The sequence below is a fragment of the Stenotrophomonas sp. MH181796 genome, from assembly GCF_009659995.1.
Classification (GTDB): domain Bacteria; phylum Pseudomonadota; class Gammaproteobacteria; order Xanthomonadales; family Xanthomonadaceae; genus Stenotrophomonas; species Stenotrophomonas riyadhensis.
This window is the reverse complement of the sequence record NZ_RAHU01000008.1, coordinates 341,741-397,543: the sequence shown is the minus strand read 5'-3', so window position 1 is coordinate 397,543 and position 55,803 is coordinate 341,741. Positions and strand designations below refer to the sequence as shown.

The 55,803-nt window shown below is 67.1% G+C and carries 56 protein-coding genes (1 of these 56 running past the window's edge); 29 read left to right on the top strand and 27 right to left on the bottom strand.

The features are described 5' to 3' along the window. Both D5301_RS21140 and D5301_RS21135 read left to right on the top strand, forming a co-directional pair. On the top strand, window positions 1-1,763 hold the 3' portion of the coding sequence (locus D5301_RS21140; protein WP_110714244.1) for a sensor histidine kinase KdpD. It extends 898 nt beyond the left edge of the window; only the last 1,763 of its 2,661 coding nucleotides appear in the window; its start codon lies beyond the left edge, outside the window; its stop codon occupies window positions 1,761-1,763. Further along, window positions 1,744-2,457 (top strand): response regulator transcription factor, encoded by a 714-nt coding sequence (locus tag D5301_RS21135; RefSeq protein ID WP_004153862.1) that lies wholly within the window; start codon window positions 1,744-1,746, stop codon window positions 2,455-2,457. Before D5301_RS21140 ends, D5301_RS21135 begins: the two co-directional genes overlap by 20 nt. Window positions 2,458-2,552: 95 nt before the next feature. On the opposite strand, the gene D5301_RS21130 is transcribed toward D5301_RS21135, so the two are convergent. The 3 genes from D5301_RS21130 to coaBC are packed head-to-tail and all read right to left on the bottom strand — an operon-like array spanning window position 2,553 to window position 6,640. Then, on the bottom strand, window positions 2,553-4,895 hold the full coding sequence (locus D5301_RS21130) for a phosphomannomutase/phosphoglucomutase (protein ID WP_153856766.1): 2,343 nt from the start codon (window positions 4,893-4,895) through the stop codon (window positions 2,553-2,555). 12 nt (window positions 4,896-4,907) lie between these two features. Then, entirely contained in the window at window positions 4,908-5,381 is a 474-nt protein-coding gene (gene dut / locus D5301_RS21125; protein ID WP_110710806.1) for a dUTP diphosphatase, read from the bottom strand. Beyond that, the gene (coaBC, locus tag D5301_RS21120; RefSeq protein WP_110710805.1) at window positions 5,378-6,640 is read right to left on the bottom strand and encodes a bifunctional phosphopantothenoylcysteine decarboxylase/phosphopantothenate--cysteine ligase CoaBC; all 1,263 of its coding nucleotides are present in this window, start codon (window positions 6,638-6,640) and stop codon (window positions 5,378-5,380) included. Before coaBC ends, dut begins: the two co-directional genes overlap by 4 nt. 228 nt (window positions 6,641-6,868) lie before the next feature. Between coaBC and D5301_RS21115 the strand changes: the two genes are divergently transcribed. The 4 genes from D5301_RS21115 to D5301_RS21100 all read left to right on the top strand — a co-directional run bounded on the left by D5301_RS21115 (window position 6,869) and on the right by D5301_RS21100 (window position 10,985). Then, the gene (locus D5301_RS21115; protein WP_110710804.1) at window positions 6,869-7,495 is read left to right on the top strand and encodes a response regulator transcription factor; all 627 of its coding nucleotides are present in this window, start codon (window positions 6,869-6,871) and stop codon (window positions 7,493-7,495) included. Between the two features lie 70 nt (window positions 7,496-7,565). Next, window positions 7,566-8,270, top strand: coding sequence for a DNA repair protein RadC (gene radC / locus D5301_RS21110; RefSeq protein ID WP_110710803.1), 705 nt, complete (start codon window positions 7,566-7,568; stop codon window positions 8,268-8,270). A gap of 114 nt (window positions 8,271-8,384) precedes the next feature. Next, window positions 8,385-10,073, top strand: coding sequence for an arginine--tRNA ligase (argS, locus tag D5301_RS21105; protein ID WP_110710802.1), 1,689 nt, complete (start codon window positions 8,385-8,387; stop codon window positions 10,071-10,073). A gap of 21 nt (window positions 10,074-10,094) precedes the next feature. After that, window positions 10,095-10,985: an SPOR domain-containing protein gene (locus D5301_RS21100; protein WP_110710801.1), complete on the top strand. Its 891-nt coding sequence runs from the start codon at window positions 10,095-10,097 to the stop codon at window positions 10,983-10,985. A 120-nt stretch (window positions 10,986-11,105) separates the two neighbouring features. Here D5301_RS21100 and D5301_RS21095 read toward each other — a convergent pair whose 3' ends face one another. Beyond that, a complete protein-coding gene (locus D5301_RS21095; RefSeq protein WP_110710800.1) occupies window positions 11,106-11,858 on the bottom strand; it encodes an SDR family NAD(P)-dependent oxidoreductase in 753 nt (250 codons plus the stop codon). Window positions 11,859-11,974: 116 nt separating this feature from the next. Here D5301_RS21095 and D5301_RS21090 point away from each other — a divergent pair, with 116 nt between their 5' ends. Continuing rightward, complete coding sequence (locus tag D5301_RS21090) at window positions 11,975-12,442, top strand: DUF1456 family protein (RefSeq protein ID WP_005411992.1); 468 nt, start codon at window positions 11,975-11,977, stop codon at window positions 12,440-12,442. Here D5301_RS21090 and D5301_RS21085 read toward each other — a convergent pair. After that, a complete protein-coding gene (locus D5301_RS21085; protein WP_110710799.1) occupies window positions 12,411-13,298 on the bottom strand; it encodes a LysR family transcriptional regulator in 888 nt (295 codons plus the stop codon). The genes D5301_RS21090 and D5301_RS21085 overlap by 32 nt on opposite strands. A 144-nt stretch (window positions 13,299-13,442) precedes the next feature. Here D5301_RS21085 and D5301_RS21080 point away from each other — a divergent pair, with 144 nt between their 5' ends. Continuing rightward, window positions 13,443-14,591, top strand: coding sequence for an MFS transporter (locus tag D5301_RS21080; protein WP_153856794.1), 1,149 nt, complete (start codon window positions 13,443-13,445; stop codon window positions 14,589-14,591). Here D5301_RS21080 and D5301_RS21075 read toward each other — a convergent pair. Beyond that, window positions 14,588-15,286 (bottom strand): TorF family putative porin, encoded by a 699-nt coding sequence (locus D5301_RS21075; RefSeq protein ID WP_180859510.1) that lies wholly within the window; start codon window positions 15,284-15,286, stop codon window positions 14,588-14,590. The two genes, D5301_RS21080 and D5301_RS21075, sit on opposite strands and share 4 nt — an antisense overlap. A gap of 179 nt (window positions 15,287-15,465) precedes the next feature. On the opposite strand from D5301_RS21075, the gene D5301_RS21070 reads away from it, so the two are divergent. Beyond that, window positions 15,466-15,855, top strand: coding sequence for a DUF6165 family protein (locus tag D5301_RS21070; RefSeq protein WP_049448701.1), 390 nt, complete (start codon window positions 15,466-15,468; stop codon window positions 15,853-15,855). Window positions 15,856-15,867: 12 nt separating this feature from the next. On the opposite strand, the gene D5301_RS21065 is transcribed toward D5301_RS21070, so the two are convergent. Together D5301_RS21065 and D5301_RS21060 are read right to left on the bottom strand one after the other, a co-directional pair. After that, window positions 15,868-16,539 (bottom strand): response regulator transcription factor, encoded by a 672-nt coding sequence (locus D5301_RS21065; RefSeq protein ID WP_153856763.1) that lies wholly within the window; start codon window positions 16,537-16,539, stop codon window positions 15,868-15,870. A 189-nt stretch (window positions 16,540-16,728) separates the two neighbouring features. Then, on the bottom strand, window positions 16,729-17,301 hold the full coding sequence (locus D5301_RS21060) for an Ax21 family protein (RefSeq protein ID WP_032130335.1): 573 nt from the start codon (window positions 17,299-17,301) through the stop codon (window positions 16,729-16,731). 283 nt (window positions 17,302-17,584) lie between these two features. Here D5301_RS21060 and D5301_RS21055 point away from each other — a divergent pair, with 283 nt between their 5' ends. Next, on the top strand, window positions 17,585-17,944 hold the full coding sequence (locus tag D5301_RS21055; protein ID WP_049455507.1) for a DUF1428 domain-containing protein: 360 nt from the start codon (window positions 17,585-17,587) through the stop codon (window positions 17,942-17,944). A 15-nt stretch (window positions 17,945-17,959) separates the two neighbouring features. Here the strand turns inward: D5301_RS21055 and D5301_RS21050 are convergent, their stop codons facing one another. Continuing rightward, entirely contained in the window at window positions 17,960-18,646 is a 687-nt protein-coding gene (locus D5301_RS21050; protein WP_110710794.1) for a hypothetical protein, read from the bottom strand. Between the two features lie 107 nt (window positions 18,647-18,753). Beyond that, window positions 18,754-19,647, bottom strand: coding sequence for a histone (locus tag D5301_RS21045; protein ID WP_153856762.1), 894 nt, complete (start codon window positions 19,645-19,647; stop codon window positions 18,754-18,756). A 491-nt stretch (window positions 19,648-20,138) separates the two neighbouring features. Here D5301_RS21045 and D5301_RS21040 point away from each other — a divergent pair, with 491 nt between their 5' ends. From D5301_RS21040 to D5301_RS21000, 9 genes are all read left to right on the top strand, one after another. Beyond that, the gene (locus D5301_RS21040) at window positions 20,139-21,572 is read left to right on the top strand and encodes a Do family serine endopeptidase (RefSeq protein ID WP_110710793.1); all 1,434 of its coding nucleotides are present in this window, start codon (window positions 20,139-20,141) and stop codon (window positions 21,570-21,572) included. 101 nt (window positions 21,573-21,673) lie between these two features. Next, on the top strand, window positions 21,674-22,039 hold the full coding sequence (locus D5301_RS21035; RefSeq protein ID WP_004153835.1) for a hypothetical protein: 366 nt from the start codon (window positions 21,674-21,676) through the stop codon (window positions 22,037-22,039). Between the two features lie 8 nt (window positions 22,040-22,047). Then, window positions 22,048-22,518 (top strand): phage holin family protein, encoded by a 471-nt coding sequence (locus tag D5301_RS21030; RefSeq protein WP_004153834.1) that lies wholly within the window; start codon window positions 22,048-22,050, stop codon window positions 22,516-22,518. Beyond that, complete coding sequence (locus D5301_RS21025) at window positions 22,515-22,970, top strand: protein sip-5 (protein WP_110710792.1); 456 nt, start codon at window positions 22,515-22,517, stop codon at window positions 22,968-22,970. The genes D5301_RS21030 and D5301_RS21025 overlap by 4 nt, the downstream gene beginning before the upstream one ends. A 67-nt stretch (window positions 22,971-23,037) precedes the next feature. After that, a complete protein-coding gene (locus tag D5301_RS21020) occupies window positions 23,038-24,147 on the top strand; it encodes an AI-2E family transporter (RefSeq protein ID WP_110710791.1) in 1,110 nt (369 codons plus the stop codon). A gap of 31 nt (window positions 24,148-24,178) precedes the next feature. Then, window positions 24,179-24,898 (top strand): HAD-IA family hydrolase, encoded by a 720-nt coding sequence (locus D5301_RS21015; RefSeq protein WP_164162262.1) that lies wholly within the window; start codon window positions 24,179-24,181, stop codon window positions 24,896-24,898. A 3-nt stretch (window positions 24,899-24,901) separates the two neighbouring features. Then, a complete protein-coding gene (locus D5301_RS21010; protein WP_153856760.1) occupies window positions 24,902-26,269 on the top strand; it encodes a M17 family metallopeptidase in 1,368 nt (455 codons plus the stop codon). 135 nt (window positions 26,270-26,404) lie between these two features. Next, a complete protein-coding gene (locus tag D5301_RS21005) occupies window positions 26,405-27,508 on the top strand; it encodes a catalase family peroxidase (protein WP_110710788.1) in 1,104 nt (367 codons plus the stop codon). Further along, window positions 27,505-28,041, top strand: a complete 537-nt coding sequence (locus D5301_RS21000) for a cytochrome b (RefSeq protein WP_012509795.1) — start codon at window positions 27,505-27,507, stop codon at window positions 28,039-28,041. Before D5301_RS21005 ends, D5301_RS21000 begins: the two co-directional genes overlap by 4 nt. A gap of 626 nt (window positions 28,042-28,667) precedes the next feature. Here D5301_RS21000 and D5301_RS20995 read toward each other — a convergent pair. The 4 genes from D5301_RS20995 to D5301_RS20980 are packed head-to-tail and all read right to left on the bottom strand — an operon-like array spanning window position 28,668 to window position 32,163. Beyond that, a complete protein-coding gene (locus D5301_RS20995) occupies window positions 28,668-29,270 on the bottom strand; it encodes a response regulator transcription factor (RefSeq protein WP_014035676.1) in 603 nt (200 codons plus the stop codon). Continuing rightward, window positions 29,267-30,481, bottom strand: coding sequence for a sensor histidine kinase (locus D5301_RS20990; protein WP_153856759.1), 1,215 nt, complete (start codon window positions 30,479-30,481; stop codon window positions 29,267-29,269). The genes D5301_RS20995 and D5301_RS20990 overlap by 4 nt, the downstream gene beginning before the upstream one ends. Window positions 30,482-30,487: 6 nt before the next feature. After that, window positions 30,488-31,270: an ABC transporter permease gene (locus D5301_RS20985; RefSeq protein ID WP_049399875.1), complete on the bottom strand. Its 783-nt coding sequence runs from the start codon at window positions 31,268-31,270 to the stop codon at window positions 30,488-30,490. Further along, window positions 31,267-32,163 (bottom strand): ABC transporter ATP-binding protein, encoded by an 897-nt coding sequence (locus D5301_RS20980; protein ID WP_153856758.1) that lies wholly within the window; start codon window positions 32,161-32,163, stop codon window positions 31,267-31,269. Before D5301_RS20980 ends, D5301_RS20985 begins: the two co-directional genes overlap by 4 nt. Window positions 32,164-32,365: 202 nt before the next feature. Between D5301_RS20980 and D5301_RS20975 the strand changes: the two genes are divergently transcribed. From D5301_RS20975 to D5301_RS20955, 5 genes are all read left to right on the top strand, one after another. Further along, entirely contained in the window at window positions 32,366-33,619 is a 1,254-nt protein-coding gene (locus tag D5301_RS20975; RefSeq protein WP_110710784.1) for an efflux RND transporter periplasmic adaptor subunit, read from the top strand. 102 nt (window positions 33,620-33,721) lie between these two features. Then, a complete protein-coding gene (locus D5301_RS20970) occupies window positions 33,722-34,411 on the top strand; it encodes an ABC transporter ATP-binding protein (protein ID WP_049399872.1) in 690 nt (229 codons plus the stop codon). Window positions 34,412-34,425: 14 nt separating this feature from the next. Beyond that, on the top strand, window positions 34,426-35,583 hold the full coding sequence (locus tag D5301_RS20965) for an ABC transporter permease (protein WP_032128170.1): 1,158 nt from the start codon (window positions 34,426-34,428) through the stop codon (window positions 35,581-35,583). A 13-nt stretch (window positions 35,584-35,596) separates the two neighbouring features. Next, window positions 35,597-36,919, top strand: coding sequence for an ABC transporter permease (locus D5301_RS20960; RefSeq protein ID WP_153856757.1), 1,323 nt, complete (start codon window positions 35,597-35,599; stop codon window positions 36,917-36,919). A gap of 426 nt (window positions 36,920-37,345) precedes the next feature. Further along, window positions 37,346-40,171 carry a TonB-dependent receptor gene (locus D5301_RS20955; protein WP_153856756.1) on the top strand — a complete coding sequence of 942 codons (2,826 nt, stop codon included), beginning with the start codon at window positions 37,346-37,348 and terminating at the stop codon, window positions 40,169-40,171. A 118-nt stretch (window positions 40,172-40,289) separates the two neighbouring features. Here the strand turns inward: D5301_RS20955 and rarD are convergent, their stop codons facing one another. Together rarD and yedA are read right to left on the bottom strand one after the other, a co-directional pair. Further along, window positions 40,290-41,186 (bottom strand): EamA family transporter RarD, encoded by an 897-nt coding sequence (gene rarD, locus D5301_RS20950; protein ID WP_032128173.1) that lies wholly within the window; start codon window positions 41,184-41,186, stop codon window positions 40,290-40,292. Then, window positions 41,183-42,088, bottom strand: coding sequence for a drug/metabolite exporter YedA (gene yedA, locus D5301_RS20945; protein ID WP_049462312.1), 906 nt, complete (start codon window positions 42,086-42,088; stop codon window positions 41,183-41,185). The genes rarD and yedA overlap by 4 nt, the downstream gene beginning before the upstream one ends. Window positions 42,089-42,311: 223 nt before the next feature. On the opposite strand from yedA, the gene D5301_RS20940 reads away from it, so the two are divergent. Together D5301_RS20940 and D5301_RS20935 are read left to right on the top strand one after the other, a co-directional pair. Further along, window positions 42,312-43,646: an MFS transporter gene (locus D5301_RS20940; protein WP_010486964.1), complete on the top strand. Its 1,335-nt coding sequence runs from the start codon at window positions 42,312-42,314 to the stop codon at window positions 43,644-43,646. Window positions 43,647-43,713: 67 nt separating this feature from the next. Beyond that, window positions 43,714-44,010 carry a hypothetical protein gene (locus D5301_RS20935; protein ID WP_110714243.1) on the top strand — a complete coding sequence of 99 codons (297 nt, stop codon included), beginning with the start codon at window positions 43,714-43,716 and terminating at the stop codon, window positions 44,008-44,010. Between the two features lie 126 nt (window positions 44,011-44,136). Here D5301_RS20935 and D5301_RS20930 read toward each other — a convergent pair whose 3' ends face one another. From D5301_RS20930 to D5301_RS20915, 4 genes are all read right to left on the bottom strand, one after another. Continuing rightward, complete coding sequence (locus D5301_RS20930) at window positions 44,137-45,789, bottom strand: M28 family metallopeptidase (protein ID WP_153856791.1); 1,653 nt, start codon at window positions 45,787-45,789, stop codon at window positions 44,137-44,139. A gap of 149 nt (window positions 45,790-45,938) precedes the next feature. Beyond that, entirely contained in the window at window positions 45,939-46,871 is a 933-nt protein-coding gene (locus D5301_RS20925) for an MBL fold metallo-hydrolase (RefSeq protein ID WP_153856755.1), read from the bottom strand. Window positions 46,872-47,027: 156 nt separating this feature from the next. Next, a complete protein-coding gene (locus D5301_RS20920) occupies window positions 47,028-47,330 on the bottom strand; it encodes a hypothetical protein (protein WP_014035662.1) in 303 nt (100 codons plus the stop codon). Window positions 47,331-47,467: 137 nt separating this feature from the next. Continuing rightward, a complete protein-coding gene (locus D5301_RS20915; protein ID WP_153856754.1) occupies window positions 47,468-48,760 on the bottom strand; it encodes a tryptophan--tRNA ligase in 1,293 nt (430 codons plus the stop codon). A gap of 108 nt (window positions 48,761-48,868) precedes the next feature. On the opposite strand from D5301_RS20915, the gene D5301_RS20910 reads away from it, so the two are divergent. Then, the gene (locus D5301_RS20910) at window positions 48,869-49,663 is read left to right on the top strand and encodes a hypothetical protein (RefSeq protein ID WP_153856753.1); all 795 of its coding nucleotides are present in this window, start codon (window positions 48,869-48,871) and stop codon (window positions 49,661-49,663) included. A gap of 73 nt (window positions 49,664-49,736) precedes the next feature. Here D5301_RS20910 and D5301_RS20905 read toward each other — a convergent pair whose 3' ends face one another. The 3 genes from D5301_RS20905 to rocF all read right to left on the bottom strand — a co-directional run bounded on the left by D5301_RS20905 (window position 49,737) and on the right by rocF (window position 51,380). Then, window positions 49,737-49,958, bottom strand: a complete 222-nt coding sequence (locus tag D5301_RS20905; RefSeq protein WP_004137109.1) for a CsbD family protein — start codon at window positions 49,956-49,958, stop codon at window positions 49,737-49,739. Between the two features lie 201 nt (window positions 49,959-50,159). Next, entirely contained in the window at window positions 50,160-50,297 is a 138-nt protein-coding gene (locus D5301_RS20900; protein ID WP_008266021.1) for an entericidin A/B family lipoprotein, read from the bottom strand. 162 nt (window positions 50,298-50,459) lie between these two features. After that, on the bottom strand, window positions 50,460-51,380 hold the full coding sequence (gene rocF / locus D5301_RS20895; RefSeq protein ID WP_049431469.1) for an arginase: 921 nt from the start codon (window positions 51,378-51,380) through the stop codon (window positions 50,460-50,462). A 130-nt stretch (window positions 51,381-51,510) separates the two neighbouring features. Between rocF and D5301_RS20890 the strand changes: the two genes are divergently transcribed. Next, on the top strand, window positions 51,511-51,858 hold the full coding sequence (locus tag D5301_RS20890; RefSeq protein ID WP_153856752.1) for a hypothetical protein: 348 nt from the start codon (window positions 51,511-51,513) through the stop codon (window positions 51,856-51,858). A gap of 24 nt (window positions 51,859-51,882) precedes the next feature. On the opposite strand, the gene D5301_RS20885 is transcribed toward D5301_RS20890, so the two are convergent. After that, window positions 51,883-52,653: a DUF3011 domain-containing protein gene (locus D5301_RS20885; RefSeq protein ID WP_110710774.1), complete on the bottom strand. Its 771-nt coding sequence runs from the start codon at window positions 52,651-52,653 to the stop codon at window positions 51,883-51,885. Between the two features lie 158 nt (window positions 52,654-52,811). Here D5301_RS20885 and D5301_RS20880 point away from each other — a divergent pair, with 158 nt between their 5' ends. Then, window positions 52,812-53,135 carry a hypothetical protein gene (locus tag D5301_RS20880; protein WP_110710773.1) on the top strand — a complete coding sequence of 108 codons (324 nt, stop codon included), beginning with the start codon at window positions 52,812-52,814 and terminating at the stop codon, window positions 53,133-53,135. A 57-nt stretch (window positions 53,136-53,192) separates the two neighbouring features. Here the strand turns inward: D5301_RS20880 and D5301_RS24415 are convergent, their stop codons facing one another. From D5301_RS24415 to D5301_RS20865, 3 genes are all read right to left on the bottom strand, one after another. Next, the gene (locus D5301_RS24415; protein WP_258011623.1) at window positions 53,193-53,327 is read right to left on the bottom strand and encodes a hypothetical protein; all 135 of its coding nucleotides are present in this window, start codon (window positions 53,325-53,327) and stop codon (window positions 53,193-53,195) included. A gap of 668 nt (window positions 53,328-53,995) precedes the next feature. Continuing rightward, window positions 53,996-54,748: a hypothetical protein gene (locus D5301_RS20870; RefSeq protein WP_228756465.1), complete on the bottom strand. Its 753-nt coding sequence runs from the start codon at window positions 54,746-54,748 to the stop codon at window positions 53,996-53,998. Then, window positions 54,748-55,677, bottom strand: a complete 930-nt coding sequence (locus D5301_RS20865; RefSeq protein ID WP_162621989.1) for a transglutaminase family protein — start codon at window positions 55,675-55,677, stop codon at window positions 54,748-54,750. The genes D5301_RS20870 and D5301_RS20865 overlap by 1 nt, the downstream gene beginning before the upstream one ends. Window positions 55,678-55,803 lie beyond the last annotated feature (126 nt).

Here is a 55,803-nt window from a genome sequence, read left to right as displayed (position 1 = left end):
CCTTCGCACTGGCACGGCGCCTGGGCGGCGACGCCGAACTGCTGCACGGATCGAGCATCGCCGATGCCCTGCTCGACCATGCCGCGCACAACGGCGTGTCGACCCTGGTGCTCGGCCGGACCCGCGAACGTCCGCTGGCGCGGATGTTCAACCGCACCCTGACCCAGCAGCTGATCCAGCGCGGCGCGCACTACGAGATCACCATCATCAGCACGCCGCAGGCACGCGCACGCTCGCGCCGCGAGGGGCTGATGGCACCGGTGCGTGGTTTCAGCCATGAACCCGTGCAGGCCCTGATCGCCACGGCGTTGGCGTGCGTGGTTGCCTGGCTGGCCGAACGCTGGGTGGGCATGGCCGACCTGTCGATGGTGTTCATCGTGGCGGTGGTGCTGGTGGCTGCACGCACCCGTGCCAGCGTGGCGGTGATGGCGGCGATCCTGTGTTTCCTCGCCTACAACTTCCTGTTCATCGCACCGCGCTTTACCTTCGCCATCGGCGCACGCCAGGGCGTGATCACCGTCTTCCTGTTCCTGGCCGCCGCACTGGTGGCCGGACGCCTGGCCTCGCGCCTGCGCATGCAGGTGATCGCGCTGCGTGCGGCCAACCGCCATGCACGTGCGCGCCAGCAGCTGGGCCGGCAGCTGGCCAGTGCCGCCGGCAACGGCGAGGTGGCACAGGCGGGTCGGCATGCACTGGAACAGGCGATGGACGTGCCGGCATGGCTGCGGATCGGCGCCGACACCGCAACCGGTGGCCGCAGCCAGCCCGGCGACACCGACCTGGCCGCCGCCGACTGGGCGCTGCGCCATGGCCAGCCCAGTGGACGCTTCACCGATACCCTGGCCGGTGCGCAGTGGTGGTTCCTGCCGCTATTGGATGGCGAGGACCGCGCGATCGGCGTGGCCGGCCTGTACCTGCCCGGCGCACAGGCGCGCCTGCTGCCCGAACAACGGCAGCTGGCCGAAGCAATGGTCGACGACATCGCGCAGGCCGCGCTGCGCACGCGGCTGGTGGCCGAACTGGAGCAGGCGCACGTCAGCAACGAGACCGAGCGACTGCGCTCGGCGCTGCTCTCTTCGGTGTCGCACGACCTGCGCTCGCCACTGGCGGCGATGATCGGCTCGGCCGACAGCCTGGCCAGCTACGGTGCGGCAATGGATACGGCCGATCGCCGTGCCCTGCTCGACACCATCCTGGTCGAGGGCGAGCGGCTGGACCGCTACATCCAGAACCTGCTGGACATGACCCGCCTCGGCCACGAAGGATTGAAGATCAACCGCGACTGGATCGGCGTGGACGAACTGATCGGCTCGGCCGCACGGCGCCTGCAGCGCTACCAGCCGAAGGTGCGGCTGGAACTGGACATTCCGGCCACGCTGGCGCCGATCTGGGTACACCCGGCGCTGGTCGAACAGGCGGTGTTCAACGTGATGGAAAACGCGGCCAAGTTCTCACCGCCGGATGCGGCCGTGCAGGTGCAGGCGCGCGAGCTGGACGGCCAGCTGCGCATCGACGTGATCGATGCCGGCCCCGGCATTCCCGACGACGAGCGTGCGCGCATCTTCGACATGTTCTACAGCGTGGAGCGCGGTGACCGTGGCCGCCACGGCACCGGCCTGGGCCTGACCATCTGCCAGGGCATGATCGGCGCGCACGGCGGCAGCGTGCAGGCGCTGCCCGGGCGCGACGGTCGCGGTACTCTGATCCGCATCACCCTGCCCCTGCTCAAGCCAGCCTCCCACGATGAGCCCGACCCCGATTGATGCCAGCGTGCCGGCCGCGCGCGTGCTGGTGATCGATGATGAAACCCAGATCCGCCGGTTCCTGGACATCAGCCTGCGCGCGCAGGGCTACCAGGTACGGCAGGCCGCCACCGGTCAGGAAGGCCTGCAACTGGCCGCCAGCGAGGACATGGATCTGGTGATCCTGGATATCGGCCTGCCGGACATGGAAGGCCACGAGGTGCTGGAACAGCTGCGGCAGTGGAGCCAGGTGCCGGTGATCATGCTGACCGTGCGCGCCGGCGAAGCCGAGAAGGTACGGGCGCTGGACACCGGCGCCAACGACTACGTGACCAAGCCGTTCGGCACGCAGGAGCTGATGGCGCGGGTGCGGGCGCTGCTGCGCACCCGCAGCGTGCCCAGCGACGGCACACCGCCGGTGTTCGACGACGGCCACCTGCATGTGGACCTGGTGCGCCGTGAAGTGGCGCTCGACGGCGAACCCGTCGCATTGACCCGCAAGGAGTACGCGTTGCTGTCGCTGCTGCTGCGCAACGCCGGGCGGGTGGTGACCCAGCCGCAGATCCTGCAGGAGATCTGGGGACCGACCCACCAGCACGACACCCACTACCTGCGCATCCTGGTCGGCAAGCTGCGGCACAAGCTGGGCGATTCAGCGCTGGATTCGCGCTACCTGTTCACCGAACCGGGCGTGGGCTTGCGGTTCAAGGGGTAGTGCCGGCCGCTGGCCGGCAACCTCCTGAACCCCAGAACCATCCTGTGGTTGCCGGCCAGCGGCCGGCACTACCCGATCGATCCAATCCCGATCAATCAGAACCCCAGCGGGGTGTCGCCCAGCACTGGCTGCAGCTGGCTGCGGAACAGCGCCTGGATACGTTCCAGCGCCGCCTCGTCATTGCCCTCGAAACGCAGCACCAGCACCGGCGTGGTATTGGAGGCGCGCACCAGGCCCCAGCCATCGGGGAAGTCCACGCGCAGGCCGTCGATGGTCGACAGGCGACCGCCCACATACGGGTTGTCCGACGACTGCGCCGCCGCCACCAGCATCGCCACCAGCGCATGCGGCGTGCCTTCGGCCACCGGCACCTTCAGCTCAGGCGTGGCCACCATCTCCGGCAGCTCTGCCAGTACCTCGTCCGGGGTCTCCTCGCGCTGGGCCAGGATCTCCAGCAGCCGCGCAGCCGCATACAGGCCGTCGTCGAAACCGAACCAGCGTTCCTTGAAGAAGAAGTGGCCGCTCATCTCGCCGGCCAACTCAGCATCGGTCTCGCGCATCTTCGCCTTCATCAGCGAATGCCCGGTCTTCCACATCAGCGGACTGCCGCCATTGCGCAGCACGTGGTCGGACAACTTGCCGGTGCACTTCACGTCGTAGATCACCATCGCGCCGGGGTTGCGCATCAGCACGTCGGCGGCGAACAGCATCAGCAGGCGGTCGGCATAGATGATCTTTCCTTCGCCGGTGACCACGCCCAGGCGGTCACCGTCGCCATCGAAGGCGACGCCGAGATCGGCACCGAAGCGCTTCACCGTCTGCACCAGGTCTTCCAGGTTCGCCGGCTCGCTGGGGTCGGGATGATGGTTGGGGAAGCTGCCGTCGACATCGCAGTACAGCGGGATGACTTCCGCACCGATCGCTTCCAGCAGCTGCGGCGCGAGCGCGCCGGCCACGCCGTTGCCGGCATCGGCCACGACCTTCAACGGGCGATCCAGCTGCACGTCGTCGGCAATGCGCTGGATGTAGTCGGCGCTGATATCGCGCTGCTGGTAATCGCCCGGTTCGGCGGCCTGCACCAACCGTCCTTCAATGATGCGCTGGTAGAGATCGGTGATGGCATCGCCGGACAGCGTCTCGCCGCCGATGACCACCTTGAAACCGTTGTACTCGGGCGGGTTGTGGCTGCCAGTGACTGCCACGCAGGTACCGGTACGCAGGTGGAAGGCGGCGTAGTACACCAGCGGCGTCGGTGCCAGGCCGATGTCGATCACCGCACAACCGGCCCGACGCAGGCCCTCGGCCAGGCCTGCGGCCAGCTCCGGCCCGGACAGGCGGCCATCACGGCCGACCACCACCTCGCGCAGCCCCTGTTCCAGGGCCACGGTGCCGATGGCCTGACCGATCAACGCAGCGGTCTTCGGCGTCAGTTCGCTGCCAACCACGCCGCGGATGTCGTAAGCGCGGAAAATGCCGGCGGCCAGTTCCTCGGCCGGCACCGGCGGCGGCGGCGGTGGCGTGCTTTCCTCGCTGGCGGCGGCCAGCGGGGGCGGCGCCATCTGCAGGCTCTCGCTCAGGGTCGGGCCATGGTCGGCCTCCGCTGCAGCGGCACGGCGCGGCAGTGGCAGGGTCTTCGGCAGTCGGCCACGACCGACCACCAGCAGCACGGCGATGAACGCCAGCAGCAGCGCGACGATGGCGCTGGCCAGCGCGCCCAGGCCCAGCGGGCCGGCTTCAACATTGGGCACCGCGGCGACCAGCCGCAGCGGTGTACCGGCGACCGGCCGTGCCAGTGCCTCGGCGCTTTCCGCCAGGCCGGAATCGCCTTGGGCGACGAGGTCGTGCGCGCCCTGGCGCAATCCGAGGAAACCCGTGGACGGCGCGCTGACCTGATCCAGCGGTGAGGTCAGCCGCAGCAACGGCTGGCGCACATACAGCACCGCCGGGCCGAGGCTGCCCAGTTGAACCGGCGCTGCCAGGCCCAGGCGATTGCCACCGCCATCGCGGACCACGCGCAGGCTGGGCTTGCCTTCGGCCAATGCCGCTTCCAGCAGCGCCAATCGGGCATAGCCAAAGGCGGCCGGGTCGGCGTAGGCGTTGGCCAGATCGGCAGTCAGCACGTCAGCCTGCTCCACGCCGGTCCAGCTCTCGCGCACGGCCAGCGCCGCTGCCGCGGCATCACCGGCCTGCAACGCCTGCTGCACGCGTTCGTTCTTCAGCTGCTGCTGCAGCTGCTTCAGCTGGCCGGCGGCCGCGTCCTGCAGGCCCTGCACGGCCTGGTCACGTGCTTCTTCCAGCGCCTGGCCGTTGGCCTCCTGACGCCATTGCTGCACCGCGCTCCATCCGAACCAGCCGGCCAGCAGGATCAGCAGCACCCCCAGTAGTGGTGCACTGCGACCCAACGACCGTCCCCGCTGTCCTTCCCCGATGCCGCTCATCGATGTCCCCCGTCAACGCACCCCGGTATGGCCGAATCCACCCGTTCCCCGCACGCTGTCGGTGAAAGTATCCACCACCTGCAGGTTGACGCGGGCAATCGGCACGACCACCAGCTGCGCGATGCGATCGCCCGGCTCGATGGTGAAGGCCTCACGGCCACGGTTCCAGACGCTGATCAGCAGCGGGCCCTGGTAATCGGCGTCGATCAGGCCGGTGCCGTTGCCGAGCACGATGCCGTGGCGATGGCCCAGCCCCGAGCGCGGCAGGATCACCGCGCACAGGTGCGGATCGGCGATGTGGATGGCCAGGCCGCTGGGCACCAGCGCGGTGTCGCCCGGCTGCAGGGTCAGCGCGGTATCCAGCGCCGCGCGCAGGTCCATGCCGGCGCTGGCCTCGGTAGCGTAGGCCGGCAGTGGCCAGCTGTCGCCGAAACGCGGGTCGAGCAGCTTGACCTGCAGCGGTTGGGAAGTGAAAGCCTGGGTCATGCCTGGAGTCTCCGCGCGATCAGCGCCAGCAGTTGTTCGGCCAGCTCACGCTTGGAGGTGGCCGGGAATACCTGTTCACCGTCCTGCCAGAAGGCCGTGGCGGCATTGTTGTCGCTCTCGAAACCGCCACCGCTGATGCCGACCTGGTTGGCGATCACCAGGTCGAGGCGCTTGTCGACCAGCTTGCCACGCGCGTATTTCTCCACGTCGTGGGTCTCGGCGGCGAAGCCGACCACCAGCTTCAGCGACTGGGTCTGCGCGGCGACTTCGGCAAGGATGTCCGGCGTGCGCACCAGCTCGATCACCAGCGACTGGCTGTCGGCGGTCTTCTTCAGCTTCTGCTGGGCCACCTGGCGCGGTGTGTAGTCGGACACCGCTGCGGCACCAATATAGATGTCGGCCGGCAGCGACTTCAGCACGGCATCGCGCATCTGCGCGGCCGAGCGCACGTCGACGCGCTGCACGCCGGGCGGCGTCGGCAGCTGTACCGGGCCGCTGACCAGCACCACCTGAGCACCCATCGCAGCGGCGGCAGCGGCCAGGGCAAAGCCCATCTTGCCGCTGCTGCGATTGCCGACATAGCGCACCGGATCAATGTCTTCATAGGTCGGGCCGGCACTGATCAGCAGGCGCAGGCCCTGCAGCGCGCGGGTTTCCGGTGCGGCAACCGCAGCGGCGGCACCGCCGTTGGCGGCCAGCGCGGCAACGATGTCGGCCGGTTCGGCCAGCCGGCCGGGACCGGATTCACCTTCGGCCAGCGGGCCGTCGACCGGGCCGATCACCTGTGCGCCGCGCTGGCGCAGCAGGGCGATGTTGGCCTGGGTGGCCGGATGCAGCCACATGCGGTGGTTCATCGCCGGGCAGACGGTCAGCGGCGCGGTACTGGCCAGGCACAGCGTGCTGACCAGGTCATCGGCGTGGCCCTGGGCCAGCCGCGCCAGCAGATCGGCGGTACCGGGGGCAACCACGATGCGGTCGGCCCAGCGCGCCAGCTCGATGTGGCCCATGGCCTGTTCGGCGGCGCTGTCCCACAGCGTGGTGCGGGTGGGCTGCCCGGACAGGGCCTGGAAGCTGAGCGGAGTGACGAACTGCTGGGCACCGGCGGTCATCGCCACCTGCACCTGGGCACCGGCGTCGCGAAGGCGCCGCACCAGCTCCAGGGCCTTGTAGGCCGCGATCCCGCCTCCGACGCACAACAGCAGTTTCTGACCTTCCAGCGCGCGGGCCGGCGCGGGGGAAGCGTTGGGGGAGTCAGCCACCTGGAATTCCTGTGCAAACGAGGGCGTTAGCTTACCCGATGGTCGGTAATGTCCCGGTGCACGGTGCACATAGCGGACAGCTATCAGCAGATGGAGCGCGCTGCGCTTGACCCGGGGTTTGCCGGGCATCGGTTTCGGACCTTTCCTATACCTCTGCGGCCCTGCCCTTTTGCAGAATCAGGCGTTGGCCGCTGTGTGCTGCGGTCCGTCCGATCCCCGAGGAGCCGCGTGCACCCGCGCATCATCATTGCCGACGACCATCCGGTGGTTCTGCACGGCATCCGCATCGTGCTGCAGACCCACCTGATGGAGATCGTCGGCAGCGCCAGTGACGGCGCGGAGCTGCTGCAGCTGCTGGATCGGCATGACTGCGATGCGGTGCTGACCGATCTGTCGATGCCGGGCGACGGCCCGGATGGCCCGGAACTGATCGATGCACTGCGCGAGCGCCATCCCGGGCTGCCGGTGGTGGTGCTCACCGGAGCTCGTCATCCTGGACTGCTTGACGGCCTGCTGCGCGAGGGCATCAGCGGCCTGGTCGACAAATGCGCCGATTTCACCGAGCTGCCGCAGGCGCTGAGCGCGGCACTGGCCGGCCAGGTGTTCGTTTCCCAACAACTGCGCCACCACCTGCAGGCCCGCGACCTGCTGTTCCCGCGCGAACCGGCGCCGCTGTCGGCGCGGGAACAGGAAGTGCTGGATCTGCTGGCGGCCGGGCTCAGCGTGAATGCCGTCGCCGAACGCTGCGGGCGCAGCCCCAAGACGATCAGCCGGCAGAAGGCCGAAGCCAAGCGCAAGCTGGGCCTGCAGAACAACCAGGAACTGTTCGACTATCTGCAGACCCGGCGCGGGTGAGGCATCGCCCGACCCGGTGCTGCGGTGTGCACCGATGGGAGCCGCCACGCGGGCTGGCGATGATGCAGGCATGCCCATCCATGACTGGCCCGAACAGGAACGCCCCCGCGAGAAGCTCATCGCACGTGGGCCCACCGCACTTTCCGACGCCGAACTGCTGGCGTTGTTCCTCGGCTCCGGATTCGGTGGCCGCGATGCCGTGCAGACCGCGCGCGACCTGCTGCAGGCGCATGGCCCGTTGCGGGTGCTGCTGGACCGCTCCGCAGGCGACCTGGCCCGTCTGCCCGGGCTCGGCCCGGCGCGCAGCTGTACGCTGGCCGCCGGGCTGGAACTGGCCCACCGCTACCTGGCGGCAGAGCTGGAGCACGGCGAAGCGGTCGGCAACAACCCGGCCGCGGTCGGCCGCTACCTGCAGCACCGCCTGCGCGGGCAGGCGCGGGAAATCTTCATGGCGCTGTTCCTGGACAACCGCCACCGCCTGATCGCCTGCGAGGAACTGTTCCACGGCACCATCAACGCCGCCCCGGTCTACCCCCGCGAAGTGGTGCGGCGCGCCCTGCTGCACAACGCGGCGGCGGTGATCCTCAGCCACAACCACCCCTCCGGCGACCCGGAACCCTCCGGTGCCGATACCCGCATCACCGACGAACTGCAGCAGGCGCTGGCGCTGGTGGATGTGCGCCTGCTGGACCACTTCGTGGTCGGTGAGGGCCGCCCCGTTTCGTTTGCTGAACGAGGCCTGCTGTCGCCGCCCCAGCCCCGCCTGTTCGGCTGAGCGCCCGCCCTCCAGGCGCCATCGGTCGCCCCCACAGGCAGGTTTCGGTCAGCGTGGCCGCTGGTATCTGCGCTAAAATGGGCGATTCCGCCGCTCATTCTCACAGCAGGCCTCGTGAAAAATCTCCTCCGCGCCCTGATCAGCCAAGGCATCGAAGCCTTGCGCGCCAATGGCACCCTGCCCGCCGACTCCCTGCCGCCGGACTTCGTGGTCGAGCGCCCGAAGACCCGCGATCACGGCGACTTCGCCACCAATGCCGCGATGCTGCTGGCCAAGGCCGCGCGCAGCAATCCGCGCGCACTGGCACAGGCGCTGGTCGAGGCGCTGCCGCGCAGCGAGGACGTGAGCAAGGTCGAGATCGCCGGCCCCGGCTTCATCAACTTCCACCTGGCCCCGGCCGCGTACCAGCGCGAAACCGCCTCGGTCATCAAGGAAGCCCACGACTACGGCCGCAACCTGTCCGGCAATGGCCGCACGGTGGGTGTGGAGTACGTGTCGGCCAACCCGACCGGCCCGCTGCATGTCGGCCATGGCCGCGCGGCGGCGATCGGCGACTGCGTGGCACGCGTGCTCGATGCGAACGGCTGGAACGCCAAGCGCGAGTTCTACTACAACGACGCCGGCGTGCAGATCGAGAACCTGGCGCTGTCCACCCAGGCACGGATCAAGGGTATCGCGCCGGACCAGGATGGCTGGCCGGAGGGTGGCTACCGCGGTGAATACATCGCCGACGTCGCCCGCGCCTACATGGCCGGCGCCAGTGTCGATCTGGAAGGCAGCACCGTGGTCGGTGCCAAGGACCCGGACGACATGCAGGCGATCCGCCGCTTCGCCGTGGCCTACCTGCGCAACGAGCAGAATCTGGACCTGGCCGCGTTCGGCGTCGACTTCGACATCTATTTCCTGGAAAGCTCGCTGTACGCCGACGGCAAGGTTGCCGAAGCCGTGGCCAAGCTGCAGGCTTCGGGCCACACCTATGAGGAAGGCGGCGCGCTGTGGCTGCGCAGCACCGACTTCGGTGACGACAAGGACCGCGTGATGCGCAAGTCCGACGGCACCTTCACCTACTTCGTACCGGACGTGGCCTACCACCTGTCCAAGTGGCAGCGCGGCTACGAGCGTGCGATCACCGAGCTGGGTGCCGACCATCACGGCTCGCTGGCGCGCGTGCGTGCCGGCCTGCAGGCCATGGAAGTGGGCATCCCGCAGGGCTGGCCGGAATACGTGCTGCACCAGATGGTCACCGTCATGCGCGGCGGCGAGGAAGTGAAGCTGTCCAAGCGTGCCGGCAGCTACTTCACCCTGCGCGACCTGATCGAGGAAGCTGGCCGCGATGCGACCCGCTGGTTCCTGATCGCGCGCAAGCCCGATTCGCAGCTGACCTTCGACATCGACCTGGCCCGCCAGCAGAGCAACGACAACCCGGTGTTCTACGTGCAGTATGCACACGCCCGCGTCTGCAGCCTGCTGCGCCAGGCACAGGAGAAGGGCCTGGTGTACGAACAGGGCAACGGCCTGGCCAACCTCGGCCGCCTGGCCGACGACGCCTCGCTGCTGCTGATGAACGAGATCTCGCGGTATCCGGAAGTGGTGGAAGCAGCCGGCGTGGCGCTGGAGCCGCATCTGGTGGCGCAGTACCTGCGTGAATTGGCGCACGCGTTCCACACGTGGTATCACGGGACGCCGGTGCTGGTGGAAGACACCGCCGACCGCAATGCCAAGCTGACCCTGGCCTGCGCGGCACGCCAGGTGCTGGCCAATGGCCTCGACCTCCTGGGCGTCAGCGCCCCGGAAAAAATGTAAGCATCAGGAGACGCAGTACTCATGGCAGCACGACGCGGCAAAAGCCAGGCACGACGCAACAGCGGCAGCCAGGGCACACCCGGATGGGTGTGGCTGGTGGCCGGTGTAGCGATCGCGGCCGTGGTGTTCCTGGCGGCGCCGAACCTGTTCAAGGGCGAAGGCGATGGCTTCCTGCGCGCCGGTCCGCAGCCGAACCCGAATGCGCAGCCGGCCCCGGTTGCTGATGCCGACAGCGATGTCGGCACCCAGCCGGCCGCGCAGCCGACCACGCCGAAGCCGGCCGAACCGGAAAAGCCGGCCGCCACCCAGTACGACTTCTATACCCTGCTGCCGGGCAAGGAAGTTGAAATGTCCGACGCCGAACTGGCCGCCAGCGCGCGTGCCGAGGACCAGCGCCGGGCCAAGGCCGAAGCGCAGCGCGCGCAGGCGGCACTGGAAGGCAAGCCGGTTCCGCCGCCAGCGGCTACCGCGCCGGCACCGACGGCCACGGCCAGCGTGGCCAGCACCGCACCGGTGACCGCCACCAGCCGTCCGCTGCCGGCACCGCTGAGCGAACGACCGGCTGCGGCGACGCCGCCGGCGTCGACCAGCACCACCGCCGCCACTCCGGCAGCGCGTGCGGAAACCGCGCCGACCGCGGCCACTCCCCCGGCCGCTGCGGCACCGGCTGCTGCCGACAACGCCCGCTACATCCTGCAGGCGGGTGCGTTCGGCGCCTCCGGCGACGCCGAAGCCACCAAGGCCAAGCTGGCCATGATGGGCCTGGCGGCACGCGTGGAATCGGCGCAGATCAACGGCAAGACCGTGTACCGCGTGCGCATGGGGCCATACGGCAGCGCCGGCGAACTGTCCGAAGCCAAGCAGAAGCTGGATGGCACCGGCCTGCAGGCGATGGCGATCAAGGCGCAGTGAGCCTGCCGAAGTGAATGAAAAAGCCGGGCACTGCCCGGCTTTTTTTGTTTCTGTAGCGTCGAGCCATGCTCGACTGGGGGTAGAGCAACAGTCGAGCAAGCTCGACTCTACAGACGGCGGTCAGCCTTCGCGGGCGACCTGGAAACCGGCGAAGGACTGGCTGACCGGCATCAGTTCCAGGCGATTGATGTTCAGGTGCGGCGGCAGCGTGGCCACCCAGAAAATCTGTTCGGCGATGTCTTCGGCGGTCATCGGGTTGGCGCCGGTGTAGAGCTTGTCCGACGCTGCCTGGTCGCCATGGGTACGCACCACGGTGAACTCGGTTTCGGCCATGCCCGGCTCGATCGTGGTCACGCGCACGCCGGTGCCGTGCAGGTCCGAACGCAGGCCGAGCGAGAACTGGCTGACGAAAGCCTTGGTGCCACCGTAGGCATTGCCGCCCGGATACGGGTAGACACCGGCCACCGACGAAATGTTGATGATTGCGCCCTTGCGCTCCACCAGTTGCGGCAGCAGGCGGTGGGTCAGGGTCACCAGCGCGGTGATGTTGGTGTCGATCATCGTGGTCCAGTCCGACAACTTGGCGCTCTGTGCCGGCGCAGTGCCCTGCGCCAGGCCGGCGTTGTTGACCAGCAGATCGATCTCGCCAAAGGCCGGCGGCAGTGCCAGCAGCGCCGCTTCCATCGCCACCGGATCGCGGATGTCGAAGGCGGCGGCATGCACCACGTCCTTGCCGTAGCGCTCGACCAGCGGCTGCAGGCGTTCGCCGCGGCGGCCGGTGGCGATCACCTTCCAGCCCGCCTGGGCGAAGCGGTGGACGGCGGCGGCGCCGAAGCCGGACGTGGCGCCGGTAATCAGGACAGTGCGGGTCATCAGGCAACTCCAGGGGAAAAACCAGACCCCCATTCTGGCACCGTCGGCCGGGGGTTGCGTTGCCTGATCGGCCAGATCCGGCCCCGCCTGTCGGGGTGGCCGGTACAATTGGGGCCATGATCAACAACGATGTCCTGCGCAGCGTGCGCTACTCCCTGGACCTGGGCGACCACCACGTGGTGACTCTGTGCCAGATGGCCGACCCCGCCTTCGCCGTGGATCCGGAACAGGTGAAAGCCTGGCTGCGCCGCGAGGACGAAGCCGGTTTCGAAGCGATGAGCGACAGCGCGCTGGCGCACTTCCTCGACGGCCTGATCGTGCACCTGCGCGGTCGCGATGAGAGCCAGCCTCAGCGTGCGGTGGAAACCCGCATCGACAACAACCTGGTGCTGAAGAAGCTGCGCGTCGCCTTCCAGCTGCGCGACGTCGATCTGATGGAGATCTTCGCCAGCGCCGGCTTCAACGTCTCCAAGTCGGAAGTGGGCGCATTGTTCCGCCAGCCCGGGCACACCAATTACCGGCGCTGCCTGGACCAGATGCTGCGCAATTTCCTCAAGGGCCTGAGCCTGCGCCTGCGCGGCTGAGCACGGCTTCGACAAACGCCCGCGCCGCCGGTGTCGGCAGTCGCTGCCAGACCAGGTGCACGCGGCGGGTCGGGGTCGGCTGCAGCGGAATCTGTACCACCCCCTGGAACCCGTCGGCGATCAACGCTGGCACGATGCCAACCGCCAACCCATGGCGGACGAAGCGCTCGATCAGTTCCATCAGATTGACCTCGAAGCGCACCGTATGCGGCAGGCCAGCGGCGGCGAAGGCATCGTCGGTCTGGCGGCGTGCACCGGTGCCGCGCGGAAAGTCGACCAGCGCCTCGTCCTGCAGTTCGGTCAATGGCAGCCGCTTGTGGCGGGCCAAGCGGTGCGACGGCGCCAGCACCGCCACCAGGTCTTCTTCCTGCAGCATCTGGTGGCAGACCCCGTCCAACCCCGCCGACGGCGCCAATCCGACCAGTGCCACGTCCAGCTCTCGCGACTGCACCTGCGCGATCAGGTCCTCGCTCTTGTCGACCCGCAGCTGGAACTCCACCTGCGGGTGCGCCTGCTGGAAGGCCGCCAGCATCGCCACCACATCGATGTCGGTCAGCGAGGAGATCTGCCCGATCGCCAGCAGGCCACGCACCTCGCCAGTGACGGCGGCCACGTCGGCGCGCAGGTGGCGCAGGCTGGCCAGCACCTGGCGTGCATGCACCAGCAGCGCCTCGCCGGCGGCGGTGGCCCGCACCTGGCGCGGCAGGCGCTCGAACAGCGTTGTGCCCAGTTCCTGCTCAAGATGGGCGATCTGGTGACTGAGCGCGGACTGCACCACGTGGCAGCGCTCGGCGGCGCGGGTGAAGTTACCCTCCTCGGCCAGGGCGACGGCGAACTCGAGCTGCTTGAGATTCACGCAACCATCTCATTTCCAGATGACAGGGATGATGATGATTCATTTCCATCATGGCTGCAGCAGGCGGACACTGTGCTCCCCCGCTTCCTGGAACACCGCGTGAGTCCGTCCCTTCCCCCTCTGCACCGCTGGCAGGTGCTGCTGATGTCGGTGGCTACCGGCGTGGCCGTGGCCAGCAACTACTATGCGCAGCCGCTGCTGCACACCATCGCCGATGCCTTCGGTGTGCCGTTCGGCCAGGTCGGCATGGTGGTCACCGCCGCACAGCTGAGCTATGCCGCCGGACTGATCCTGCTGGTGCCGCTGGGTGACCTGTTCGAACGCCGCCGCCTGATCGTGGTGATGAGCCTGCTGTCCGCCGGCGGGCTGGTGATCAGTGCCTGTGCGCCGTCGCTGGCCTGGCTGCTGGTGGGTACCGCGATCACCGGCCTGTTCTCGGTGGTGGCACAGGTACTGGTGCCGTTCGCGGCCACGCTGGCCGCACCGGAACATCGTGGCCGCGTGGTCGGCACATTGATGAGTGGCTTGCTGCTGGGCATCCTGCTGGCGCGCACCGTGGCCGGACTGCTTTCCAGCCTGGGCGACTGGCGCCTGGTGTATGCCATCGCCGCCGGCACCCTGGTGCTGACCGCGCTGGCGCTGCAGCGCGGCCTGCCGCGATTCCACCACAGCGCCGGCCTCGGCTATTTCGCATTGCTGCGCTCGATCGGCGTGCTGTTCGTGCAGGAGCCGGTGCTGCGCCAGCGCACCCTGCTGGGCGCCTGCAGCTTCGCCATGTTCGCGATCTTCTGGACCCCGCTCGCGTTCCTGCTGGCGCAGCCACCCTACGCCTACAGCGACGCCACCATCGGCCTGTTCGGGCTGGTCGGTGCCGCCGGCACGCTGGCTGCGGGCCTGGCCGGGCGCATGTCCGACCGCGGCCAGACCGGACGCGCCACCGCCATCGCGCTGGTGCTGTTGCTCCTGTCATGGCTGCCGCTGGGACTGTCGGCACACTCGCTGCTGGCACTGCTGGCCGGTGTGGTGGTGCTGGACCTGGCCGCGCAGCTGCTGCATGTCAGCAACCAGAACCTGATCTACGCACTGCAACCGGCGGCGCGCAACCGGCTCAACGCCGGCTACATGACCGGCTACTTCATCGGCGGTTCGCTGGGCTCGCTGCTGTCGGCGCAGGTCTACCAGCGCTTCGGCTGGACCGGGGTCTGCGTGGCCGGTGCTGCAGTGGCCGTGCTGGCCCTGCTGCTGTGGATGCCCGGCGCGCTGCGCGCACGCCAGGCTTCGGTGACTGACTAGAAGCTGCCCTGCAGCGCCAACTCCCACCGCCCACCGGCGTTGCCCGGGAACAGCCGCTTCGCTGCGTTGTCGGTGTCATGCACGGTGGCCCGCAGCTCCCACGCCGGGGTCAGCGAGGCGATGGCACTGAGCTGGCCATGCAGGTAATCGGGCCCCTGTGCGGTGGCCAGCCAGTACTGGCCTACCGCCGCTTCCAGGCGGAACCGCTCGTGCAGCGGCACCCGCACACCCAGCTGGGCATAGGTGCCGCGATGGCCACCGGCCAGTGCATCGTTGGAATGCGCCAGCTGCAGCCAGGCGCGCTGCTTCCAGGTCACGGTGGTATTGAGTTCGGTCCAGTCCAGCGCGCGGCCGGTACCTGGATACACATAGCGGGTCAGGTTGGCATCCAGTGTCCAGTCCGGTGCCAGCGCGCCGGACCAGCCTGCCACCAGGTCGAACTCGCTGCGCGCGCCATTGTCCGGTTTGAACGAAACGTTGGAGCCCCACACGCTGGCATACCAGCCCGATGCGACCGAGATCTTCGCGCCCGCCTGCACCGCCGGGTCGCCATCGCTCTGCGAGCTGCCACGCCACACGTAGTCGCTGGTCAGTGCGGCACTGCCGCTGACCTGCACCTGTGCCTGGGCGCTGCCGATGCCGAGCAGCCCTGCCAGGGCGGCCACCATCGCCGCCATCATCCCCTTGCTGTTCACTGCACTGTGTTCCTCGTTGAAGGCGGTTGCGCCGCCGGGAGCGCAGTGTCGAGGTGGTGGCCGTAACGGATCGAGGGTGCTGCCGGGCCCGTGGCGCAAATTCGGCGTAAATCCCGTGGACCGGGGGCCGCGTGCCAGCGGCGCGGTATCATGGCGCCTTGTTTCCAGGAACCAACCGCGTGGACGCCATCCTGACCCCGGTATCGATCGGCGAGCTGATCGACAAGATCACCATTCTCGAGATCAAGGCCGAGCGCATCGGCGATGTGGCCAAGCTGGCCAACGTCCGCACCGAGCTGGACGGCCTGCTGCCCTTGCTGCAGCAGCAGCTGCAGGCACAGCCGGCACTGGCCGTGCTGAAGCAGCAGCTGAAGGCGATCAACGAGCGCATGTGGGATATCCAGGACCAGCTGCGCGACAAGGAAGCAGCCCAGGTGTTCGACGATGCGTTCATCCAGCTGGCGCGTGGTGTCTATGGCACCAATGGCGAGCGCGTGCAGGTGAAGAACGAGATCAACCGCGTGGCCGGTTCGGCGCTGGTGGAAGAAAAGCAGTACCAGGGCGAATAAGCCGGCTCACCCTCATTCGAGCAGATGCCGGATGCGGAACAGTTCGCCGTCACTGCGGATGCCGAGCTTGCGATAGGCGGTCCGCTTCTGCGTACTGATCGTGCTGGCCGTACGGCCGAAACGCCGTGCGACCTCGCCGGTGCTGCAGCCCTGCAGGACCAGCCGGAGCACTTCGCGCTCACGTCGGCTCAATGCTGCGAGCAGCGGCTCCGGTGTCCGCCGCATCCGCGATCGACTCAACGGCGTGCGCAGTTCCGGCGGTACGAAGCGTCCGCCACGGACCAACACATCGACCGCGCGTCGCAGCATGTCCGGCGAAGTCTCCTTGGACAGGAAGCCGCGCGCGCCGGCCTGCATCGCCAGGGTCACCGTGCTGGCATTGCAGTGTGCGGACAGCACCAGCACCGGCAGCAGCGGCCAGCGCCGTGACAGCAGGCGAAGCAGGGACAATCCTTCCCCGGGCCCATGCGATGCCAGCAGATCGACCAGCAGCAGGTCGATGTCGCCGGGCTGGCGCTGCAGCAGGTTGAACAGTTCGCGCTCACAGGTGAAGCTGGCACAGACCTGCACGCCAGCGTGCCGGCGCAGTACGACTTCCACCCCCAGCCGAAGTACTGGATGCGGCGCCAGCATGGCCAGGCGGCAGGGCCGGTCGAGACACAGAGCGGGAACGGCAGGCGGCATCACACAGATCCGGCAATACGAAGTACCCACCGTAGGTCGGTGCTGCGGTCAGCGGAATCCAATTTATTGCAACAGAGCACGACCGGGGCGTGTGGTCAGGCGCGGTTTCGTTTCCCCACAACGCAACAGGCCCGGCAGAAGCCGGGCCTGTCGAGGCATCTTCAGCGCGCAGGCGCGCCGAGGAAGCAATTACCAGCTGAAGCGCGGGCCGACGGTGTATTCCTTGTCGCCGTCGCGGTTCATCTTCAGCTCGCCGTTCAGGCCCCAGTTCTGGTTCAGCTTGACCTGACCGCCCAGGCGACCGTACCACTGGCCTTCCGGATTGATGCCGTGCTTCTTCGAGAAGTCTTCGTAGCCGACCATGCCGTAGACTTCGGCGTGGGCACCGAAGGCGGTGCGGATACCGGCTTCAGCGCTGTAGCCGTTGAAGTCCAGGCCGTGCTTCTGGTCGCGCTTCTGGTAGGCAACGCGGGCAACGAAGTCGGTGGTCGGAGCGATTTCAACGTTGTAGCCGGCGCCGATCTTCCACTGGTCCAGCTTGATGTTGGTGTGGTCGATTTCCTGGCGGCTGTACTCACCGAAGGCGTGGAAGTTCGGCAGGAAGCCGTAGGAACCCTTCACGCCCCAGCCGTCGGCCTTGAACGCGTCGATGTCGGTCTTGGCGTAGTCAGCTTCGGCGTAGTTGTACGACAGGTTCTCAGCAGCCGAGGCGGTGAACGGCAGGGCAGCGGCCAGGGCCAGAGCAATCAGCGAATTCTTCATGGGGGTACACCTTTACTTTCTTATGGTGTGCAGCAGCGCCAGGGCGCCATCGCATCGGGAATGTAAATTCTCCGTTATTCGCCACAACGCTCCCTGAAAACAGCGGTCTTCGCATTGCTGAATTTTTTGGCTTGATTCAGGCTGCGTCTGGCATACGCGCGCGGCGCGCGTGCATTTCATGGGCTACAACGAACGTGCGCTGCTGAATTGTCGATCCATGACGCCCTGGTTCGTCGGGTACTTGAAGGCCGTGCATGCGGCACGGTCCATCCGGAGGCAGGCAATGAGCTACATCGATGGTTTCGTCCTGGCGGTGCCCACCGCCAACAAGGAGAAGTTCCTCGCCCATGCACGCACAGGCGATCCCGTTTTCATCGAGTACGGCGCGCTGCGTGTGGTCGAATGCTGGGGTGACGACGTACCGCACGGCAAGACCACCGACTTCTTCGGCGCGGTGAAAGCCACGCCGGATGAGACGGTGGTGTTTTCCTGGATCGAATGGCCGGACAAGCCGACCCGCGACGCCGGCATGAAGAAGATGATGGAAGACCCGCGGTTTGATCCGGCGAAGAATCCGATGCCGTTCGACGGCGCGCGGATGATCTACGGTGGGTTCGTACCGCTCTACGAGCTGACGCGCTGAATCCGGCGGACGTGCTCAGCGCGCGTCCGTGTCATCGCTGGCAGACGCATGGCCGGCGCCCAGAGCGGCGCCGGCGCCGAGGCCCACACCGCCCATGCCGGCCCCCATTCCGCCACCGCCACCACCACCCGCACGACCGCCCTTGGCATCGCCGTCGTTGCGGCCCTTGCCGCCACCACTGGCAGCGGGTCGGGTTGGTCCCTGCGGCGGTATCTGCAGGTCGGTCGGAATCGGCGCCAGATCCAGCGCTTCGCGCACGAAGTCGCGCAGCGAGACCACCAGTTCGTGGGTGTGCACCGGCCGCCCCTGTGCCAGTTCGTTGGCCGCGCGCGCGGCCAACCGCACCTGTTCGTCGGTGCCCAGCAACAGGATGTCCGACAACGCGGCCTCGACGGCATCGCGGATGCGGCGCGCGCGATCCGAGCGGGGTTCGGCGATGCCTTCGGCATCTTCGCGCTGGCGCAGGTCGCGGCGATGGCTGGGATCCACGCCCAGTTCGCCAGTGAAGGAACCGCCCAGGGTCTTGTAGGCCGCCATCAGCGTGCGCAGCCGCTCATTGATCTGCCGGTTCTCGCGCTCGCGGCGCTGCTGCAGGGTCTGCATCACCAGCAGGCGGATGCCCACGCCCAGCAGGGTGATCAGGACCAGGCCAGCCAACGTGGACAGCACGCCCTGCCAGGAACTGAAGTCGATACCACGCATGCCCGGGGCTCCGGCGGGAAGAACCTGCATCTTGCCCCATGGGGTGTCCCAGAAACGCGAAAGGCCCCACCACCCGTTGGGTGGCAGGGCCTTCGGTCACGGCGCCATTACTTGCGCTTGGCGACCTTGCGCACGGCCTTCTTGGCCGGAGCCTTCTTGGCGGCGACCTTCTTCAGCGGCGCAGCCTTCTTGGCGACCGTCTTGCGGGTGGCGGCAACCTTCTTGCCCACCGCCTTCTTGGCAACGGCGGTCTTCTTGCCGACAACCTTCTTGGCAGCAGCGGTCTTCTTGCCGACGGCCTTCTTGGCGACAGCAGCCTTCTTGCCGACAACCTTCTTGGCGGCCGCGGTCTTCTTGGTGGCGACCTTCTTGGTAGCGGCAACCTTCTTGCCGACAACCTTCTTGGCAGCCACGGCCTTCTTGCCAGCGACCTTCTTGGCGGCGACGGTCTTCTTGGCCACGGCCTTCTTGGCGGTAGCGACCTTCTTGCCGACAACCTTCTTGGCGGCCGCGGTCTTCTTGGCAACGGTCTTCTTGGCGACGCCGGCCTTCTTGGTGGCGGCCTTCTTCACGGTGGCGACCTTCTTGCCGGCAGCCTTGGTGGCGGCCTTGGTGGTCTTCTTGGCAGCAGCGGCCTTCTTGGTCACGGCCTTGCCTGCAGCCGCCTTCTTCTTGGCCACTTCCTTCTTCAGGGCAGCGGCTTCGGCCTTGGCGTTCTTCTTGGCGGCTTCCAGCTTCTTCTTGGCGTTGGCAACGGTCTTGCCGACCGACTTGGCAGCCTTCTCGGCCTTCTTGGCAACGGTCTTCTCAACCTTGGCCACAGCCTTCTTGGCCTTGGCAACGCGGGTACCGGCAGCCTTGGTGGCGCGCTTGACGGTCTTCTTGACCGACTTCACGGCGTCTTCGGCGGCGTGGGCGATGGTCTCGCCGACGTTGGTGGCGGTTTCTTTCACGTTCTCGACGGCGTCGGTCACGACCGACACACCATTACCGTTGCTCATGTTGCCCTCCTGGGGGCCTTAAGTATCAAAACGGGGCGATGCTATACCGACATTGACGATCGTGGAACGGGGCATGCGCCCGCAATCGCATCTGATGCGACGGCAATGGTGTAGCCCACCACCCTCATCAACGCTGCCGTCGTGCACGAAACCCCTTCTTTTCAGTGCTGCGCCGCAAGGTCACGGCGGGCGGAAGCGTTCGTCGCATGCGCCCGCTCAATTGCAGCCGAAGGCGTGCGATATGGCGCATCGCGGCACCGGGATGCGCAGAACTGCGCAAGTATCGGCCTGTATCGCGCCACGCCCGGGCGCGTATCCACGGTGCGTGGCGCACGGATCGCGCTGTCGCCAACGGCTCATTCGCGGCGCGCGCGGTCGGCGCTCCGGGCGCCCGGTTTTCATGGCGCATTTATCCAGATCGCGACACACTCATTCAGCTTGTTTTACCGTAGGGCCGAACCGCCCCCACCCACGCCAGCGAACCGACTCCCATGCGACCGCTTCCCACCCTGCTCACGCTCGCAATCGCCGCCGCCTTCGGTGGCTTCGTTGCCACCGGCATCAATGCGCACCTGGACAACCGGGCCGATGCCGCACCGCTGCCAGCGGTCTTGCCGACCAGCGCCGCACTGCCGGCCTCGGTGGCCGGGCAGGCGGTGCCGTCGCTGGCACCGATGCTGGAAAAGGCGATGCCGGCGGTGGTCAGCGTCAACACCAAGCAGGTGGTGCGCGTGCGCAACCCCTTCTTCAATGACCCGTTCTTCCGCCGCCTGTTCCCGGACATCCCGCAGGAACGCATCAACGAATCGCTCGGCTCCGGCGTGATCATCGACGCCAAGGAAGGCCTGGTACTGACCAACCACCATGTCATCGACAACGCCGATGACGTGCAGGTGACACTGGCCGACGGGCGCACGGTCAAGGCGGAGTTCCTCGGTTCGGACCGCGATACCGACATCGCACTGATCCGCATCCCGGCGCAGAACCTGACCGACATCAAGCTCGGCAACAGCGACCAGCTGCGGGTGGGCGACTTCGTGGTGGCGATCGGCAACCCGTTCGGTTTCAGCCAGACGGTCACCTCGGGCATCGTCTCGGCGGTGGGCCGCAGCGGCATCCGCGGGCTGGGCTACCAGAACTTCATCCAGACCGATGCGTCGATCAACCCGGGCAATTCCGGTGGTGCGCTGGTCGACCTGCAGGGCCAGCTGGTCGGCATCAATACCGCCAGCTTCAACCCACAGGGCAGCATGGCCGGCAACATCGGCCTGGGCCTGGCGATTCCGTCCAACCTGGCGCGCAGCGTGGTCGACCAGCTGGTCAAGCACGGTGTGGTGGTGCGTGGCACGCTGGGCGTGGAGAGCCAGAACCTGACCGCACAGATCGCGCAGGGGCTGGGCCTGGGTGAAACCCGTGGTGCGCTGATCACCCGGGTACTGGCCGGTTCGGCCGCTGCCGCAGCCGGGCTGAAGCCGGGCGATGTGGTGGTCTCGGCCAACGGCCAACGCGTGGACAGCGCTGAAGCCCTGCACAACGTGGAAGGCCTGGCCGCGGTCGGCAGCCCGCTGACGCTGGACGTGCGCCGCGAAGGCAAGCCGCTGCAGATCAAGGCAACGCTGAAGGAACAGGCCCGCGCAGTCACCGGCGACAGCCTAGATCCGCGCCTGGGCGGCGCCACCTTCGTCGACCTGCCGGAGTCGCTGCGCCAATCGGGCGTTGGTGGCGTACTGGTCAGCGAGGTCAAGCGCGGCAGCCGCGCCGCCACCAACGGCCTGCAGCAGGGCGACATCATCACCGATGCAACGGTGGGTGAATTCGCCGACCTCGCCAGCTGGCGCGCCAATTTCCAGCAGCGCCCGCCAACGCTGGTCGTGCGCGTACTGCGCAACAATGGCCAGCAGCAGGGCCAGCTCGTGATGCGCTGATCGCCCAGCCGTAACACCTCCTATACCCCGGCAATGCTATTGCTGTCAGTCCAGGTCGGCACCGCCGACACCCGTTCCCCCATCGCAACAGGAGTGATTCGATGAGCCCCACCAATACCGAGAACCTGAAGGAACACCTGGGTGAAGCCGGTTCCCACCTGAAGCAGGCCGCCACGGCCGCCGGCGGTGCGATCAAGGGCGCAACCGGTGCCGCGACCGACGAACTGCGCATCGGCAAGGCCAACGTCAAGGCCGAACTGTCCGACAGCGCGCTGTCCGGCCTGGCCGCCGCCGAGTTCGGTGGTGCCGCTGCCAAGGAACAGGTCGACGCACTGATGGACAAGGGCAAGGACCTGATCGACAGCGCCGCCGAGCTGATCCGTGAGCGTCCGCTGGCCTCGTTCGGCGTCGCCTTCGCTGCCGGCTGGATCATCGCCAAGCTGGCCCGCGGCAGCAGCGACAAGTAAGCCGCGGCGTGAGCGAAGACAACGCGCAAGCCCCTGATCCGGCGGCCACCCCGCCGCTGGATGAGAGCATCCGCCAGGTCGGCGCGGCCGGTCGTGCCGCTGCCGATTCGGCCAAGCATTCGCTGCGTTCGCTGCGCCGGTTGGCCTCGGCCGACTTCGCACTGGCACGCAGCGCGTTCGGCCGTGCGCTGGCCTGGGCCGGCGTGGCGATCGTGTTCGGTGCCTCTGCCTGGCTGCTGATGGCCGCCACCCTCATCGCCCTGCTGCAGAGCTGGGGCCTGAGCTGGCTGCAGGCCCTGCTGATCACCTCGTTGCTCAGCCTGGCCGTCACCGGTTACGCGATCTGGCGGGTGTCCTACTTCTTCCACCACACCGGCATGCACGCCACCCGGCGCCAGCTGTCACGCCTGGGCCTGTTCGACGAGCCCAGCGAAGACGATCCCGATGCCGATGTGCAGCTGCCGGAGGGCAAGCCATGAAGTTCGGTGCGCTGCAACGGCGGGTGAAACGCTGCGAACAGGTGGTGACCGTGCGCCTGGTTGAAACCCAGGACCACTGGTCCACGCTCAGCCAGGTCTGGCGACAGGGCTGGTCACCGCTGCGCATCGTGGTGGTCGGTCTGGCCGGTGGCTTCATTGCCGGCAAGCTGGAAGTACCCGGCAAGGTCAACGGTGCCCGCTGGCTGCAGATGGTGGGTTCGGTCTCGAACCTGTTCGCCAGCGCGCAGGCCGCGTTCGCCACGGCGATGGCGGCGCAGGCGGCAGCCAGCGCCGACGACGCGGCCGAAGAAGCCGACGAAGCCAGTGAGCAGGTGCAGGCGACCGCGTCGGCATCCACCGCTCGGCCGGCACCAGCGGCGCAATCCGCCGCGGAACCGGAACTGCGCGAACCGCGCCCGGCCGAGGCCGCCACCGAGCTGTCCGAACGTTGATCCACGAAATCCGCCGCGCCGATCGCGGCCGGCGGATAATGCGCTCCCCTTTCCGGTTGATGCGTCGATGAGCGAGTCCCTCCTGTCCCCGCCACCGGCCGGCCCCGACGAGCCAGAGGCAGCGCTGCCACCGCCGTCGCGCCCGCGCGGGCCGATGTCGCTGGTGGTGCTTGCGACCCTGGCGGTGGGCTACACGCTGTGGGCCGCACAGGACATCATCCTGCCGGTGCTGCTGGCGATGTTCTTCGCGCTGGTCGGCAACCCGATCCTGCGCCTGCTGCAGAAGCTGTGGATTCCGCGCGCGCTGGGCGCACTGTTGATCCTCGGTGCGGGCCTGGGCGTGACCGGTTCATTGGCCGTGCAGCTGATCGGCCCGGCGATGGAATGGGCGCAGGAAGCCCCACAGCAGCTGCGCAAGGTCGCCCGTCAGGTGCAGGACCTGACCAAGCCGGTGCAGCAGGCCAACCAGGCGGCGGAGAACTTCGCGCGCGTGGCCGGTGGTGACAGCAACCACAAGGTGCAGGTGATCCGCACCCAGCTGGACGACCCGTACCGCATGCTGACCCGCGCGCCGCGGCTGGCGGCTTCGGTACTGGCGGTGGTGCTGCTGACCCTGTTCTTCATGATCTACGGGCAGAGCCTGCAACGCGCAGCGATCGCCCTGTTCCCGAACCGCCAGCAGCAGCGCTTCACCAGCGACATCCTGCGGTCGATCGAGCGCGAGGTCTCTCGCTACGTGCTGACCATCAGCGTGATCAACACCCTGGTCGGGCTGGTGTTCGCCGGTGTGTTGATGCTGTTCGGCATCGGTCTGCAGGAAGCCCTGCTGTGGGGCACGGTGGCTGCATTGCTGAATTTCGCCCCGTATGTCGGTCCGCTGATCGGCGTGGCGCTGATGCTGCTGATGGGCTTCGTCGAGTTCCGCGACCCCCTGCAGGCCCTGCTGCCGGCCGCCGCCTATCTGGGCCTGCACACCCTGGAAGGGCAGATGGTGACCCCGATCGTGCTGGGCCGGCGCATGAAGCTGTCACCGCTGGTGCTGATCCTGGCGCTGATGGTGTTCGGCTGGGCCTGGGGCATGATCGGCCTGCTGCTGGCGGTGCCGCTGCTGGTCTGCATCAAGCTGGTGCTGGCACGGCTGGACGGCATGCAGGGCTGGGCGCGGCTGCTGGAATGAAAGCCCGTGCGGGCAGGGGTAGAATGGCGGGGTGAATTTCCCAGTCCAAGCCATCACCCTCGACCTTGACGACACGCTGTGGCCGTTCGCTCCGATCGGCGCCCGCATCGACCTGGTCCTGCACGAGTGGATGCGTGAACACAGCCCCGCCACCGCCGAAATGTATCCGGTGGCGGCGATGCGCGAACTGCGCGAGCGCCTGTACCACGCCCATCCGCACCTCCATCACGACCTGAGCGCACTGCGCCGGCTGACCCTGCACGAAGCGCTGCACACCAGCGGTGCCAGCCTGGAGCTGCTGGAACCGGCGTATGAAGTGTTCTACGCCGCGCGCAACCAGGTCGAGTGCTACCCCGATGCGATCGACGCACTGGCGCGGATTGCCGCGCGGGTGCCGGTGGCGGCGCTGAGCAACGGCAATGCCGATCTGGAGCGAATCGGCCTGGCCCATCATTTCGCCTTCCAGCTGGGCGCGCGCGAACACGGCGCAGCCAAGCCGGAGGCGAGCATCTTCCATGCCGCCTGCACCCGCCTGGGTGTGGCGCCGGCACAGGTACTGCACGTCGGCGACCATGCCGAAATGGACGTGGCCGGGGCGATCGCCGCCGGCCTGCGCGGGTGCTGGATCAACCGCGAAGCAGCCACCTGGACCCATCCGCAGCTGCAGCCGGACCTGCAGTTCGACACCCTCACCGGTTTGGCCGACTGGTTGGATGCCAACCTCGATGCCGCCGCACCCCGGAGTATCTGACGCATGAGCGAGATCACAGGCTTCACCGCCGACACCGCCGCAGCACTGCCGCTGTACGTGCTGGACCGCGAGCAGTTCGCGTCCTGGAAGGCAGGCCAGCCGGCCGCCACCCAGGCATGGCTGGCGTCGCAGGGTTTCACCGCCGGCGCGCACAGCGTGGCCCTGCTGCCCGGCACCGATGGCCTGGCCGGTGCGGTGATGGGTGTGGGTGATCGTGGTGATGCCTACAGCTATGCGCATGCCCCGCACGCGCTGCCGGAGGGCAGCGTGTGGCAGCTGGCCAGCGAACTGCCGGCCGCCGAACAAGCGCTGCTGCAGCTGGGCTGGGGCCTGGGCAGCTACCGCTTCGACCGCTACCGCAAGCGCAACCGCGCCCCGGCTCAGCTGGTGGCTGCACCGTCCGGTGAAGTGGCCGACCTGATCGCCGCCAGCCTGCGCGTGCGTGACTGGGTCAACACCCCGACCGAAGACATGGGCCCGCAGCAGCTGGAAGATGCCGCGCGCGCGCTGGCCGATGCACATGGTGCGCAGGTCGATGCGATCACCGGCGATGAACTGCTGAAGCAGAACTTCCCGGCCATCCACGCCGTGGGCCGCGCCTCGCACCGCGCACCGCGCCTGGTCGTGCTGCGCTGGGGCAAGGACACCGATCCGGCGCTGGTGCTGGTCGGCAAGGGCGTGTGCTTCGATACCGGCGGCCTGGACATCAAGCCCGCCGACGGCATGCGCAACATGAAGAAGGACATGGGCGGTGCGGCACACGCGCTGGCCCTGGCCGGCCTGGTGATGGCGCGCGGCCTGCCGGTGCGGCTGACCCTGCTGGTGCCGGCAGTGGAAAACGCGATCGGACCGGATGCCTTCCGCCCGGGCGAAGTGATCGCCACCCGCAAGGGCCTGAGCGTGGAGATCGACAACACTGACGCCGAAGGCCGCGTGATCCTGTGCGATGCGCTGACCTTCGCCAGCGAGCAGAAACCGGACCTGGTGCTGGACTTCGCCACCCTCACCGGCGCCGCGCGCATTGCGCTGGGCCCGGACCTGCCGGCGCTCTTCAGCAACGACGACAGCGTGGCCCAGCAGTGGCTGCAGGCCGGCGACGCGACACGCGACCCGGTCTGGCGCATGCCGCTGTGGCGCCCCTACCTGCGTTACCTGAGCAGCGGCATCGCCGACCTGGCCAACGCCGGTTCGCGCATGGCCGGCTCGGTGACCGCCGCGCTGTACCTGGAGCGTTTCCTGGAAGACGGCCAGCGCTGGGCGCACCTGGACGTGTACGCCTGGAACGACGGCGAACGCCCGGGCCGTCCGGCCGGTGGCGAAGCGCTGGCGCTGCGTTCGGCGTGGGCGATGCTGAAGCAGCGCTACAACTGATCGGGTGGGTGCCGACCTTGGTCGGCACGCCGTCCCCGGCAAACTTGACGAAAAATTGAATACCGGGCCTGGAAGGGTTCTGCGAGGATGTGTGGGTCGACCACCCACACGCTCCGTGAAGGCAGGACTCCGACCATGTCGCTCTTCCGCTACACCCGCGCTGGCCAGACGCCGGGCGCACCGCGCAGGCATTCGCCGCTGCCCTGGATCGCACTGATCGCACTCATTCTGGGTGCGGTGGCGCTGGCCTTCGCCTGGCTGGCCGGCTGGATTGGCGACCGCCTGACCGCGCAGCGCTTCACCGACACCATCGAAGCTACCGGCCCCGCCCATCCCGGGTTCCGTCGTGCGCACAGCAAGGGCATCTGCGTAAGCGGTTGGTTCGAACCCAGTGCGCAGGCCCCTACCCTGTCCAGCGCCCGCGTGTTCTCGCAGTCACGCGTACCGGTGATGGGCCGCCTGTCGATCGGCGGCGGCGATCCCTACGGCGCCGACAACACCGCACGCGTACGCAGCCTCGCGGTGCAGATGGTCAGCGATGATGGCCAGGAATGGCGCATGGCGATGAACAGCTTCCCGTTCTTCGCCGTGCCCAACGCCGAGGCGTTCTACGAGCAGACGCGCGCCGCCATCCCCGACCCGGCCACCGGCAAGCCCGACCCGCAGAAGATGGCCGCCGTACTGGCCAGGTACCCCAGTGCGCAGGCTTTCCAGCAGTGGGCCAAGACGGCGCCGTGGACCAGCAGCTGGGCCGACACCACTTTCAACAGCGTCAACAGCTTCTGGTTCACCAACGCGCAGGGCCAGAAGCGCGCGGTGCGCTGGCGCTGGCAACCGCAGGCGCCGGTGGTCGAGATGGATGCGGAAACCCGCAAGCAGGCCAGCGTCGATTTCCTCAGCCAGGAACTGCAGCAGCGCCTGGCCAGCGGCCCGGTGCGCTGGAACCTGGTCGTGACCACCGCCGAGCCTGGCGATGCCATCGATGATCCGTCGGTACCGTGGCCCGAATCGCGTGATCAGGTGGTGGCCGGCGTACTCAGCCTGGACCGCATGCAGTCGCAGGAACAAGGCGCGTGCGGCCAGATCAACTTCGATCCGCTGATCCTGCCCAGTGGCGTGCGTGGCAGTGACGATCCGATCCTGGCGGCCCGCTCGGCGGTGTATTCGCAATCCTTCAACCGCCGCGAACGCGAGCGCGCCACCGGCAACGTCGAGCAACCGAAGGAGGCCGCACGATGAGCACCGGCAACGGCCACTTCAACCTGCTGGCGCGGGTGCTGCACTGGTCCATGGCACTGATGATCATCGCCATGCTGTTCATCGGCGTGACCATGGTCGCCTCGCTGCACCTGCGGCCGATGCTGATCGATCTGCATCGCCCGTTGGGCATCGCGATCGGCGTACTGGTGCTGCTGCGCCTGTACAACCGGCTGCGCCATCGCCCGCCACCGCTGCCGGCGGATCTTCCGGTGTGGCAGGTGATGGCGGCCAAGGCCTCGCACTGGATGCTGTACGCGCTGATGCTGGCGATGCCGCTGATCGGCTGGGCGATGCTGTCGGCCGGCGGTTACCCGATCGTGCTGTGGGGCGGCCTGCACCTGCCGCCGATCGTGCCGCACACCCCGGCGCTGTATGCCGCGTTGCGCAATGCGCACAGCCTGCTGGCATATGTGTTGTTCGCCACGGTGCTGATGCATGTGGGTGCGGCGCTGTTCCACCTGTGGGTGCGGCGGGATGGCGTGTTCCAGGCGATGGCGCGCGGGAAGGATTGATCGGGTTCGCCGGGCGTTCCCGGCGGATTGTTTCCGCGACCGCGGGGGGTGTCACTTTTCTTTTCGCGCGAAAAGAAAAGTAACCAAAAGAAACGCGCCGCCAGAGCGCGAGCCGGTGCTGCGCACCGGTGCCCTGTGCTTCTCGGTGAATCAGGGGACGGCGCCGAACTCGCTGCGCTCAAACACCGGCGCCTCTTCGCCCCTGATTCCCCTGCGATGCTCGGCTCGCTCAAGGCGGACCCAAGGTCAAATGCCACAGCTGCACCCAGTAGATCCACGCCATGCGTGGATGCTCTAGCTGTTGATCTTGCCCTTCAAGTCCGCCTTGAGCGAGCCGAGCACCGCAGGTCCGGCGAGGGCGAAGAGGTGCGGGTGTCTGAGCGCAGCGAGTTCCCGCGCCGTCCCTCGACGGACCGAGGAGCGCAGGGCACCGGCGTGCGCAGCACGCCGGCTCGCGGCCGGCGGAGCGTTTCTTTGGTTACTTTCTTGATGGCGCACATCCATGTGCGCCACCCTGCGGGCCGGCTACGCCGTTCCACGCTGCTCCTGCAGCGTGGTGCACGAGCAAAGAAAGTGACACCCCCCGCGGTCGCGGAAATGACATCACCGGGAAAGGCAGGCCGCCCCTACAACCACCCCTTCTGCCGCGCCAGCCGGTACGCCTCGATCCGATTGGCCACGCCCAGCTTGCCGATGCACTCGGACAGGTAGTTGCGCACCGTACCGTGCGACAACCCCAGCTGCTCGGCGATCTCGCTGGCGGTGCGGCCCTCGCCCGCCAGCCGCAGCACGCGGCGTTCGCGGTCGGTCAGCGGGTCGGCCTGCGACCACGCATCCAGTGCCAGCTGCGGGTCGATCGCGCGGATGCCCTGCTTCACCTTGCGCAGGGCATCGGCCAGGTTCTCGGCCGGTGCGTCCTTCAGCAGGTAGCCCAGCACCCCCGCCTCCAGCGCGCGACGCAGGAAGCCGGCACGGGCGAAGGTGGTCACGATCACCACCTTGATCGGCAGTTCCTGGCGGGCGATGCGCTGCGCCAGTTCCAGTCCGCTCAGGCCCGGCATCTCGATGTCGGTGACCAGGATGTCCGGCTGCAGCTGCTGCAGCATCCGCCACGCGGTTTCGCCATCGGCGGCGCTGCCCAGCACTTCGATGTCCGGCTCCAGGCCGAGCAGCGCCGACAACGCACCGCGCACCATCGCCTGGTCTTCGGCCAGCAGGATGCGGATCATGCGGCACCGTCCTGCGCCAACGACGTAGGCGACAGCGGCGTAGTCGCGGCCATCAACGGCACGCGCACCGTCAGCACGGTGCCCGCCCCGCGCGGCGACTGCAGCGTCAACTGGCCACCCAGTGCTGCGGCCCGCTCACGCATGCCGCAAAGTCCATTGCCCTCGGCCTGCACGCCGCCACGGCCGTCATCGCGTATCTGCATCGCCAACTGTCGTTCCTCAAGCATGAAATCCACCTGTACCCGGGTCGCCTGCGCATGGCGCACGATGTTGGTTGCCGCCTCGCGCAGCACCAGCGCCAGGCCACGTTCCACGTCCACCGGCATCGCAGGTGGCGTCGTGTACTGCAGATGTACCTGCTGGCATTCCAGCAGCAGGCGCGCCGATGCCAGCTCGCCAGCAAGATCGCTGGCGCGGATGCCGGTCACCGCACTGCGCACCTGTGCCAGCGCTTCGCGGGCAATGTCCTCGGCCTCGCCGATCTCCTGCCGCGCGCGTGCATCACCGCGGTCGTGCAGCTTGCGCGCCAGTTCCAGCTTCAGCGTGATCAACGACAGGGTATGGCCCAGCAGGTCGTGCAGGTCGCGGCCGATACGCTCGCGCTCGGCGGTGGTGGCCAGCCGCCGCACCTCGTCCTGGGACAGCTGCAGTGCGACGTCGCGCTGCTGGCTCAGGGCCTCCACGTTCACCACCAGCCCGACGATGAACGAGACCGCCGGCATCCACACCATGGCCTGCCACGGATAACCGAAGTACAGCGCGGTGCCGCAGAACAGAAGGTTCAGCCCGGTGAGCTGCAGCAGGTACTGCCACCAGCCGCCGCGGCTGCTCATGCGGATCATCACGCAGCCGAACACGAAATAGCTCAGTCCCGAGGGATACCACGGCAGCAGTACCAGGGCCATCACGATCATGCCCAGCGCGTAGCGCCATGCATGGTGCCGTGGCGCCAGCATCACCTTGGCGTAGAACAGCAGGAACATCGGATAGCTGACCAGGGTCAGCAACAGCCAGCGCAGGGTGAAGCCGTTCCCCAGCACCGGGGTGAGGAAGATCCATACCGACCACAGCAGGTGGATCGCACCGCTCCAGGGCGATTTGCCACGTCGCAGCAGCTCGGCCACCGCCGAATCCGGTGCGGGGCGCAGCAGGGACGCAAGCCAGCTCGACGACACGGGAGAATCCAGGCGGGGACGATCGCTGCCGATCATGCCAGTTCAGCCGATCCGGCGCAGGCGACGGCGCGCCAGCAGCAGCGCGACCACCGTGACCGCCAGCAGCACCAGCAGGTGGCCGGCCACGCTGCCCACCGACGGCAGCCCGACCACCGGCAGCGCCAGCTGCGCCAGATGCCAGGTCGGCCACAGTGGGGCCATCGTCGAGAACAGCGTGGGCAGCGCCGACAGCGGCAGCCACAGGCCCGACAGCAGGGCCAGCGGCAGGTAGACCAGGTTGACCATCGCCGGTGCCGCGCTGGCACTGACATGGCTGCCGATCAGCAGGCCGATCGCCCCCAGCGGCAGCGCCGCCAGGCCCGCCACCGCCAGCAGCTGCAGCACCTGCAGGGCGTGCAGCTGCACACCACCGAGCACATGCGCCACGCCGATCAGCAGCAACGCCACCAGCAGCGCGAACATCACCGCCATCGCCAGCCGCGCCAGCAGCGGTGCCGCCGCCGGCATCGGCAGCGCGCGCTTGAGGGTCAGCAGGCCGCCTTCTCGGTCCAGCGCCAGCTGCACGCCGAAGCCGAACAGGGCCGGGGCCATCGCACCGAACACGCAGTAGGTGGCCAGCAGGTACAGCGGCGCGTGACCACGTCCGAGCAGCACGCCGAACAGCAGGTAGAACAGCACCGGGAACAGCAGCGAGGGCACCGCGAACGCCGGCGTGCGCCAGGCGCGGCGCAGTTCGGCCATCAGCTCGGCGCGGTACGGGCGCAGTGCCTGGCGCCATGCAGATGGCGGCGCGGGTGTGGTGCCGGTACGGGTCATCGTGTTCATGCGGCCTCCCGGGTCATGTCGAGGAAGGCGTCGGCCAGCGCCGCGCCCTGTACTTCCAGTTCGCGCAGCTGCGCATCGGCGGCCAGCAGGCGCGCCACTACCGGCTCGGCCGGGCTCGCCAGCAGCTGCAGGTGCTCGCCGTCGCGCTGCACGTCCTGCACGCCCGGCCACTGCTGTACGTCTTCAGCAGTCAGCACGCTGCGGCAGCGGATGCGGCGTGGCCGGTCGGCCAGGCGCAGCTCGCTCAAGGGTGCATCGGCCAGCACCCGGCCCTGCTCCAGCACCACCACCTGCTGCGCCAGCGCTTCGGCCTCCTCCAGATAATGGGTGGTCAGCAGCACGCCGCAGCCTTCGGCCACCAGCTGCCGGATTGCCTGCCACATCGCCTGCCGCGCCTGGATATCCAGGCCGGTGGTGGGCTCATCCAGGAACAGCACGCGCGGGCGGCCACAAAGGGCGATGGCGAACTGCACGGCGCGCTGCTGGCCACCGGACAGCTGGCCGTAGCGGCGGCGCGCCAGCGCCTGCAGGCCGGCACGCTGCAGCACCTCCTGCAACGGCATCGGGTCGGGATAGCAGGCGCTGGCCTGCGCCACCAGTTCGTCCACCTGCAGCATCGGCGGCAGGCTGGTGCTCTGCAGCATCACGCCCAGGCCGATACAGCTGGCGCGCTGCTGCGGGTCACCGCCAAGCAGCTCGACCTGGCCGGCGTCGGCGCGGCGCAGGCCCAACAGCACGCTGATCGCGGTACTCTTGCCGGCACCGTTGCGGCCCAGCAATGCGAGCACCTGGCCAGCGCGAACCTGCAGGTCGATGCCCTGCAGGGCGGTATGGTCGCGGTAGCGCACCTGCACCTGCTGCAGGCGGGCCAGCGACGGGGCGATCGGATCCATGGGCGGTACCGGTAGCGGGGACGTTGCCATCCTGTGCCGCCGTGGTCACGTTTCGCAGTTGCCGCCGTCAGTGTCATCGGGTGACAGCTGTCACTGCCGTCATCGCTGTGCCTGCCTTCATGCTGTGCCGCACGCTCCACCGCCGGAACCGCCGCCGTCCGCTCTTCCGGCCACACCCGCCCGAACGCCTGTGATGGAACGAATGAACGCTTCTGCCGAGCTGTTGAAGGAACTCCGCATCGACCGCAAATCGCCGCCGCCCGCCTCCGGTGGCGGTAGCAATGGCGGTGGCCGCCGCTGGCTGTGGATCGCGATCATCGTGGTCGTGCTGCTGGTCGCCGCCGCCGTCACCTTCCTGTTCGGCCGTGCGCCGGCGGTGGAGGTGGAAACCGCACCTGCCGTGGCCATCCAGCAGGGCAGCGCCAGCAGTTCGGTGCTCGATGCCAGCGGCTATGTGGTCGCCCGGCGCATGGCCACGGTCTCGGCCAAGATCACTGGCAAGGTGCGCGAGGTGATGATCGAGGAAGGCATGCGCGTGGAGCAGGGCCAGATCATGGCCACGCTGGACCCGATCGATGCCGACGCGCAGCGCAGCCTGTATGCCTCGCAGCTGCAGGCCGCACGCAGCCAGGTGGCCGGTCTGGAGGCACAGCAGAAGCAGGCCGCCGCCGAAGCCAGCCGCCTGCAGGCGCTGGTCGGCCAGCAGCTGGTGTCGCGCTCGCAGTACGACCAGGCCGTGGCCCAGCGCGACAGCCTGCGTGCCCAGCTGGATACCGCGCAGCGCAACGTCAAGGTTGCCAACGACCAGCTGGCCATCGCCGACCTGGGCGTCGACAACAACATCGTGCGTGCGCCGTTCTCCGGCGTGGTCACCGCCAAGGCCGCGCAACCGGGTGAAATCGTCTCGCCGCTGTCGGCGGGCGGCGGCTTCACCCGTACCGGCATCGGCACCATCGTCGACATGGACTCACTGGAGATCGAAGTCGAGGTGGGCGAAGCCTTCATCGGCCGCGTGCAGCCGAAGATGCCGGTGGAAGCCACGCTCAACGCCTATCCGGAGTGGAAAATTCCCGGCGAGGTGATCGCCATCATCCCCACCGCCGACCGCGGCAAGGCCACGGTGAAGGTGCGCGTGGCACTGAAGGTGAAGGACCCGCGCATCGTGCCGGAGATGGGCGTGCGGGTCAGCTTCCTGGAGCAGGCGCAGCCGCAGGCGGCGGCCAAGCCGCAGGGCGTGCGCGTGCCGGCGGGCGCCGTGGTCCAGCGCGAGGGCGCCTCGGTGGCCTTCGTGCTGGGCGACCAGAACCGCGTGCAGCAGCGCACGGTCGAGGCCGGCCAGGCGATGGGCAAGGATCGCCAGATCCTCAAGGGCGTCAGCGCGGGTGAGTCGGTGGTGGTGAACCCGCCCGACACCCTGCGCGATGGCGCCAAGGTGCAACAGAAACAAGCGCAGTAGCGGCCTGGCGCCCACGGGCGCCGCCGGCAGCACCGCTCGACGCACGCCTGCGGCCCCCGCCGTGGCGCTTCCCCGTTTCCCGCCTTCCGTGGAGAACCACCCATGTCGACCCTGGTTTCACTGCGCAACATCACCAAGACCTACCAGCGTGGCCCCGAGAAAGTGCAGGTGCTGCACGGCATCGACCTGGACATCGCCAGCGGCGACTTCGTCGCACTGATGGGTCCGTCCGGCTCAGGCAAGACCACCCTGCTCAACCTGATCGGCGGCCTGGACAACCCCAGCGGCGGCGAGATCAGCATCGAAGGCGAGCGCATCGACCAGATGAGTGGCGGCCAGCTGTCGACCTGGCGCAGCCACCACGTCGGCTTCGTGTTCCAGTTCTACAACCTGATGCCGATGCTGACCGCGCAGAAGAACGTGGAACTGCCACTGCTGCTGACCCATCTCAATGCGGCGCAGCGCAAGCGCAACGCCGAGATCGCGCTGACCCTGGTCGGCCTGGCCGACCGCCGCAGCCACCGCCCGAATGAACTGTCCGGCGGCCAGCAGCAGCGCGTGGCGATCGCCCGCGCGATCGTCTCCGACCCGACTTTCCTGATCTGCGACGAACCGACCGGCGACCTCGACCGCCAGTCCGCCGAGGAGATCCTCGGCCTGCTGCAGCAGCTCAACCGCGAGCACGGCAAGACCATCATCATGGTCACCCATGACCCGAAGGCCGCCGAGTACGCCACGCACACGGTACACCTGGACAAGGGCGAGCTGGCCGACGCGCCGCTGGCCCACTGACGGAGGCCACGGCGATGAAATATTTCTCGTTGGTGTGGGCGCAGCTGTTCCGCAGCCGCACCCGTACATTGCTGACCCTGCTTTCGGTGGTGGCCGCGTTCCTGCTGTTCGGCATGCTCGATTCGGTACGCGTGGCATTCACCTCCGGCGGCAGCGTGGAAGGCGCCAACCGGCTGGTGGTCGCCTCGCGGCTGTCGATCACCCAGTCGCTGCCGATCCGTCTGGAAGCCCAGGTGCGGCAGGTGGCCGGCGTGCGCGACGTGGCCTACGGCATGTGGTTCGGCGGCATCTACCAGGACCCGAAGAACTTCTTCCCGAACTTCTCGGTGTCACCCAACTACTTCGATGTCTACCGCGAGCTGCAGATCGATCCGGCACAGCTGGAGGACTGGAAACAGACCCGCACCGGTGCCATCGTCGGCGAGACCCTGGCCAAGCAGTTCGGCTGGAAGATCGGCGACACCATCCCGCTGCAGGCAACCATCTTCCCGCGTGGCGGCAGCAACGACTGGCCGCTGGAGCTGAAGGGCATCTACCGCTCCAAGGACCGTGCGCTGGCCGCCAACGAAGAACGCCAGCTGATGATGAACTGGAAGTACTTCGATGAATCCAACGACTACATCAAGAACCAGGTGAGCTGGTACACGGTGACGCTGGACAACCCGGACCAGTCCTCGCGGGTGGCGCAGGCCATCGATGCGATCTCGGCCAACTCCGACCACGAGACCAAGACCCAGACCGAATCGGCGTTCCAGCAGGCCTTCGTCAAGCAGTTCGCGGACATCGGCATGATCGTTACGTCGATCATGGGTGCGGTGTTCTTCACCCTGCTGCTGTTGACCGGCAACACCATGGCGCAGGCGGTGCGCGAACGCGTGCCGGAGCTGGCCACGCTGAAGACGCTCGGCTTCAAGGACAGCACCGTGCTGACCCTGGTGATGGTGGAGTCGGTGCTGCTGATCGGCCTGGGCGGCCTGATCGGCATGGGCCTGGCCGCCCTGATCCTGCCGGCGATCGGGCCGAAGAGCATGGGCATGCTGCCGCCGCACGTGCCGACGCCGACCTGGCTGATGGGGCTGGGCCTGATCGTGGTGATCGGCATCATCGTCGGCCTGTTGCCGGCGCTGCGTGCCAAGCGCCTGAAGATCGTCGACGCACTGGCCGGCCGCTGAGGAGAACGCAGACATGTTCAAGAGCAAACTCAAGAAGTGGCTGGGCAACGGCGTGACGGTGCTGCTGCTGGTGATCGGCCTGGTGCTGTGGATCAGCCTGCCGTGGGTTGGCGTGCTTGCCGTCGCCGTGCTGGTGGCCTTGTGGCTGCTGCTGACCCGTGGCGGGCGGCTGGCACTAGCGGCCACCCGCATCGGCGTGGCCAGCCTGCCGCAGCGCTGGGGTGCGTCCTCGGTGATCGTGGTCGGCATCGCTGGCGTGGTCGGCGTGCTGGTGGCGATGCTGGCGATGGGCGAAGGCTTCCAGGCCACGCTCAACAACACCGGCGATGACACCACTGCCATCGTGCTGCGTGGCGGCTCGCAGGCCGAAACCAACTCGGTCATCACCCGCGAGCAGGTACCCACGCTGTCCACCCTGCCCGGCATCAGCCGCGATGCCGAAGGCCGGCCGTTGCTGTCACCGGAGCTGTCGCAGGTGGTCAACCTGGTGTCGAAGTCCGACGGTACCGACGTCAATGCGCAATTCCGCGGCGTCGGCCCGCAGGCGTGGGCGGTGCATGACAAGGTCAAGATCGTCGAAGGCCGCAAGTTCGCCACCGGCCTGCGCGAGATCGTGGTCGGCCAGGGCGCCAAGGGCCAGTTCCGCGATCTGGACGTTGGCAAGACGCTGACGCTGGGCAACCAGACCTGGACCGTGGTCGGTGTGTTCGCCACCGGCGATGCACACGATTCGGAACTGTGGACCGACGCCGATACGCTGGCCACCACCTACCAGCGCAGTGCGTGGCAGTCGATCAGCGTGCGCACCGATGGCAAGCCCGGCTTCGAGCAGTTCAAGGCCGCCGTCGCTGCCGACCCGCGCCTGAAACTGGACGTGGAAACCACCCGCGTGTACTACAGCAAGCAGGGCGGTGGCCTGACCAAGCTGATCGACATCCTCGGCAAGGTGATCGGCACCATCATGGCGGTGGGTGCGGTGTTCGGTGCGCTCAACACCATGTATGCAGCAGTGGCCACGCGCGCGCGCGAGATCGCCACCATGCGCGCGATCGGCTTCCGCGGCCTGCCGGTGGTGACGGCGGTGATGCTGGAGACGATGCTGCTGGCCCTGCTCGGCGGCCTGCTCGGTTGCGCAGTGGCATGGCTGCTGTTCAATGGCTACAGCGTGTCCACCATCGGCAGCAACTTCAGCGCAGTGGTGTTCAAGTTCCATGTGTCGCCGGAACTGCTGTGGACCGGCCTGAAATGGGCGCTGGGCATCGGCCTGGTCGGCGGCCTGTTCCCGGCGCTGCGCGCGGCACGTTTACCCATCACCACGGCGCTGCGCGAAACCTGAGCATCACGCAGCGACAGACTGCGCATCACGCAGGGGACGGAGCGAACGCTCCGTCCCTTTTTCTTGCGCGTCATCCGCGAATGGCGTGGATCTACTCAGGGCGATGCAGCCGGGCCTGGTGATGAACCAGTACGTCCAGTAGATCCACGCCATGCGTGGATGGATGCCTGCACACACGCACTGCTACAGATTGCGGGAAATCCGCCGCTATCGATGCCTCTGCCCATCGCCAACGCAACGCACGTGACGTTGCGCACATCACATCTGTGGATTGTTGGTTGCGATTCATTTTCGCGCACATCCGCGGCACAGCGATAAACAGTTACGAATGGAAACATTCTAGAATCGCGCCCCCACGTTGGTTTGCAGCACCCCACGCGCCCACAGAACGGGCGCATGTTTTTTCTGAAGCACGAGATTTCACGGATGTCCCTGAAAACCAATCCGCTGCGCAACGCGATCGTCATCGCGCTGGCCGCCAGCTGCACCACCCCCGCCTTCGCACAGAGCACCGGCGACGCCACCACCACCCTCGACCGCATCGAAATCACCGGCTCGCGCATCCGCCAGGCCAGTGTCGAGACCGCACAGCCGGTGATCGCGCTCAACCGCGCCGAGATCGAGAAGAAGGGCTACGTCAACGTCGCCGACATCCTGCAGGACATTCCCGCTGCTGGTTCGCCGAGCATGAGCCGCGCGTCTTCGCTGACATCCTCGCGCGACTTCGGCGGCATGTACGTCAGCCTGCGCAACCTCGGCCCGGAACGCAGCCTGGTGCTGATCGACGGCCGCCGCATGGGCGTCAGCGCCGGCGGCTACTCCGACCTGGCCTCGATTCCGTCGGCCATCGTCGAGCGCGTGGAAGTGCTGACCGACGGTGCATCCGCTCTGTATGGCTCGGACGCGGTCGCCGGCGTGGTCAACATCATCACCCGCAAGAACTTCGATGGTGGCGAAGCCAGCGTCTACTTCGGCCAGTACGGCCAGGGTGACGGCCAGAAGCGTTCCTACAGCGCCACCTTCGGCAAGACCTTCGACCGCGGCTGGTTCACCGTGGGTGCCGAGCGCACCAAGGAAGACGAAGTGCTGGGCAAGGATCGCGAGTTCAGCCGCTATCCCAACGGCCCGCGCCACCCGACCGACAACCTGAACGGCAACACCCCGTGGGGCTACGTCACCGTCGGTGGCAAGAACCTGACCGTGGGCCCGGGCGGCGATCCGAGCCAGAAGGGCAACTTCCACGCGCCGGATCCGGCCGATGGTGCCAACAGCAAGACCAACATGAGCCTGCTGACCGGCCTGGAGCGCACCTCGGTGTTCGCCAACGGCGGCTTCTCGATCACCGACGACCTGCGCATCGTCGCCGACGCGCTGTACAGCAAGCGCGAATCGACCAAGCAGCTAGCCGGCTACCCGTACTCGGTCAGCGCCGCCCAGGCGCGCAACGGCAGCCGTGCCGCCCTGTCCAAGGACAGCACGTTCAACCTGTGGGGCCAGGATGTGCTGTTCGCGCACCGCTCCGAGGAGCTGCCGCGCGGCACCGAGAACAATCTGGAGACCAAGCGCGCCAGCATCGGCCTGGAAGGCAGCTTCGAAACCGGTTCGCGGTACTGGGACTGGAACGTCAGCTACATGTACAACCGCAATGAAGGCGAGCGCATCGGTACCGGCAGCATGTACCAGCCGCACGTCAACCAGGCCGTCGGCCCGTCCTTCATGGATGGCAACGTGGCCCGCTGCGGCGCACCGGGTGCGGTGATCGCCGGCTGCGTGCCGTGGAACCCGGCTGCGCCGATGGGTTATACCGGCCCTGGCTCGCTGAGCAACCAGGACGTACAGGACTACCTGTTCGCCCGCTTCGTCGACAAGATGAAGAGCACCACCAAGGTGGCCAGCGCCAACATCTCCGGTTCGCTGTTCACCCTGCCGGCCGGCGACATCATGGGCGCGATGGGCTTCGAGCACCGCAGCGAAGAAGCCAGCTACACCCCGGACATGCGGGTGCAGAAGGGTGAGATTACCGGCACCACCGGCCAGCCGACCCGTGGCGACTACTCGCTCAACGAGGTCTACCTGGAGCTGCAGGTGCCACTGCTGGCCGATCTGCCGTTCGCGCGCGAACTGTCGCTGGACGTGGCCGGTCGCTACTCGGATTACAACAACTTCGGCTCGACCACCAACAGCAAGTTCGGCCTGAAGTGGAAGCCGATCGACAGCCTGCTGGTACGCGCCACCTACGGCACCGGCTTCCGTGCACCGACCGTGGATGACCTGTACGGCGGTACCGTCAGCACCCGCGATTCGTTCACCGATCCGTGCGATACCTCGTTCGGTACCGCGGCCACCAGCCCGACCGTTGCTGCCCGTTGCCAGGCGCTGAAGGTGCCGGCCAACTTCCGCCAGCTCAACAGCGATGGCACCGTTGCCACCAAGCCGGGCCAGCAGTCGACCGTCGACTTCAACTCGGGTTCCAACGCGGCGCTGAAGCCGGAAACCGCCAAGACCTGGACCGTGGGCCTGGTGTACAGCCCGGACTTCGTGGCCGGCCTGGATGTCAGCCTCGACTGGTGGAAGATCCGCATCAACAACGCCATCGTCTCCGAGACCACCAACAGCATTCTCGAGCAGTGCTATGTGCAGGGTTCGGACGCCGCCTGTGGCCGCTTCACCCGTGGCAGCAACGGCCAGGTCAACAGCCTGGACCGCTCGCTGGTCAATGCCGGTTTCCGCGAAACCGCCGGCTATGACATCAACGTGCGTTACCGCCTGCCGGAAACCACGTTCGGCCAGTTCGCCGTCAACTGGAACACCACCTACACCGACTACCTGAAGCAGCGCAACGACAACGCCGCGACCACGCCGGTGGAGCAGCGCACCAGCTGGGGCGGCGACTTCCGCGTCCGCTCGACCTTCAACCTGGATTGGCAGTACGGCGACCTCGGCATCGGCTGGACCGCGCGCTACTACTCCAGCATGAAGGAGAAGTGCTCGTACATGGACGAGTGCAACCTGCCGGGCTTCAGTTCGTCGTACACCAGTGCATCGCCGACCAACAAGGTGGGCTCCAACACCTTCCACGACCTGCAGGTGCGCTACAGCCTGCCGTGGGATGGCACCGTGTCGCTGGGCGTGAACAACGTGTTCAACCACCAGGGTCCGATCATGTACAGCCAGCCGAACAGCAGCTTCACCTACTACGGTGGCTTCGACATCGGCCGCTTCATGTACATGAAGTACCAGCAGCGCTTCTAAGCCTGCAACCGCGTTCCCGTCACAGCCAACTCTCTCCTGGCTGTGGATGGAAGCAGAGCGGCGCCCCTCGGGGCGCCGCTCTTTTTTGTGCACACGTGTCAGCCGAGCGGACGCGGCGCTAGCGCTTGGCGCGCATCGTGCGGATGTTGTCGCCGACGAACAGCACCAGGCCGGCCCAGATCGCGGCAAAGCCGATCGCCTTTGCGGTGTCGAACGCTTCGTGGAAGAAGAACACACCCAGCAGCAGCTGCAGGCTCGGCGCGATGTACTGCAGGATGCCGACCAGCGACAGCGGAATGCGCTTCACGCCGTAGGCGAAGCCGATCAGCGGCACGGCGGTGACTGCGCCGCCGAAGATCAGCAGCAGGTCGTTGCGCCAGCCCCAGCCATGGAAGAACGCGCCGCCATGGCCGTTCTCGGCCCAGATCGCGAAGGCCAGCGCCGGCAGGAACAGGTACATGCTTTCCACGCCCAGGCCGGCCACCGGGTCGACCGAAACCAGCTTGCGCAACAGGCCATACAGGCCGAACGAACAGGCCAGGCCCAGCGCGATCCACGGCGGTGTGCCGGCGTCGATGGTCAGCCAGGCCACGCCCACCGCCGCCATTGCCACCGCAACCCACTGCAGGCGGCGCAGGCGTTCCTTCAGCACCAGCACGCCCAGCAGCACGTTCACCAGCGGGTTGATGAAGTAGCCCAGGCTGGTCTCGATGACATGGCCGGCGTTGACCGCCCAGATGTACAGGCCCCAGTTGAAGGCGATGGTCAGGCTCGACACCAGCAGGATCGGCAGCGCGCGCGGCTGCGCGGCGATCTTCTGCCACCAACCCAGGCGCGAGCTGATCAGCAGCCAGCCCAGCACCAGCACGGTGCTCCAGATGATGCGGTGGGCGATGATCTGGAACGAAGGCACCTCGTTGAGCAGGTGCCAGTACACCGGCACCAGGCCCCAGATCACGAAGGTGGACGCAGTGACCAGCAGGCCCCGGCGTTGTTCTTTCTCATCCATGCTCATTTCTTTCTCGTCCTTGCCATCGTCAGCACCACCACACCCAGAAGAATCACCACCATCGCCAACAGGTCGCGCCAGCCGAAGCGTTCACCGTTGAGCAGTGCGCCCAGCAGCACCGCGATCACCGGATTGACGTACGCGTAGCTGCCCGCCAGCGCGGGGCGCACGTTCTGCAGCAGCCACACGTAGGCGGTGAACGCGACGATGGAGCCGAACACGCACAGGTAGGCCATCGCCAGCAGGCCACCGGTATCGGGCAGCGTGGTCGGGCGCTCGCCCACCGCCAGGCCGATCAGCACCAGCAGCACGCCACCGCAGAGCATCTGCCCGGCAGCGGTCATGAACGGGCCCGGCAGGTCCAGCCCGCGTGCCCACACCGAACCGAAGGCCCAGCCGATCGGCGCGATCAGCAGCAGCACCAGCCCGGTCGGCGAGGCGGTCAGGCTGCTGCCGGCGTTGAGCCAGACCACGCCCAGGAAACCGATGGCGATGCCCAGCCACTCGCCACGGCTGGCGTGCTGGCCGCGCAGCGCCGAGAACAGCGCCATCCACAGCGGCACCGAGGCCACCGCCGTGGCGGCCAGGCCCGAGGACACCTCACGCTCGGCCAGCACCACCATGCCGTTGCCCAGCACCAGCATGGTCACGCCCATGATGACCAGGTTGCGCCACTGCCGCAGGGTCGGGTTCGGCAGCTTCCAGAACAGGCGCAGCGCAAGGAACATCAGGCCGCCGGCAATGATGAAGCGGCTGCCCGAGACCATCGTCAGCGGCAGTGCGCCGCCGTGCAGGGCCTTGGCGATGCCCAGGTAGGTCGAGCCCCAGACCACGTAGACCAGCAGCAGTGCCAGCGCGACAAGGCCACCCCGGGGGGCAGCCGCAGACGAAGAGGGGGGAGCCGACATGACACACCAGGGAGCCGGGGGAAGGCGGATTCTAGGACGTTTTGAGTATGGTCCGGGACCCCATACGGTGGCACGCTGTCATCCATCCATGCACCCTGCTCTGGTCTGCTACCCCGTGTTGACGGTCGATGCAGTACCAAGAGGGCTGCCCGGCCGCGCCGCCCCAAGGCCGGGCGCCGTTTTCCCTGCGCACGGACGCGCCGCATCGAGGATTCCCACCCAGATGAGCACCACGTCCCAACCTGCTGTACCCGCGAACGACCGCGCCGCCCTGCGGCGGTCGATCTCCAACACCCTCAAAGGCTCCGCCGGCAACCTGGTGGAGTGGTACGACGTCTACGTGTACTCGGTGTTCGCCGTGTACTTCGAATCGCAGTTCTTCTCGCCCGACGACAAGAACTCCACGATGTACGTGTGGGCGATCTTCGCGGCGACCTTCCTGATGCGCCCGATCGGCGCCTGGTTCTTCGGTCGCTTCGCCGACCGCCATGGCCGCCGCCTGGCACTGACCGTGTCGGTCACGCTGATGGCGCTGTGTTCGTTCCTGATCGCCATCACCCCCACCGCCGCCAGCATCGGCATCTGGGCCGCGGTCATCCTGCTGTTCGCGCGCCTGCTGCAGGGCTTCGCCACCGGTGGCGAATACGGTGCCAGCGCCACCTACATGTCCGAGGCCGCCATCCCCGGCCGTCGCGGCTTCCTGTCGTCCTTCCACTACGTCACCCTGGTCGGTGGTCATGTGCTGGCCCAGCTGACGCTACTGCTGATGCTGACCTTCTGGGGCAAGCCGGAAATCTCCGAATGGGGCTGGCGCATCGCCTTCGGCATCGGCGGCATCGCCGCGGTGGTGGTGTTCTGGCTGCGCCGGGGCATGGACGAATCGCTGTCGGAGTCGTCCATCGAGGCCGCGCGCGAGGGCAAGGCGCAGAAGTCCGGCTCGATGTACGAACTGTTCGTGCACCAGTGGCGGCCGCTGCTGCTGTGCTTCCTGATCACCGCTGGCGGCACCGTGGCCTTCTACACCTACTCGGTGAACGGCCCGAAGATGATCCAGAGCGCCTTCGCCGGCAACGACCCGATGACCGGCACCCTGATCAACCTGGGCGTGCTGGCGTTCCTGATGGTGCTGCAGCCGGTCGGTGGCTGGCTGTCGGACATCATCGGCCGCAAGACCCTGCTGGTGTTCTTCGGCGTCGGCGGCGTGCTGTACAGCTGGTACCTGATCACCCAGCTGCCGCACCAGCATGACGCCACCCTGGCCTTCCTGACCCTGGCCATGGCGTTCGTCATCCTCACCGGTTACACCTCCATCAACGCGGTGGTGAAGGCCGAGCTGTTCCCCACCCATGTGCGCGCACTGGGCGTGGGCCTGGGCTACGCACTGGCCAACTCGCTGTTCGGCGGCACCGCCCCGCTGCTGTACCAGGGTGCGCTGAAGACCGGCCACGTCGACTGGTTCGCCATCTACGTGACCGCGACGATCGCGGTATCGTTGGTGGTCTATGTGTTCTTCCTCACCAACAAGGGCCCGAACTGGCTCGACGGCACCCGCAAGTAAGCGCGTTGCCCTGATCGCGGCCACCGGTGCACTGCCGGTGGCCGCTGCGTCTCCCGCCACGCCATTGATGTGGATCGCGGCGACGCTGGCCGCAGCCACGGCATTGGCCTGGCTGCTGCGCCGCCCCAACGCACAGGCCGCGTGGCCGCGCATCGGATTCGGGATTGCCCTGCTGGTGTTCTGCGCCGCGCTGGCGCTGCAGCTGGCGGTGGACCTGGGCAGCGGCCACAGCTCGCTGCAGCTGCGCCTGCATCGCGGCATCAATGCAGGGTCGCCGGTTGGACTGCGCACGATGGTGGCGTGCTATCTGGCAGCGCTCGCCGCCAGTGGCTTGGGCGCGTGGACGCTGCTGCGCCGGCGCTGACGAATACCCGGGCGTGCCGGCCGCTGGCCGGCAACGCCACCTCTTTCGGTAGTGCCGGCCGCTAGCCGGCAACCTCATGAACCTTCGGAAAGAGCAGGGAGTTGCCGGCCAGCGGCCGGCACTACCTCAACGGCGGGCCGCTTCGCTCTTGTCGCGCGCGCCGCGGAACTCCGATTCCTTTTCCCACGTCGGCCAGCGGCGGCTGTTGGCCAGCTCGGCGCCCAGGTCGTAGACCAGCAGGGTGTCGGCGGCGTGGCCGCTCGGGTCCCAGCTCGGGGTCCAGGCATCGCAGGCCTGGTGGTAGCAGTCAGCGAAGTACTTCTCGCGCAGCGCGCGGCCGGCTTCAACGCCGCCGTCCAGCTTGTCCAGCCCCGGGCCGATGGTGATCGCCGGCACGCCCAGGCGGGCGAAGGCGAAGTGGTCGGCACGGTAGAAGAAGCCGGCTTCCAGGTTCGGGTCCGGGCTGTAGCTGCGGCCGCGGGCCTTGGCCACGCGCTCCAGGTCACCCTCCAGCGAGACCCTGCCCTTGCCCCACGAGGCGATGTCACGGGTCGCGCCATCCGGGCTGAACATCTCGATGTTCAGCACTGCAGCGGTCTTGTCCAGCGGCGCCAGCGGGTGCGCGGCGTAGTAGCTGGCACCCAGCAGGCCCTTCTCTTCGGCGGTCAGGGCCACGAAGTACAGCGTGCGCTGCGGCTGCGGGCCGGCGGCGAACACGCGGCCCAGTTCCAGCACGGTGGCCACACCGGTGGCGTTGTCGATCGCACCGCGGCGGATGCGGTCACCCTTGGCGTCCGGCTGGCCGATACCAAAGGCATCCCAGTGCGCGGAGAAGATCACGGCCTCGTCGGCGTGTTCACCACCGGGCAGCTTGGCCACCACGTTGCGGGTCACCACCTGCTCGCGCTTGAGCGCGAAATCAACGCTCAGCTTCGCGTTGTCCAGCGCCACCGGGCGGAAGTCGGCACGCATCGCCTTGCGCTTCTCGGCATCGAAGTCGAGGCCGGCGTCGGCGAAGATCGCCTCGGCCAGTTCGCGCTGCATCCAGCCACGCAGCGGCGTGTGCTGCGCCATCGCCTCGGCCTGGCTGCGCTCGATGTCGAACAGCGGCGAGGTGCCCGAGCTCTTCACCGTGGCCCAGCCATAGGCGGCCGGTGCGGTCTCGTGCACGATCAGCACGCCCTCGGCGCCACGGCGTGCGGCTTCCTCGAACTTGTAGGTCCAGCGGCCGTAGTAGGTCACCGCCTTGCCGTCGAACGCGCCCGGCGCATCGGCTTCGAAATCGGCGTCGTTGATCAGCACGACGGCGATCTTGCCGTGCAGGTCCACGTCCTTGTAGTCGTTCCACTGACGCTCCGGCGCGTCGATGCCGTAGCCGACGAACACCAGCGGCGCATCCTTGATCTGCACGCGCTTGCGCGGCTGCAGGCTCTGCAGGGTCACGTCCACGCCGTTGGCCAGCGCGCGCTTGCCCTGCTTCAGCGACAGGCTGGCCTTGGCCGCGCCGTCCAGCTGCGCGCGCACCAGCGGCACCGGCTGCACCCAGCTGCCGTCCACGCCGCCCGGCTGCAGGCCGTAGCTGCGGAACTGCTCGATCAGGTACTGCACCGTGCGCTCTTCGCCCTCGGTGGCCGGCGCGCGGCCCTCGAATTCATCCGACGCCAGCACGCGCACATGGCGCGACAGTGCCTGCGGATCGATGCCGCCGCCGGGCAGATCGTTGGCCGCATGGGCCAGGCCACCGACGAACAGGCAGGACGACAGCAGCAACACGCGCATCGGATTCACGGCAGTACCACGGCTAGCTTGGAAGTCACCAGAGTGTAACGTGGTCGTGACATCACGGCGCAGCATGGGCCCACGTCATCCACGCATGGCGTGGATCTACCAGTGGCACACCGGATTCCCGCCAATAGGGCGCGCCCAGGTCAGCGCGATACGCGGTCCAGCCAGCACGCCAGGCCCTGCGCGTTGAGTTCGATGTCCATCGCCAGCACTGCAGTCACCGCGGCATCGTCCAGCGCACAGCCATGCAGCTGTGCACGTTCCAGGTACAGCGCCTGCAGCGCGGCCAGCAGGCAGCGGTGGCGGTCCGGTCGCCCGTCGCACTGGCGGCCGATGGCGGCCATCGCATCGATCTGCTCGAACAGGTCTTCGGCCAGCTTTTCAACCTGCTGCACGCGCCCATAGTGGGTCAGGTACATCGCCTGCGGCGCGTAATCGAGCATGCGCCGGATCGAAGCCTTCATCGCCTCCGGGTCGAACTGCACCGGCGAGGAGGTCGGGAAGATGAAAGCGCCCTGCGCACTGTCCAGCTCGCGGTAGGAGATGCCGAACGTATCGCCGGTGAACCAGCTGCGGCTGCGTGCATCCCACACGCAGTAGTGGTGCAGCGCGTGGCCCGGGGTATGCAGCAGCACCAGCTCGCGGCCGGCCAGGTCGATGCGGTGGCCGTCTTCGGCCACCACCACACGGTGCTCCGGAATCGCCTCGATGCGGCCATAGCTGCGCGCGATCTCTTCGGCGCCGTATACCGCCGTGGCGCCAGCGATCAGCCGGGTCGGGTCGATCATGTGCGGCGCGCCGCGCGGGTGCAGCACCGCCTTCGCATTCGGCAACTGCTGCATCAGCAGGCCTGCACCGCCCGCGTGATCCAGATGCACGTGAGTGAGCAGCAGCCAGTCCACTGCCTCCACGCCCAGGCCGGCATCCGCCAGCGCCTGCAGCATCGCCGGTACCGACAGGCCGGTGCCGCAGTCGACGAACGCAGCGCGGCCGTTTTCAACGATCAGGTAAGCCGCGTCGAAATCCGGGCGCTGGAAGCCGGTATCGATGGTGTGGATGCTGGGGTCGGCGGTCATCGGCACGCACCTGGCAGGATCGGGAACAGACCCCCATGGTAGGCGCGCAGGCGGCCCGGGTTCGATGCGGCTTTGGTCGGGTAGTGCCGGCCGCTGGCCGGCAACCTCGGGATAACCAGGAGAATGCATGTGCCGGCCAGCGGCCAGCACTACCGATCAGCCGGAGCGCAATGCGAACCGCGGCCGCAGCAACAGGGCCAGCACCAGCACCGCCAGGAACGCCCCGTAGGCATACAGCACCGCCAGCACCTGCGGCCAGATCGGGCCGGCGCCGGGCTGCACCACACCGATGCGGTAGCCCCACAGCATCGACACGATGCTCAGCGCGAACGCCAATACCAGGGTGGTGCCATCGAACAGGCGCCGCCGCGCGGTACGCGGCTGGCGCGGGAACAGCCAGTACAGGCTGCCCAGCAGCAGGAACCAGGGCAGGAACAGCAGCAGCGACAACCAGGCCATCGCAGACTCCATGTCATCGCGCCGGAGGCGCGTGGACATCATGCCATGGGTCAATGCCGTGGTAGTGCCGGCCGCTGGCCGGCATTTCCGAGAACCTGGGGAACGTGCAGTTGCCGGCCAGCGGCCGGCACTACCCCTTACGCTTCGCGCAGCACGGCCAAGGCAGCCAGCACGACATCGACCTCGGCGTCCAGCTTGAACAGCTCGCTCTGCAGCTGGTCACCCTGCTCGGCCTGCTTGATCACCGCGATCAGCTGGCCCGCATCGCGCGGCGAATCGAAGCCTTCGCTCTGGATCAGCAGCGTGCCGTCACCGGCGGTCAGCTTGAAGTAGAAACGGCCATCCTTTTCGCGGTACTGCTTGAACAGCGGCGGTGCCACGCGGGCCACGCCGGCATCCTCGCTGGCGATGTCGCCCGCAGTGGACAGGTCGCGCAGGCCCACCGCATGGCGCAGCTCGTCCAGCAGCGGTGCCGCCAGCTGCTCGCGCAGCTGCTGGCCGCGGCGCTTGAGCAATGCTTCGATCTTCTCCGGCTCGGCCATCAGCGCGTTGTAGCGCTCGCGCAGCGGCGACAGCTCGCTGTCGATGCGCTCGAACAGCTGCTGCTTGGCATCGCCCCAGCTGATGCCCGCGGCGAACGCCCTGGCGAACTCCGCGGTCTGTTCCGGGGTGGCGAACGCCTGGTACATCTGGAACAGCGCCGAGCCCTCGGTGTCCTTCGGCTCGCCCGGTGCGCGCGAGTCGGTCAGGATCGAGAACACCAGCTTCTTCAGCTCCTCGCGCGGCACGAACAGCGGAATGGTGTTGTGGTAGCTCTTGCTCATCTTGCGGCCGTCGAGGCCCGCCAGCGTCGCCACCTGCTCGTCGATCACCACGTCCGGCAGCGGGAAATACTCCTTGCCGTACACGTGGTTGAAGCGCTGCGCGAAATCGCGCGCCATCTCGATGTGCTGGATCTGGTCACGGCCCACCGGTACCTGGTTGGCCTTGAAGATCAGGATGTCGGCGGCCATCAGCACCGGGTACATGAACAGGCCGGCGCTGACGCCCGCATCTTCGTCCACGCCTTCCTCGCGGTTCTTGTCCACCGCCGCCTTGTAGGCGTGCGCGCGGTTGAGGATGCCCTTGCTGGCGATGGCGGTCAGGAACCACATCAGCTCGGTGGTCTCGCGGATGTCGCTCTGGCGGTAGAACCACACATGTTCCGGGTCCAGGCCGCAGGCCAGCCAGCTGGCCGCGATCTCCAGGGTCGCGCGCTGGGTGCGCTGCGGGTCCTGCGACTTGATCAGGCTGTGCAGGTCGGCCAGGAAGAAGAAGCTCTCGATCCCCGGCGCGCGGCTGGCCGCGATGGCCGGACGGATGGCGCCAACGTAGTTGCCCAGGTGGGGCGTGCCGGAGGGGGTGATGCCGGTAAGGACTCGGGTCGTCATGACTGCGTGGGGTAACCTTCGATGAACGGGGCCAGTTTACCTTGCACGCCACCAACCCCGTCAGGGCCTGCGGTGCGTTCATTCACGCAACCCCGCTGGAGACGCCCGATGAAACGCCTGCTGCCCCTGCTGCTGATCCTGCCCCTGGCCGGTTTCCGCCCGGCCCCGATGCCGCCGCCGGTGTACGAAGGCGGCCCCGTGCGCATGGCCCTGGTCGACCGCGACCGTGGCACCGAACTGCGCAGCTACCCGGCCCAGGGCCAGCGCTGGGTGGCCGGCGAGCGCGGCCATCGCTACGCCGTGCGCCTGTACAACGACAGCCCGCGCCGGGTGCTGGTGGTGCTGTCGGTAGACGGCGTCAACGCCATCTCCGGCGAAGATGCCGATCCTTCGCAGACCGGCTACGTGCTCAACCCCGGCCAGCGCGCCGACATCACCGGCTGGCGCAAGAGCCAGGACGAAGTGGCGCAGTTCGTGTTCAGCAGCCCCAGCGGCAGCTATGCCAGCCGCACCGGCCGCCCGGACAACATCGGCGTGGTCGGCGTGGCCGTGTTCGAGGAGGCGCGCCGCTGGTATCCGCAGCCGATCCTGCGCCGTGGCCTGCCTGCGCCGGCACCGGCCGCCGAAGCGGCCGCTGACGCAAGCGCCAGCCGCATCGAGGGCTACGCCAACAAGTCGCAGGCGCCAGCGCTGGGCACCGGCCATGGTGCACGCGAACAGTCCTCGGTGCGCGATACCGACTTCGAGCGTGCCAGCCGTAGTCCCGCACAGGTGCTGCAGCTGCGCTACGACAGCGCCCGCAACCTGCGCGCGCGCGGCATCCTGGTGGATTCGCCGTCGCGCCTGCCGCGCGAACCGCAGGCCTTCCCCAACCGCTACGTGCCGGATCCGCCGGCACGCTGATCGCCCGCCCAGACAGCACAACGCCCGCTACCTCACGGTGCGGGCGTTGTGCTGCGGGGGAAACGAAAGCGGCTTACTTGTAGTCCGGATAGTCCTTGCTCACGCTGTCCTGGAACTCACGGACTTCCTTCTCGGCGCGGTCCTTGGCCCAGCCATAACGTTCCTGCAGGCGGCCGGCCAGATACTCGGCATTGCCTTCGGCCACATCGAAGTCGTCGTTGGTCAGATCGCCCCACTTGGCCTGGGCCTTGCCCTTCAGCTGCGACCACTTGCCGGAAATGATGTCTTTGTTCATTGCTGGGAGTCCTTGGTTGCAACGGCGTTCTTACCGTGGCTCCAGCTTCGCGCAGCAGCCGTTGGGCAGCGGTCAACCGACCATGAAAACGCTGCTCACCTGCTTGAATGGTTCACTCCGCTTCGACAGCACGCAGCGAAAAGCACGCACAAAAAAGGCCGGGGAAACCCCGGCCTTTTCTCTTTCCGTTCCGTGCAGGGCTCAACGGCCCTTGGCGGTGTCCTCAACCTTCTCACCCGCCTTCTGCACGTCCTTGCCGGCACCGGCAATGGTGTTGCAACCGGCCAGCAGGGCCACCGAGAACATCGACAACAGCATCAGGGCAACTACGCGCTTCATGGGCTTCTCCTTGGGTTTGCCGCTACACCGCTTCATTCGCGGATGGGATTCTTTCGCTCGGCGGGAGAAGGCCAACGCCCACCACCGCCGCGTGAAGTGCAATCTGGCGGCAGCGGCGTGGAGCGGGTGTGAACGGATCGACGATCCGTTCAGGCCGGGTGCTCAGTCGCGCATCAGGGTGGACTTGCCGAACAGGCTTTCGACCAGGTCCACGGCCAGCTCGGCGGTGGCATTCTGCTTGTCCAGCAAGGGGTTGAGCTCGACGATGTCCAACGACCCCATGCGTCCGGTGTCGGCAATCATTTCCATCACCAGCTGCGCCTCGCGGTAGTTGACTCCACCCGGCACGGTGGTGCCCACGCCCGGCGCGATGCTCGGGTCGAGGAAGTCGACATCGAAGCTGACGTGCAGGTGGGTGTTCTCGTCGATCCCGGCCAGTGCGGCTTCCACCGCGCGCTTCATGCCGTTCTCGTCGATGTAGCGCATGTCGTAGACATCGACCTTGTGGGTCTTGATCAGGCGCTTCTCTTCCGGGTCCACCGAGCGGATGCCGATCTGGTGCATCTGCGCCGGGGTGATCGCCGGTGCACTGCCACCAAGACGGGTCAGCGCATCCGGGCCGAGGCCGCACAGGCAGGCCACCGGCATGCCATGGATGTTGCCCGACGGAGTCACGTCGCTGGTGTTGAAATCCGAATGTGCATCCAGCCACAGCACGCGCAGGGTCTTGCCCTGCTCGCGGCACCAGCGCGCCACCGCGGTGATCGAACCGATGCCCAGGCAGTGGTCGCCGCCGAGCATGATCGGCATGCGGCCGGCCTGCAGTTCGGCATAGCTGGCTTCCATCAGCGCATGGTTCCACGCCACCACTTCATCCAGGTGGCGGTAGCCTTCCACCGGCGCGGTCCACGGGTTGCGCGGGCCATCCAGGTTGCCCAGGTCGCGCACGTCCACGCCGCGCGCCTCCAGCGCCTCCGGCAGGCCCGCCACGCGCAGCGCTTCCGGCCCCAGCCGGGCACCGCGATGGCCCGCACCCACATCGGTGGGAACGCCAATCAGCGATACGGAAATGGGATGGGCCATGGGTGCCTCCTGCGGGGGAAAAAGAAGCACAGTCTAGCCAGAGCTGTGTGACACCACTCGCGGCGGTGCAGCAGGGCAATCACATGGCATGATGCCGCGCGGACCTGCCCCCGCTTCATGGAAGATTGCGATGTCGCCCTTCATCAATACGGCCTGGCCGCGCTTTTTCATCGGGGCGCTGCCCATCGCCCTTTTTGCGGTTCTGTTGAACAGCACGGTCGATGCGCCACACCACGGCTGGCTGATCCAGACGGCGCTCCTGCTGGCGCCGTTCTCCATCCTGGTGTTCCTTGGGCTTGGCTGGCAGCGTATGCGCAAGGCACACGCCGAACACCCGATTCTGAAAAGCGAGCTGCCCCGTGTGGCGACGGCATTGATCGGCAACGTGAAGCTGGCGGCGCTATGGTTCGGCCTGACCTTCGTTGGCATGTTCACCCTGATGCTGGCGTGGGTGTTGCTGTATAGGTCCTGCAGCTGAAGCCTGCCCCAACCCGCTGCGCGCTCAGCGTTCGCGGCGGCGCACCGGCGTCACGCTCTGCACCTGGCCGTTGTTGCGCATCATGCACAGGAAGCGGCCATCGGGGTAATCGATGATCAGTTCCTGGTAATCGCTGCCCACCGGCATCTGGGTGACCAGAGCGCCCTGCGCGCCCTTGCGCATGTTGCAGGCGCCCAACGCGGTATCGCCTGCCGGCGCGGGGGTAGTCACCGAGGACACATTGCGGAACACCGCGCGGCAGCCGCCATTGACCCACACCGAGTGCCGCGACAGGCCCCAGTTCTTGCCCTCCTCGCAGCGGGTACGGCTGAGCTGGCGCACGATTTCCACATTGCCACGGGTATTCAGATCGCACGACACCTGTTGCTGGCCGGTGGATTCGCAAGTGACTTCGCGCGGCAGCGCGGCATCCCCGGCGGCAGCGTCGCCAGGGCGGGCGCTGTTTGTGGCGGGCGCGGGCGCACCGCTGCTACTGACCTGGCAGATGCCATTGGCGCCGCCTCGGCCGGTGTAGCTGACCTGCGGCGAGGCGTCATCGTTGCGGCTGATCGACAGGGTGATGCCGCTGTTGACATCGCGTGCTTCGAAATAGCGGTCGTTGAAACGTTTCAACGCCGTCTCGCGGCCCTGCACGTAGACCGGCCCGCCTTCATCTGCGTGCACATCGATACCGCCCGGGCAGCTGGCGTTGAAGAACGGCACGGCGGCCATGGCCGGGGCTGCGAACGCGGCGGACAACAATGCGACGGTGAGCGGCAGGGCGTGGCGACGCATGGGCGAGTCCTGACGGATGTGTACTCCCAGTATGCGGTTAGGGTCGGAAGCGGTCTGTGAGGAGAATCAAAATGCGGGCGGTGCATTTTGGCCCTCGTGTTTGTCAGGTTCACAACGTCACTGCCCCGGTTATCGAATCAAGAAGGCCCGCTGCTGGCATGAGCACACCCTATCCAAACCTGAAACCTGTACTTGTGGAGCTGCGATTGGACGAAGTGGATTCGCACGGCGGCGCTGTTGCCGAGATGATCGCCTCCACCGCGCGGCCCATGGCGCTTTCGATAAGCCCTGAACTCATGTGGTACAGCTTCGTACTGAATGACCGCACCATCACCCGGATCACGCCTGGCACGCGGGCACACTGCACGATCTCATTCATCAACCATGACGGTGCGAAGGAGGCACTCCCCGATGGCACCGTGGCCGCCTTCGGAAATGGATCGGCAAGAAGAGGGTTGATCCGCATCATTCGGTTTGATTGAAGCTGATCGCTCCGGCGTTCTCGAGGCGGAAGAGGTGAAGCACACTGCCTTGATGCCTCACACGGCGCTGGCATGCAGCCTCACATCCAAGGCACGGGTCACCTTCAGGATGGTCGCGAAATCAGGGCTGCGCTCGCCGGACAGTGCGCGATACCAGTTTTCCCGTGACAGGCCTGCGGCAAGTACCCACACGGGCGTAGTTCGGGCTGCTCGTCGCAGAGATGGGCCCTTACTCCCGTATCAGTCGGTGTCCGGGAGCCTCGGCTGTTCTTGCCGCCGAAGGCCTCCTTGACCGCCATGGCAACTGCCGGCCATTCTCTGGCCAGATCGTCAGACCGGTTATTTCACATAGTATTGGCCTGACTCACGTGCCGATACCAACGTTTCCGATCATCCATCAAAGGTTGCCGAAAGCGCTATTGGAAGTCGAACCTACCGTGCACAGTAGTACGGAAAAACGGGAAACGATAGCGAGCGAACGGGATCAGCTGCGATGACCTCCGCATCACCGAATGCAGCATAGGCAATGCTTGCCCGTAAAGTTTGGCCTGGCTCCAAGCGAACCTCACCACATCCTCCAGGGCAGTATGTCGTCATAAGTGCCTTCGGATGTAGAGGACCAGTGGCCGTGGTCAAGGCTGCACCTTCGTACCCCATCGGAAATGTGCCATCTTCGGCAGGCCAGCTTTCCTTCGAAAGGCATAAGGGCGTGCCAACGGCAGACGCCAAGGTTACGTCGTATCGCCGCTTCGTTGGGTTATCAACCACCGAAACACTGAAATCCCGGGGTTCTGCGCGCCGAAATGGACTAGCGCAGGCAGCGATCGCCATGCACAGCAAGGTGCCTGCCAGAATCCTGTTCATCGAGCTTGGTCCATGATGTGGTCAGGATTGATAAGGCGCTGCTGGCTGGGCAGCGTCTTGAAGATATTCTGTTGCTGAGGGGATCCGAACTTGTATGCCGTGTCGCCATTAAAGAACTGGTCCTTATACCCCAGCACTGCATGCCCGGTTTCGTGACCTGCCCCCCAAGCCAACCTTGACGGATCATTGAAACTCACGTGCGTAGTATTGACTATGACCATTTTCGGCCCGGTGGTAGGCACGCCCGCCAAGGTATCTCCACCGGCCCCATATGCCGCGTTGATTTGCGCACCCGTCATACCATTGGCTGGAATAGCGCCCGCACTGGTATCCCGCAATGCCGCAGCCATTGAGCTCATATCTGAGGCAGCTTTCGCCATGTTCTCTGGAGTGGCTGAGCCAGCACCGAAGTTGCGTTGGAAAGACTTCTCCGCACGCTGGAGTGCTTTGCCCCCTTCGGCCAGTGCACCGTTGATCTTGCCCGCCGCTTTCTCCAAGCTGCCAGCGGCGCTCTGCTGGGCGCGGTCGAACTGATTCCACTGCCTGTCCGTCCAGCCGGTACCACGCGACAGGCGCCCGTCCGGGTCGGTAAAGCTATAGGGATTGTTGTTCCCATACCAGTAGCGGTTGTAGTTGGCGCCCGTATTTGGATCGGCTTGTACGGGATCGGCTGAAACGAACCGGGCCGACGCACTGGAAGCGATGGCGCACAGCGCCACGGTCAACAGCCCTGGAATGGCAATGCGCATCACAGTCCTCTTCTCGCGCGTTCGCGCTGGATGGATTGTAGGTAGCTGGCTTCCTGCTCCGGCGTTTTCTGCGTCCAACCAAGTGATTCGGCCTTGGCAAGCCATGCCAGATTCTCGCGAGTCAAACGGTGAAATTCCCCGTGCAACTCAGGTGGCAGATCTTCCGCATTCGAATACCTGGAGCGGATGCGTTGCTGGGTCTGGATGTAGTAGGCATTCGCCTTCCATATCATCGCTACCGGGTCCTTCGGATTGGCGGCCAGCGCCAGATCGGCCACGGCCATGAGCGCATCGGCGTCCTTCTTCGCCCCGTAGTGCTCCATCAGTGTGCTGGCGATGGCGCCTATCCCTTCGTGCGGCAGCAGCGGGCGCAAGTAAAGTCCATTGTCCAATGACGCCTCGGTGATCCCCGTTTCACGCTGGTAGCTGCTGTCGTATTTGAAGCCGCCCGCAGTGGCTTCAACGTTCAACCACATCTGCTGCTCGTCGTCGGCGAACTTCACCAGCAGGTGATTGGGCGCCGTAGCAAGCGCGACAGTCAGCCCCAGCCGCTGGCCCAGGATGACAAAGAGAATGGGCATTGAGACGCAGTTGCCCTTGCGCGTGGCCAAGTAGGTAGCTAGCTGCTTGTTCTTCGGATTCTTACCCAGTGGGTCCGACAGGTCGTAGGTAAAAGGCTTCCCCTGGTTCCACTCGCCCGGCATGTAAAGCGTCTTGAGCAAAGCGTCGAGGACCTGTCGCGCCGTCGGGTTGCCAGGCACATTGCCGCGTACAGCGTGCTCCCACTGATCGACTTGCCGACGCACTGCCACAGTGTCAGTGGACGGATCAATGATGCTATCCACTACCAGCTTGGCGGCGACATAGTCGACACGATCGTCAGGCAGTTGAAACTGGGCATGCAAGGGCGAAGGGTCATCAGCGGCCAAGGCAAGCGGGGCCAGAGCAAACAAACACGCGCCCCAAGCCCGTTCGATCCATCGGCGGCTTGCCTGTCTCCCCATGGCATTCCCTTCCCTTGCCCTCTGATGATCCTATGCGCTGTCAACGGCCAC

Coding starts and splice junctions, on each gene's coding strand:
- D5301_RS21135 (WP_004153862.1), top strand. CDS start 1,744: ATGAGCCCGACCCCGATTGATGCCAGCGTGCCGGCCGCGCGCGTGCTG.
- D5301_RS21130 (WP_153856766.1), bottom strand. CDS start 4,895: ATGAGCGGCATCGGGGAAGGACAGCGGGGACGGTCGTTGGGTCGCAGT.
- dut (WP_110710806.1), bottom strand. CDS start 5,381: ATGACCCAGGCTTTCACTTCCCAACCGCTGCAGGTCAAGCTGCTCGAC.
- radC (WP_110710803.1), top strand. CDS start 7,566: ATGCCCATCCATGACTGGCCCGAACAGGAACGCCCCCGCGAGAAGCTC.
- D5301_RS21100 (WP_110710801.1), top strand. CDS start 10,095: ATGGCAGCACGACGCGGCAAAAGCCAGGCACGACGCAACAGCGGCAGC.
- D5301_RS21095 (WP_110710800.1), bottom strand. CDS start 11,858: ATGACCCGCACTGTCCTGATTACCGGCGCCACGTCCGGCTTCGGCGCC.
- D5301_RS21090 (WP_005411992.1), top strand. CDS start 11,975: ATGATCAACAACGATGTCCTGCGCAGCGTGCGCTACTCCCTGGACCTG.
- D5301_RS21080 (WP_153856794.1), top strand. CDS start 13,443: ATGTCGGTGGCTACCGGCGTGGCCGTGGCCAGCAACTACTATGCGCAG.
- D5301_RS21065 (WP_153856763.1), bottom strand. CDS start 16,539: ATGCCGCCTGCCGTTCCCGCTCTGTGTCTCGACCGGCCCTGCCGCCTG.
- D5301_RS21060 (WP_032130335.1), bottom strand. CDS start 17,301: ATGAAGAATTCGCTGATTGCTCTGGCCCTGGCCGCTGCCCTGCCGTTC.
- D5301_RS21055 (WP_049455507.1), top strand. CDS start 17,585: ATGAGCTACATCGATGGTTTCGTCCTGGCGGTGCCCACCGCCAACAAG.
- D5301_RS21050 (WP_110710794.1), bottom strand. CDS start 18,646: ATGCGTGGTATCGACTTCAGTTCCTGGCAGGGCGTGCTGTCCACGTTG.
- D5301_RS21045 (WP_153856762.1), bottom strand. CDS start 19,647: ATGAGCAACGGTAATGGTGTGTCGGTCGTGACCGACGCCGTCGAGAAC.
- D5301_RS21040 (WP_110710793.1), top strand. CDS start 20,139: ATGCGACCGCTTCCCACCCTGCTCACGCTCGCAATCGCCGCCGCCTTC.
- D5301_RS21035 (WP_004153835.1), top strand. CDS start 21,674: ATGAGCCCCACCAATACCGAGAACCTGAAGGAACACCTGGGTGAAGCC.
- D5301_RS21025 (WP_110710792.1), top strand. CDS start 22,515: ATGAAGTTCGGTGCGCTGCAACGGCGGGTGAAACGCTGCGAACAGGTG.
- D5301_RS21020 (WP_110710791.1), top strand. CDS start 23,038: ATGAGCGAGTCCCTCCTGTCCCCGCCACCGGCCGGCCCCGACGAGCCA.
- D5301_RS21010 (WP_153856760.1), top strand. CDS start 24,902: ATGAGCGAGATCACAGGCTTCACCGCCGACACCGCCGCAGCACTGCCG.
- D5301_RS21005 (WP_110710788.1), top strand. CDS start 26,405: ATGTCGCTCTTCCGCTACACCCGCGCTGGCCAGACGCCGGGCGCACCG.
- D5301_RS21000 (WP_012509795.1), top strand. CDS start 27,505: ATGAGCACCGGCAACGGCCACTTCAACCTGCTGGCGCGGGTGCTGCAC.
- D5301_RS20995 (WP_014035676.1), bottom strand. CDS start 29,270: ATGATCCGCATCCTGCTGGCCGAAGACCAGGCGATGGTGCGCGGTGCG.
- D5301_RS20990 (WP_153856759.1), bottom strand. CDS start 30,481: ATGATCGGCAGCGATCGTCCCCGCCTGGATTCTCCCGTGTCGTCGAGC.
- D5301_RS20985 (WP_049399875.1), bottom strand. CDS start 31,270: ATGAACACGATGACCCGTACCGGCACCACACCCGCGCCGCCATCTGCA.
- D5301_RS20980 (WP_153856758.1), bottom strand. CDS start 32,163: ATGGATCCGATCGCCCCGTCGCTGGCCCGCCTGCAGCAGGTGCAGGTG.
- D5301_RS20975 (WP_110710784.1), top strand. CDS start 32,366: ATGAACGCTTCTGCCGAGCTGTTGAAGGAACTCCGCATCGACCGCAAA.
- D5301_RS20970 (WP_049399872.1), top strand. CDS start 33,722: ATGTCGACCCTGGTTTCACTGCGCAACATCACCAAGACCTACCAGCGT.
- D5301_RS20965 (WP_032128170.1), top strand. CDS start 34,426: ATGAAATATTTCTCGTTGGTGTGGGCGCAGCTGTTCCGCAGCCGCACC.
- D5301_RS20960 (WP_153856757.1), top strand. CDS start 35,597: ATGTTCAAGAGCAAACTCAAGAAGTGGCTGGGCAACGGCGTGACGGTG.
- D5301_RS20955 (WP_153856756.1), top strand. CDS start 37,346: ATGTCCCTGAAAACCAATCCGCTGCGCAACGCGATCGTCATCGCGCTG.
- rarD (WP_032128173.1), bottom strand. CDS start 41,186: ATGAGCATGGATGAGAAAGAACAACGCCGGGGCCTGCTGGTCACTGCG.
- yedA (WP_049462312.1), bottom strand. CDS start 42,088: ATGTCGGCTCCCCCCTCTTCGTCTGCGGCTGCCCCCCGGGGTGGCCTT.
- D5301_RS20940 (WP_010486964.1), top strand. CDS start 42,312: ATGAGCACCACGTCCCAACCTGCTGTACCCGCGAACGACCGCGCCGCC.
- D5301_RS20935 (WP_110714243.1), top strand. CDS start 43,714: ATGTGGATCGCGGCGACGCTGGCCGCAGCCACGGCATTGGCCTGGCTG.
- D5301_RS20930 (WP_153856791.1), bottom strand. CDS start 45,789: ATGCGCGTGTTGCTGCTGTCGTCCTGCCTGTTCGTCGGTGGCCTGGCC.
- D5301_RS20925 (WP_153856755.1), bottom strand. CDS start 46,871: ATGACCGCCGACCCCAGCATCCACACCATCGATACCGGCTTCCAGCGC.
- D5301_RS20920 (WP_014035662.1), bottom strand. CDS start 47,330: ATGGCCTGGTTGTCGCTGCTGCTGTTCCTGCCCTGGTTCCTGCTGCTG.
- D5301_RS20915 (WP_153856754.1), bottom strand. CDS start 48,760: ATGACGACCCGAGTCCTTACCGGCATCACCCCCTCCGGCACGCCCCAC.
- D5301_RS20910 (WP_153856753.1), top strand. CDS start 48,869: ATGAAACGCCTGCTGCCCCTGCTGCTGATCCTGCCCCTGGCCGGTTTC.
- D5301_RS20905 (WP_004137109.1), bottom strand. CDS start 49,958: ATGAACAAAGACATCATTTCCGGCAAGTGGTCGCAGCTGAAGGGCAAG.
- D5301_RS20900 (WP_008266021.1), bottom strand. CDS start 50,297: ATGAAGCGCGTAGTTGCCCTGATGCTGTTGTCGATGTTCTCGGTGGCC.
- rocF (WP_049431469.1), bottom strand. CDS start 51,380: ATGGCCCATCCCATTTCCGTATCGCTGATTGGCGTTCCCACCGATGTG.
- D5301_RS20890 (WP_153856752.1), top strand. CDS start 51,511: ATGTCGCCCTTCATCAATACGGCCTGGCCGCGCTTTTTCATCGGGGCG.
- D5301_RS20885 (WP_110710774.1), bottom strand. CDS start 52,653: ATGCGTCGCCACGCCCTGCCGCTCACCGTCGCATTGTTGTCCGCCGCG.
- D5301_RS20880 (WP_110710773.1), top strand. CDS start 52,812: ATGAGCACACCCTATCCAAACCTGAAACCTGTACTTGTGGAGCTGCGA.
- D5301_RS20870 (WP_228756465.1), bottom strand. CDS start 54,748: ATGCGCATTGCCATTCCAGGGCTGTTGACCGTGGCGCTGTGCGCCATC.